Origin of the sequence: Aerococcus viridans (assembly GCF_002871935.1) — a bacterium.
Classification (GTDB): domain Bacteria; phylum Bacillota; class Bacilli; order Lactobacillales; family Aerococcaceae; genus Aerococcus; species Aerococcus viridans_B.
Genome location: NZ_PNHQ01000001.1, coordinates 120,063 through 177,733, shown reverse-complemented (window position 1 = coordinate 177,733; position 57,671 = coordinate 120,063). Strand labels below are relative to the sequence as shown.

Annotated in this window: 62 protein-coding genes (2 of these 62 cut by a window edge); 54 read left to right on the top strand and 8 right to left on the bottom strand. The window is 38.5% G+C overall.

Annotated elements, in window-relative coordinates; all coding sequences use genetic code 11:
* Positions 1–331 carry the beginning of a metallophosphoesterase gene (locus CJ191_RS00930; RefSeq protein WP_070466842.1) on the bottom strand. It extends 494 nt beyond the left edge of the window, so only the first 331 of its 825 coding nucleotides appear in the window; it begins with the start codon at positions 329–331; its stop codon lies beyond the left edge, outside the window.
* Positions 332–456: 125 nt separating this feature from the next.
* Here CJ191_RS00930 and CJ191_RS00925 point away from each other — a divergent pair, with 125 nt between their 5' ends.
* Positions 457–837 (top strand): bacterocin transport accessory protein, encoded by a 381-nt coding sequence (locus CJ191_RS00925; RefSeq protein ID WP_102198681.1) that lies wholly within the window; start codon positions 457–459, stop codon positions 835–837.
* Between the two features lie 143 nt (positions 838–980).
* Positions 981–1,604: a hypothetical protein gene (locus CJ191_RS00920; protein WP_102198680.1), complete on the top strand. Its 624-nt coding sequence runs from the start codon at positions 981–983 to the stop codon at positions 1,602–1,604.
* A gap of 58 nt (positions 1,605–1,662) precedes the next feature.
* Here the strand turns inward: CJ191_RS00920 and CJ191_RS00915 are convergent, their stop codons facing one another.
* Positions 1,663–3,126, bottom strand: coding sequence for a phosphate:AMP phosphotransferase (locus CJ191_RS00915; protein WP_070466837.1), 1,464 nt, complete (start codon positions 3,124–3,126; stop codon positions 1,663–1,665).
* A 193-nt stretch (positions 3,127–3,319) separates the two neighbouring features.
* On the opposite strand from CJ191_RS00915, the gene CJ191_RS00910 reads away from it, so the two are divergent.
* The 9 genes from CJ191_RS00910 to CJ191_RS00870 all read left to right on the top strand — a co-directional run bounded on the left by CJ191_RS00910 (position 3,320) and on the right by CJ191_RS00870 (position 10,009).
* Positions 3,320–3,943 carry a carbonic anhydrase gene (locus CJ191_RS00910; RefSeq protein WP_070466835.1) on the top strand — a complete coding sequence of 208 codons (624 nt, stop codon included), beginning with the start codon at positions 3,320–3,322 and terminating at the stop codon, positions 3,941–3,943.
* Positions 3,944–4,029: 86 nt separating this feature from the next.
* On the top strand, positions 4,030–4,590 hold the full coding sequence (locus CJ191_RS00905) for a ribonuclease domain-containing protein (RefSeq protein ID WP_070466833.1): 561 nt from the start codon (positions 4,030–4,032) through the stop codon (positions 4,588–4,590).
* Positions 4,591–4,608: 18 nt separating this feature from the next.
* Complete coding sequence (locus CJ191_RS00900; RefSeq protein ID WP_070466832.1) at positions 4,609–4,878, top strand: barstar family protein; 270 nt, start codon at positions 4,609–4,611, stop codon at positions 4,876–4,878.
* Positions 4,879–4,933: 55 nt separating this feature from the next.
* On the top strand, positions 4,934–5,746 hold the full coding sequence (locus tag CJ191_RS00895; RefSeq protein WP_070466830.1) for a hypothetical protein: 813 nt from the start codon (positions 4,934–4,936) through the stop codon (positions 5,744–5,746).
* Positions 5,747–6,023: 277 nt separating this feature from the next.
* Positions 6,024–6,770 carry a YwaF family protein gene (locus tag CJ191_RS00890; protein ID WP_102198679.1) on the top strand — a complete coding sequence of 249 codons (747 nt, stop codon included), beginning with the start codon at positions 6,024–6,026 and terminating at the stop codon, positions 6,768–6,770.
* A 173-nt stretch (positions 6,771–6,943) separates the two neighbouring features.
* Positions 6,944–7,123 carry a hypothetical protein gene (locus CJ191_RS00885; RefSeq protein WP_102198678.1) on the top strand — a complete coding sequence of 60 codons (180 nt, stop codon included), beginning with the start codon at positions 6,944–6,946 and terminating at the stop codon, positions 7,121–7,123.
* Entirely contained in the window at positions 7,123–7,956 is an 834-nt protein-coding gene (locus CJ191_RS00880) for an alpha/beta hydrolase (protein WP_102198677.1), read from the top strand. Before CJ191_RS00885 ends, CJ191_RS00880 begins: the two co-directional genes overlap by 1 nt.
* Positions 7,957–8,075: 119 nt before the next feature.
* Entirely contained in the window at positions 8,076–9,812 is a 1,737-nt protein-coding gene (locus CJ191_RS00875; RefSeq protein ID WP_102198676.1) for a DUF975 family protein, read from the top strand.
* A gap of 68 nt (positions 9,813–9,880) precedes the next feature.
* Positions 9,881–10,009, top strand: a complete 129-nt coding sequence (locus tag CJ191_RS00870) for a YvrJ family protein (protein WP_083272695.1) — start codon at positions 9,881–9,883, stop codon at positions 10,007–10,009.
* 119 nt (positions 10,010–10,128) lie between these two features.
* Here CJ191_RS00870 and uvrC read toward each other — a convergent pair whose 3' ends face one another.
* Complete coding sequence (gene uvrC, locus CJ191_RS00865) at positions 10,129–11,934, bottom strand: excinuclease ABC subunit UvrC (protein ID WP_102198675.1); 1,806 nt, start codon at positions 11,932–11,934, stop codon at positions 10,129–10,131.
* Between the two features lie 316 nt (positions 11,935–12,250).
* Here uvrC and CJ191_RS00860 point away from each other — a divergent pair, with 316 nt between their 5' ends.
* The 5 genes from CJ191_RS00860 to CJ191_RS00840 all read left to right on the top strand — a co-directional run bounded on the left by CJ191_RS00860 (position 12,251) and on the right by CJ191_RS00840 (position 18,751).
* Positions 12,251–13,612 (top strand): metallophosphoesterase, encoded by a 1,362-nt coding sequence (locus CJ191_RS00860; protein ID WP_102198674.1) that lies wholly within the window; start codon positions 12,251–12,253, stop codon positions 13,610–13,612.
* 75 nt (positions 13,613–13,687) lie between these two features.
* The gene (locus CJ191_RS00855) at positions 13,688–15,037 is read left to right on the top strand and encodes a DEAD/DEAH box helicase (protein WP_102198673.1); all 1,350 of its coding nucleotides are present in this window, start codon (positions 13,688–13,690) and stop codon (positions 15,035–15,037) included.
* 89 nt (positions 15,038–15,126) lie between these two features.
* Complete coding sequence (glmU, locus tag CJ191_RS00850; protein WP_102198672.1) at positions 15,127–16,506, top strand: bifunctional UDP-N-acetylglucosamine diphosphorylase/glucosamine-1-phosphate N-acetyltransferase GlmU; 1,380 nt, start codon at positions 15,127–15,129, stop codon at positions 16,504–16,506.
* Positions 16,507–16,631: 125 nt separating this feature from the next.
* Complete coding sequence (locus CJ191_RS00845) at positions 16,632–17,627, top strand: ribose-phosphate diphosphokinase (protein WP_070466815.1); 996 nt, start codon at positions 16,632–16,634, stop codon at positions 17,625–17,627.
* 182 nt (positions 17,628–17,809) lie between these two features.
* On the top strand, positions 17,810–18,751 hold the full coding sequence (locus CJ191_RS00840; protein ID WP_070466814.1) for an AEC family transporter: 942 nt from the start codon (positions 17,810–17,812) through the stop codon (positions 18,749–18,751).
* Positions 18,752–18,980: 229 nt separating this feature from the next.
* On the opposite strand, the gene CJ191_RS00835 is transcribed toward CJ191_RS00840, so the two are convergent.
* The gene (locus CJ191_RS00835) at positions 18,981–19,937 is read right to left on the bottom strand and encodes an L-lactate dehydrogenase (RefSeq protein ID WP_102198671.1); all 957 of its coding nucleotides are present in this window, start codon (positions 19,935–19,937) and stop codon (positions 18,981–18,983) included.
* A gap of 794 nt (positions 19,938–20,731) precedes the next feature.
* Here CJ191_RS00835 and pth point away from each other — a divergent pair.
* The 21 genes from pth to CJ191_RS00730 all read left to right on the top strand — a co-directional run bounded on the left by pth (position 20,732) and on the right by CJ191_RS00730 (position 45,535).
* Complete coding sequence (gene pth / locus CJ191_RS00830) at positions 20,732–21,295, top strand: aminoacyl-tRNA hydrolase (protein WP_102198670.1); 564 nt, start codon at positions 20,732–20,734, stop codon at positions 21,293–21,295.
* A gap of 22 nt (positions 21,296–21,317) precedes the next feature.
* On the top strand, positions 21,318–25,019 hold the full coding sequence (mfd, locus tag CJ191_RS00825) for a transcription-repair coupling factor (protein WP_102198669.1): 3,702 nt from the start codon (positions 21,318–21,320) through the stop codon (positions 25,017–25,019).
* Positions 25,020–25,022: 3 nt separating this feature from the next.
* Positions 25,023–26,714 carry a putative polysaccharide biosynthesis protein gene (locus CJ191_RS00820; protein ID WP_257994093.1) on the top strand — a complete coding sequence of 564 codons (1,692 nt, stop codon included), beginning with the start codon at positions 25,023–25,025 and terminating at the stop codon, positions 26,712–26,714.
* A 182-nt stretch (positions 26,715–26,896) separates the two neighbouring features.
* On the top strand, positions 26,897–27,175 hold the full coding sequence (locus tag CJ191_RS00815) for an RNA-binding S4 domain-containing protein (RefSeq protein ID WP_102198667.1): 279 nt from the start codon (positions 26,897–26,899) through the stop codon (positions 27,173–27,175).
* 95 nt (positions 27,176–27,270) lie between these two features.
* Positions 27,271–27,717 carry an FtsB family cell division protein gene (locus CJ191_RS00810; protein WP_070466806.1) on the top strand — a complete coding sequence of 149 codons (447 nt, stop codon included), beginning with the start codon at positions 27,271–27,273 and terminating at the stop codon, positions 27,715–27,717.
* Positions 27,718–27,812: 95 nt separating this feature from the next.
* On the top strand, positions 27,813–28,373 hold the full coding sequence (locus CJ191_RS00805; protein ID WP_070466804.1) for a S1 domain-containing RNA-binding protein: 561 nt from the start codon (positions 27,813–27,815) through the stop codon (positions 28,371–28,373).
* A 158-nt stretch (positions 28,374–28,531) separates the two neighbouring features.
* Positions 28,532–29,980 (top strand): tRNA lysidine(34) synthetase TilS, encoded by a 1,449-nt coding sequence (tilS, locus tag CJ191_RS00800; RefSeq protein WP_070466802.1) that lies wholly within the window; start codon positions 28,532–28,534, stop codon positions 29,978–29,980.
* 196 nt (positions 29,981–30,176) lie between these two features.
* Entirely contained in the window at positions 30,177–30,728 is a 552-nt protein-coding gene (gene hpt / locus CJ191_RS00795; RefSeq protein WP_070466801.1) for a hypoxanthine phosphoribosyltransferase, read from the top strand.
* 79 nt (positions 30,729–30,807) lie between these two features.
* Positions 30,808–32,967 carry an ATP-dependent zinc metalloprotease FtsH gene (gene ftsH, locus CJ191_RS00790; RefSeq protein ID WP_070466799.1) on the top strand — a complete coding sequence of 720 codons (2,160 nt, stop codon included), beginning with the start codon at positions 30,808–30,810 and terminating at the stop codon, positions 32,965–32,967.
* Positions 32,968–33,184: 217 nt separating this feature from the next.
* Positions 33,185–34,060, top strand: coding sequence for an Hsp33 family molecular chaperone HslO (hslO, locus tag CJ191_RS00785; protein WP_102198666.1), 876 nt, complete (start codon positions 33,185–33,187; stop codon positions 34,058–34,060).
* A gap of 76 nt (positions 34,061–34,136) precedes the next feature.
* Positions 34,137–35,069 carry a PLP-dependent cysteine synthase family protein gene (locus tag CJ191_RS00780; protein ID WP_102198665.1) on the top strand — a complete coding sequence of 311 codons (933 nt, stop codon included), beginning with the start codon at positions 34,137–34,139 and terminating at the stop codon, positions 35,067–35,069.
* Between the two features lie 35 nt (positions 35,070–35,104).
* Positions 35,105–35,458, top strand: a complete 354-nt coding sequence (locus CJ191_RS00775) for an ArsR/SmtB family transcription factor (protein WP_102198664.1) — start codon at positions 35,105–35,107, stop codon at positions 35,456–35,458.
* Between the two features lie 214 nt (positions 35,459–35,672).
* The gene (gene lysS / locus CJ191_RS00770) at positions 35,673–37,199 is read left to right on the top strand and encodes a lysine--tRNA ligase (RefSeq protein ID WP_102198663.1); all 1,527 of its coding nucleotides are present in this window, start codon (positions 35,673–35,675) and stop codon (positions 37,197–37,199) included.
* A gap of 322 nt (positions 37,200–37,521) precedes the next feature.
* On the top strand, positions 37,522–37,932 hold the full coding sequence (rpsL, locus tag CJ191_RS00765) for a 30S ribosomal protein S12 (protein WP_059135282.1): 411 nt from the start codon (positions 37,522–37,524) through the stop codon (positions 37,930–37,932).
* Between the two features lie 25 nt (positions 37,933–37,957).
* Positions 37,958–38,428, top strand: coding sequence for a 30S ribosomal protein S7 (rpsG, locus tag CJ191_RS00760; RefSeq protein ID WP_070466790.1), 471 nt, complete (start codon positions 37,958–37,960; stop codon positions 38,426–38,428).
* A gap of 110 nt (positions 38,429–38,538) precedes the next feature.
* Positions 38,539–40,632 carry an elongation factor G gene (gene fusA, locus CJ191_RS00755; protein ID WP_070466788.1) on the top strand — a complete coding sequence of 698 codons (2,094 nt, stop codon included), beginning with the start codon at positions 38,539–38,541 and terminating at the stop codon, positions 40,630–40,632.
* A gap of 168 nt (positions 40,633–40,800) precedes the next feature.
* A complete protein-coding gene (gene tuf / locus CJ191_RS00750; RefSeq protein ID WP_070466787.1) occupies positions 40,801–41,988 on the top strand; it encodes an elongation factor Tu in 1,188 nt (395 codons plus the stop codon).
* 212 nt (positions 41,989–42,200) lie between these two features.
* Positions 42,201–42,536 carry a hypothetical protein gene (locus CJ191_RS00745; RefSeq protein WP_102198662.1) on the top strand — a complete coding sequence of 112 codons (336 nt, stop codon included), beginning with the start codon at positions 42,201–42,203 and terminating at the stop codon, positions 42,534–42,536.
* A gap of 117 nt (positions 42,537–42,653) precedes the next feature.
* A complete protein-coding gene (locus tag CJ191_RS00740) occupies positions 42,654–43,022 on the top strand; it encodes a hypothetical protein (RefSeq protein ID WP_102198661.1) in 369 nt (122 codons plus the stop codon).
* Between the two features lie 142 nt (positions 43,023–43,164).
* The gene (locus CJ191_RS00735) at positions 43,165–44,133 is read left to right on the top strand and encodes a HEAT repeat domain-containing protein (RefSeq protein WP_102198660.1); all 969 of its coding nucleotides are present in this window, start codon (positions 43,165–43,167) and stop codon (positions 44,131–44,133) included.
* Complete coding sequence (locus tag CJ191_RS00730) at positions 44,123–45,535, top strand: glycosyltransferase family 2 protein (RefSeq protein ID WP_102198659.1); 1,413 nt, start codon at positions 44,123–44,125, stop codon at positions 45,533–45,535. The genes CJ191_RS00735 and CJ191_RS00730 overlap by 11 nt, the downstream gene beginning before the upstream one ends.
* A gap of 89 nt (positions 45,536–45,624) precedes the next feature.
* Here CJ191_RS00730 and CJ191_RS00725 read toward each other — a convergent pair whose 3' ends face one another.
* The 4 genes from CJ191_RS00725 to CJ191_RS00710 all read right to left on the bottom strand — a co-directional run bounded on the left by CJ191_RS00725 (position 45,625) and on the right by CJ191_RS00710 (position 49,731).
* Positions 45,625–46,464: an energy-coupling factor transporter transmembrane component T family protein gene (locus CJ191_RS00725; protein WP_102198658.1), complete on the bottom strand. Its 840-nt coding sequence runs from the start codon at positions 46,462–46,464 to the stop codon at positions 45,625–45,627.
* A complete protein-coding gene (locus CJ191_RS00720) occupies positions 46,454–48,253 on the bottom strand; it encodes an ABC transporter ATP-binding protein (protein ID WP_102198657.1) in 1,800 nt (599 codons plus the stop codon). Before CJ191_RS00720 ends, CJ191_RS00725 begins: the two co-directional genes overlap by 11 nt.
* A gap of 14 nt (positions 48,254–48,267) precedes the next feature.
* Positions 48,268–48,822, bottom strand: coding sequence for an ECF-type riboflavin transporter substrate-binding protein (locus CJ191_RS00715; RefSeq protein WP_102198656.1), 555 nt, complete (start codon positions 48,820–48,822; stop codon positions 48,268–48,270).
* Between the two features lie 66 nt (positions 48,823–48,888).
* Positions 48,889–49,731 carry an SAM hydrolase/SAM-dependent halogenase family protein gene (locus CJ191_RS00710; protein ID WP_102198655.1) on the bottom strand — a complete coding sequence of 281 codons (843 nt, stop codon included), beginning with the start codon at positions 49,729–49,731 and terminating at the stop codon, positions 48,889–48,891.
* 314 nt (positions 49,732–50,045) lie between these two features.
* On the opposite strand from CJ191_RS00710, the gene CJ191_RS00705 reads away from it, so the two are divergent.
* The 17 genes from CJ191_RS00705 to rpsH all read left to right on the top strand — a co-directional run.
* Positions 50,046–50,453, top strand: a complete 408-nt coding sequence (locus CJ191_RS00705) for an SseB family protein (protein ID WP_102198654.1) — start codon at positions 50,046–50,048, stop codon at positions 50,451–50,453.
* 372 nt (positions 50,454–50,825) lie between these two features.
* Complete coding sequence (gene rpsJ, locus CJ191_RS00700) at positions 50,826–51,134, top strand: 30S ribosomal protein S10 (protein WP_016896561.1); 309 nt, start codon at positions 50,826–50,828, stop codon at positions 51,132–51,134.
* 65 nt (positions 51,135–51,199) lie between these two features.
* Entirely contained in the window at positions 51,200–51,835 is a 636-nt protein-coding gene (gene rplC, locus CJ191_RS00695; RefSeq protein ID WP_070466767.1) for a 50S ribosomal protein L3, read from the top strand.
* A gap of 23 nt (positions 51,836–51,858) precedes the next feature.
* Positions 51,859–52,482, top strand: a complete 624-nt coding sequence (gene rplD, locus CJ191_RS00690) for a 50S ribosomal protein L4 (RefSeq protein ID WP_070466765.1) — start codon at positions 51,859–51,861, stop codon at positions 52,480–52,482.
* On the top strand, positions 52,482–52,772 hold the full coding sequence (rplW, locus tag CJ191_RS00685; protein WP_102198653.1) for a 50S ribosomal protein L23: 291 nt from the start codon (positions 52,482–52,484) through the stop codon (positions 52,770–52,772). Before rplD ends, rplW begins: the two co-directional genes overlap by 1 nt.
* 21 nt (positions 52,773–52,793) lie before the next feature.
* Positions 52,794–53,627: a 50S ribosomal protein L2 gene (gene rplB, locus CJ191_RS00680; RefSeq protein ID WP_070466761.1), complete on the top strand. Its 834-nt coding sequence runs from the start codon at positions 52,794–52,796 to the stop codon at positions 53,625–53,627.
* 37 nt (positions 53,628–53,664) lie between these two features.
* Entirely contained in the window at positions 53,665–53,943 is a 279-nt protein-coding gene (gene rpsS / locus CJ191_RS00675; protein ID WP_004262557.1) for a 30S ribosomal protein S19, read from the top strand.
* A gap of 21 nt (positions 53,944–53,964) precedes the next feature.
* On the top strand, positions 53,965–54,321 hold the full coding sequence (gene rplV / locus CJ191_RS00670; protein ID WP_070466760.1) for a 50S ribosomal protein L22: 357 nt from the start codon (positions 53,965–53,967) through the stop codon (positions 54,319–54,321).
* Between the two features lie 3 nt (positions 54,322–54,324).
* Positions 54,325–54,975: a 30S ribosomal protein S3 gene (rpsC, locus tag CJ191_RS00665; RefSeq protein WP_070466758.1), complete on the top strand. Its 651-nt coding sequence runs from the start codon at positions 54,325–54,327 to the stop codon at positions 54,973–54,975.
* Positions 54,976–54,978: 3 nt separating this feature from the next.
* Positions 54,979–55,407 carry a 50S ribosomal protein L16 gene (gene rplP / locus CJ191_RS00660; protein WP_070466757.1) on the top strand — a complete coding sequence of 143 codons (429 nt, stop codon included), beginning with the start codon at positions 54,979–54,981 and terminating at the stop codon, positions 55,405–55,407.
* Complete coding sequence (gene rpmC / locus CJ191_RS00655) at positions 55,400–55,591, top strand: 50S ribosomal protein L29 (protein ID WP_070466755.1); 192 nt, start codon at positions 55,400–55,402, stop codon at positions 55,589–55,591. The genes rplP and rpmC overlap by 8 nt, the downstream gene beginning before the upstream one ends.
* A gap of 29 nt (positions 55,592–55,620) precedes the next feature.
* Entirely contained in the window at positions 55,621–55,884 is a 264-nt protein-coding gene (gene rpsQ / locus CJ191_RS00650) for a 30S ribosomal protein S17 (protein WP_004262572.1), read from the top strand.
* Positions 55,885–55,911: 27 nt separating this feature from the next.
* A complete protein-coding gene (gene rplN, locus CJ191_RS00645; RefSeq protein WP_070466754.1) occupies positions 55,912–56,280 on the top strand; it encodes a 50S ribosomal protein L14 in 369 nt (122 codons plus the stop codon).
* Between the two features lie 32 nt (positions 56,281–56,312).
* The gene (rplX, locus tag CJ191_RS00640; protein ID WP_102198652.1) at positions 56,313–56,651 is read left to right on the top strand and encodes a 50S ribosomal protein L24; all 339 of its coding nucleotides are present in this window, start codon (positions 56,313–56,315) and stop codon (positions 56,649–56,651) included.
* Positions 56,651–57,193 carry a 50S ribosomal protein L5 gene (gene rplE / locus CJ191_RS00635; RefSeq protein ID WP_070466750.1) on the top strand — a complete coding sequence of 181 codons (543 nt, stop codon included), beginning with the start codon at positions 56,651–56,653 and terminating at the stop codon, positions 57,191–57,193. The genes rplX and rplE overlap by 1 nt, the downstream gene beginning before the upstream one ends.
* Before the next feature lie 27 nt (positions 57,194–57,220).
* A complete protein-coding gene (locus tag CJ191_RS00630) occupies positions 57,221–57,406 on the top strand; it encodes a type Z 30S ribosomal protein S14 (protein ID WP_004262592.1) in 186 nt (61 codons plus the stop codon).
* A gap of 36 nt (positions 57,407–57,442) precedes the next feature.
* Positions 57,443–57,671, top strand: the 5' portion of a protein-coding gene (gene rpsH, locus CJ191_RS00625; protein ID WP_070466749.1) for a 30S ribosomal protein S8. It continues 170 nt past the right edge of the window; 229 of the gene's 399 nt are visible here — the first part of the coding sequence; it begins with the start codon at positions 57,443–57,445; the stop codon falls past the right edge of the window.

Here is a 57,671-nt window from a genome sequence, read left to right as displayed (position 1 = left end):
CAGTATCTTTTTTGACCATTAGAGACTTGTTTAATAAGCTTTGTGGATGACTTTTAAAAGTATCATGAATGGATAGTGTATGTTTTCTTTCTTGTTTAGGTTCCCAATAATCATGATTACCGGGTACAAAGTAGATTTTACAACCAGAGAGGGCTTGCAATTTTTCTACAAAGCGAATGGTCTTCTCATAATGGTTAGAGATATCGCCACCTATATATACTTCATCGATTTCTTTATCATTGATGTAGGCAGAAAGTGTGTTTAGAAAATCTGTTTCTTTGTGGTTCTTCCCCCGGTCAATATGTATATCAGAAATAAATCCTAGTTTCATTTGTTTCATCCTTATTTTGGCATTATCCCTATTTTACCATATGGATTGAAAAGGCATATTAATTGAATTTCTATGCTTTAAAGCATACCATAAATCTAAGGAATAAAAATTAGGAGGTATTTGATATGGTAGATGATATTCAACCGTTCACACAAGATGAATTTGAGGAAAAAGTGAAGGATTTTAATGAGATAACTGCAAATGTTGCACAAGAGATGTTAGAGGATGATGAAGCGAAATTGCTTTTTATTGGTCGTTCTACTTGTCCATTCTGTCGTAAATATTTGCCAAAATTGATTCAAGCTTTAGGTAATGATGTGAATAATACATATTACTTAAACTCTGAACAAACAGTAACAGATGATGCATTATCTGACTTTCGTTTTGAAGTTGGTGCTAAGACAGTGCCTTCTTTAGTATATATTGGTGGCGATGGTAAATTTAAAAATTTAAATGCGGATTCTTCAGATTCTGTGGATAAAATTGCGCAAGCTATTTATGGATAAATGATAGTTGCTAGATAGGTCGCATAACTTAATTCATAAATAGAATCTTATTAAACCCTTAAGAAAGATTAAAAGCCCATGAAATCGTTTGAATATATCTATATTTTTCTTTAGACTGATAAGTATAGAAAGGTGTGATAGTAATGAAAACGCCAAAAGTAGTGATGGGATTACTCACCGCAGCTGTACTTACAGCTGGATATACCATTACCCAAGTTCAAGCACAGGAGCATGCACAAAATTTATATACAAATAATGTAGAAGTAGCACAAGTTAATACTAATACATCTAGTAGTGTATTAACAGATCAACTAGATAGTGATATAAGTACTGAAGAAATAGATAATAGTGAGCAAACTTCAGGACAAGTTTCTCATGAAGTGACACCCGTAGACAGTACAGCTGTACAAGCAGAGAAAGACGCAACTGATGAAAATACTCTAGCGGAAGAAGAAGTTGAAACGCCAGCAAGTGAATCAGTAGTTGCTGAAGAGGTAACTACGAATGATGTTGAATCAGACAGTCAAACGACACTTGATGATGCAGATACTACTAGTGAAGCATTGACAAGCTTACCTGACCAAACTGAAAACCGACAAATTATTATTGATCGTGTTGGTTTGGCTAGTGATGCATTAGATGGTTATAGTGATGAACAAATTGCGCAATCACGAGTTGAAGCAGAAAAACTAGGTTCTGACCCAGGGTACTCTTACTCATGGTTATTACAGCAAACACCAGCTAATGCGACAACTCAATCAATGTAAATTTTAAAGCAGAGAACCCTTTCTATTGAATCAATTTGATTCCAGAAAGGGTTCTTTTTTATTTTGCTAAGAAAGCTTCCATGCGTTTGATGAAGTCTTTTAATACTGTAATGCGAGCATAGCGTTTATCGACACCAGAAATAACTTTCCAAGGTGCTTCTTTTGTAGAGGTAGCTGCTAACATCTCATTCATTGCAGTATTGTAGAGGCCAAATTTGTCTCGATTTCGCCAATCTTCATCTGTGATCTTATATTGTTTATCTGGATCTTTTTCCCGGCCCATAAACCGATCGTATTGCGTATCTTTATCAATGACAATGAGGTACTTTAATAAAAGATAATCTTGGTTAGTAATATTATGTTCCATTTGATTTATTTCCGCATAAGCTTCTTGCCAACGGTATACAGGTGTCAATCCTTCAATACGTTCAACGAGTACTCGACCATACCAAGATCTGTCAAAAATAGTCATGCGTCCTAAACTAGGGAAGTCGCGGTAAAAACGCCATAGGTAATGATGCCGTATTTCCTCATCATTTGGTGCAGCGACTGTTGCAACATCATAACCGCGTGGGTCCATCAGCCGAGTTAAGCGTTGGTAATTCCCACCTTTTCCAGCTGCATCAGAACCTTCATAGACTACAATAACCCCCTTATTTTCCTGATAAGCTCTAAATAGTAAATTTGCGGCCTGTTTTTGTAAATCTTCTTTGATATCGTCATAGTCTTCCTGTGAAATGAAAGGAGAATGATCTATTTGCCCAACAATATTTGGACTATGATCAATAAAGTGTAGTTCCTTTTGTGGTCTAGTTAAATCTTTAGCTAGCCAATCTGTAAGACTATCAATACAAGTTTTGAGTGCCAGGCGTGATTGGTCTTTTTGGTCGTCTATATGTAAAATATGCCAAGGGGTTTCTTTAAAGTTTGTTTTAGCGAGTATATCGATAAAGTGTTTTCGGTAAGCCTTATAATTTTTAAGTTGGTCCTCATCTTCCTCAGTTACAAGTACTTTTCGATAAGGTTCTTTTTTTAAGGCTTTAATGCGCTCAGACATTTCATCCTTACTATGATGAATAAAGAACTTTACCACTAAAGTGTCATCTTGAGTCAAGGATTTCTCCACAAATGAAATATCATTTAAGAGATGGTTGAGCCTTTTTTCTTTCATATTCAATTGGTGAAAGAGATCGTAGTAGAAAGACCGGTCGAAGAAAACAATTTGACCGCGTTTGGGTGCTCGCATAAAGAAACGACGTAAATATGGGCGTTGTGCATCTTTCAAAGTACTCTCCTCGAAGACAGCTACTTCGTAATGTTTGGGGTCCAGCTCACGGGTTAAATCTTTGAGTAAGAATCCTTTGCCAGATGCTTCCCAACCATCCACGATGACGAGCATACTTTTTTGTGTTTCCTGTAGTTGTCGATGTAATTTAGCAAATTGATCTCCTAGTTCTGAACGCTTCATATCGTGCAAATCAGTTGGAATACTTGTTCTATCAACATTTTTATTTGGTAACATCCGCTTCACTTCTTTCTATTGGCAAAATAGCAATCCTTAGTGAACTTTATTTTCTTATATATATTATAAGGCATAAATGCAATAATGCATAAGGATTGTGCTATTTTCGGTAGAATCGTACAAATTTTTAAAAGATTCCTAGAATTTTATGATAAAATAATTAGGAACAAAAGTGAGAGAGAAGGAAAACTGAATGAAAGATTTTAAAAAAGCGGTCGATCAGTTCCATGAAACGGCCTATAAAGATAAGCAAGTGATCTATGAGTCATTAGCGCGTACCCATTCGCCACACACTTTGGTGATAACCTGTGGTGACTCCCGTATCAATGTTGAAAGCTTGTTGCAAGCCGATCCTGGAGAGGTTTTCCAAATTCGAAATATCGCAAATATCGTACCAGAATATAATGATCCAAATCCAATATTATCCCTACAGGCAGGTTTAGATTTTACTGTGACTGCCTTAAAAGTAGAAAATATTATTATACTTGGTCATATCAACTGCGGGGGCTGTAATACTTGCCTTAACCCACCAGCTAATTTTGACGAGATGCCCTATTTGAAGAAATGGCTTAGCCAATTAAACCCTGTCAAAGAGGCCATTGCAGATCAATTAGAAATGCTAGATGATCCAGTTGCAAAAAGTGATTTAATGGAAAAAGCAAATATTATCACGCAATACAATCATTTAATGGATTATCCTATTATTGCTGAACGAGTTGCAGCAGGCACCTTGAAAGTATCAGGATGGCACTTTCATACAGATGAAGGCTATGTTGAAGTTTATCAACCTGAAACCAAGACATTTACTAGACTTTAAGTTAAAATAAATATAATTGAAGCGTCCTTAGTTCGAAGGGACGTTTTTCTTTTCGATTTTTAGAAGGATTTTAAGGAGGGGGTTAGATGATGAATCCGCAAAAAGATCAGTTGGAGACTATCCAACGACTGATCAAAAACCCTAAGACGATGATAGGAATAATCATAGCTGCACTTACAGTTTATGCTTCACAAGAAACTTGGACAAATAATAATCAAGGCAATAGCCAGAATAACCAAACGCAAGTTGAAACAAGTGAATCAATCCAAGAAACAACCCAACAAACAAATACGGCTACAGATCAAATTCAAGTATCAGAGGATGGGGCATACACAAGCCCAGAAGAAGTTGCTGCATATATTGATGAATTTGATAAGTTACCAGAAAATTTTATCAGCAAATCAGAAGCTGAAGACCTTGGTTGGGTATCTAGCGAAGGGAACTTATGGGAAGTTGCAGAAGGTATGTCGATAGGCGGCGACTACTTTGGTAATTATGAAGGACTACTGCCAGAAGAAGATGAATACCGAGAAGCAGATGTCAACTATGACGGTGGCTTTAGAGGAGCTGAGCGGATCATTTTTTCCGATGACGGCGATATCTACTATACAGATGATCACTATGAATCCTTCGAACAGCTCTATTAATGACAAGGAGTGACCAGTATGCAAACACTTATTATTGATGGCCGAGACCTTTATGGGAAAAAGGAATTGCACGACTACATCGCAAAAGCATTAGACTTTCCTAGTTATTATGGTGCTAATCTAGATGCCTTAAATGATATGCTCACTTCACGAAAAGAAATCACCAATATCTATCTTCTAAACTTAGATATATTAGCAGATCATATTGGAAGTGATTATACAAAAAAATTCGTCAAATTATTAATGGATATAGAAGAAAAGAATGCATTCTTGACCATTCTTAGGTAAGATGAAGACAAAGCAAGTCTTAACGAAGAGAACAAATGATTAAAGGAGGGAAGAAATGGGTGTAATGTTAACATTAGCCTATGAGGTGGCAATTAAAGATCAGCAGATAGCACTTGAGATTATCAATCAAGCGCACAAGATGATTAAAAGTAAATTCCAACCAGTCTTAATGTCTGACAATGTACAATTAGACCATGCGATTCACAAACAATCTATATTGTTTGCTGATGGCATGTCCGCATATTTATACTACCGATTATTACAACAGGCAATTTACCCCATTCATATTAATGGCGGGCTAGGTCTATCTGAAGATATTGCTCAGTCCTTGACCTATTCTGAACAAGTATTAGAAGAAGCACAAAAATTAGGCGAGGGTTATATTTTATATAATGCCAATTTCTTTGAAGATAGTTTGTTAAATATGCAATTAATTAATTGGCAAAATATTGTCCGAAATCAAACACCAGTTGCCCGGGTATTAGCATTCCTTTATGAAATTCAAGCCCCTGTTTATGTAGATGGTAGCATGCTCACCCAAGATTTTCTAAGTGAAGACTTGATTAGCTTAGATCAGACCAAGCAAGTCTTATATGCGGATGATGAAAAATTATTATCGATGTCAGATATTAATTTTTCAGCTCGGAAAACCAGTAAATGGCTAGAGATTTTTGACCAAGTAGATAAAAAGAAATACTTTATCACTGGTCTGTTTAAAAAAGGCTATGCTACAGCAATTGCCAATATGACCTATATGACGCGACAAAATATTGATTATCATTTTCGTAGTGGACGATTTAGCTATGAGCGTGATATGCTGGCCACAATAGTCTTACAGATGGATCGTGAAATTGCAGCGTTAGGCTAAGATTAAACAACCAATAGATATTTATAAAAGGCTCTAAAATGTCCATACATATTGGCATTTTAAAGCCTTTTTATTAACTTATCAATTGTAAAAAATAGGTAAATGAGTTATTTACAAAAACAACACGTTACAGATGCCTTTTCTACTTGAGCAAATTAGAAAGGCTCTGTTAAGATGAAATTGAATTGTGATTGCTACTGTATAATTACCTTTTACTAGGAAGATTGATGGATGTAAACTATTTGAATGGGATTGAAAGGATAATGGTGAAGATTTCATGGAATCATGGGATAAACACACAAGTCAAAGCGCTAGACATATTGATCTCAAAGAGAAGATTTACTTGAGTTGTGTCAGTATTGATGCGCCTTTTATTAATGCATTTTCACTGGCACATATATTATATTTATTAGCCTTCTTCGTTATTTTGTTTGCTATGTTTATATTTAGAGACTTTATTTATACTTATCAAGTCGCCATTGGCCGCGTAATGTTTACTATTTCTCTTTTGCAACAGATTCTTTTATATTCTTGGTATTATTTCGAAACAAAATTTGACTTAAAGCAAGCCTTACCATTACATATTTGCCGAATATCCACGATTATGGGGATGTTTTACTTAGTAACAGGAAATCAAATGATCATGCAAGTCTTATTCTATTTTGGCTTGTTTGCCTACTTCTCCTTCTTCATGCCCAGTCGCATCAACAAAATCTATCATATTTCGGGATTAAGTTATTTCTTAAACCATGTCATAACGATTTTAATTCCCTATTTTGCTTATTTTACTACCGGCTGGTTACCATCCTTTCGAGGTTTAATCCTTTCACTAGTTGCCTTTGTTATTTACTGGTTAGTAGCATTAGTGGTTAACCGATCAACAGACGGGAATTATTTCTATATGAAATATCGACCGCTACCAATTTTATATAAAGTCAACTTTTCAACCTATGCAGTAGGAAACTTTGTCTTTACCTCGTTATTATTTTTACTTGGCTACGGTATCTTCAACTACTTTGCCTAGCTACTTTCAGAGAAAACATCTTCGCACACTGAGTTGGCACTAGTCCGACTCTAGGTGCTTTTTTTAAAAATTTACAGTCAGTTAAAAGTATGGCTGAAAGGGCATTTCTTGAAAATACGAAAATGGTCATCTAAAATAAGTTATAAAGGTTGGTGTTTAGAAAGGAGATTGCTATGGGCATTATTCAAACATTGGGACGGCAGAGACGACCTCGTATACAAGCAGATTCAAGGTATTATGAACAAGTGAAGTTAATGCAAAAGCGTTATACGAAGCGGACTTTTCCAAATGGTGAATTTATTGTCAAAAAACTGCCCACCTCTGATGTAGGGGGCCAATTGAAGAACGGTTAATGCGCGCTCGGGTGTTTTATCCGGATGAAAGCCAAGGATCAGCAGAGAAAGCACCTGTCATACTCTATATACATGGGGGTGGCTTCATAGGGACCACCTTTGAGACGGTAAAGAACACTTGTAGAGGGATTGCGCATAAAACCGGTGCAGTTGTTGTGGCATTTCCGTATAGTCTAGCACCAGAAAAACCTTTTCCCCATGCTTTAATAGATGGATTGGCTATGTTAGGGTGGATTCGGGATAACGCTGATTTACTAGGTGTAGACCAAGAAAAAATAGCTGTTATGGGAGATTCGTCGGGCGCTAATATTGCCACGGCTATGACTATTTTTGATATTGAGTCAGATAATCATTGGATTAAACAACAAATTCTTCTCTACCCTATCGTTAATATGGCGATGAAGGAAACAGCAGAATATAAGTGGTCGCTAGATGAATATGATATCCACGATAATGATGAAATGATTACCTTTATCGTTAAGTCACTGGGTATTGGTGTGCATTATATTAATAAATTATATGCTAAAGATGTAGACCTTAAAGACCCACTAGTATCGCCATTATTTGCTTCGAATAAAACGATTCAACAAATGCCGCCAACGATTATTGTGACAGCAGAATATGATTTCTTACGCATTGAGTCAGAAGCCTATGCGAAGCGTTTAGTAACTAATGGTGTACCAATTTCCTTTTTCCGCTATCGCGGTTTAGACCATGGCTTTGTAGATAAAATAGGGATATTGCCGCAATCTGAAGATGCATTACGAGAAATTGGTATACGGTTTAGAAAAAACTTTGGCTTATCAACCATGGCTGATATTGAAGGAAAATGACCTTTTCTTTCAATGTTTGAATGATTTTCATGTATAATCATATATATAGTATTTATTGCATACATCAGAAAAAATGTAAGTGATCAAATTGAAACGGATGAACAAAAGGAGTGTGTCAAATGTCTTATAAAATTCCACAAAAGGCTTCTGAGATTAATAAGGAAGCGAGTGCTATCCAGCAAGGGAACACTCTGGCCATTTTGGGTGCGACTTTAATTACTGGCGTTATTACTGGTTTTATTACTTGGGCAATTGAAATGATTACAGGAACGGGAGATTCATCTAGTACAACAACGATGTCAGGAACAATGGGAGCGGTTGCTGGTATTGCTTCATTATTAATCAGTGTATTTATCTCTTTACCGTTACAATTAGGGGTTGATTGGTCGGTTTTACGATTAGTAGATGAAGATCGTTTCCATATTGGGAACATTTTTGAACCTTTCCAAAGACGTTATTTCCGTAATATTTGGAATCAAATCATCTACATCGCCGTTTTCACCTTATGGACGATTCTAATTGCTGTTGTGCTTGGGCTAGTTGGCGCAGCTATTTTTTATCTCATTGGTGCACCATTAACGCCACCAACTGATTTCACAGGAGGGGATGCATCTGGTTTAGCGGGGGTTTTTGTAGGACTCGTTACCCTATTTGCCTTACTGTATGTCATTTTTATCACGATTATTACGCTACGTTTAGCAATGAATAACTACCTACTATTTGATAATGACCGTATCGGTGGTAAAAAACCATTGAAAGTTTCTAAAGTGATGATGAAGGGAAATAAGTGGACCCTATTTTGGATTAGTTTCCAAAATGCCATTTATCCAATCTTATTAGCGATCGTGATGTTTGGTGCTTTAACGATTTTTGGTTTATTCCTTCAAAATGGGGGTATATTAATTGGTGTCTTAGCGGTTATCGCAACTATAGCCTTGATAGTATTCTCAATCAAATATTCTATCCGTCAAATGGTCGCAACTGCCTTATTGTATCGTTTAATTACGGATGATTATGGTGATGATTTAGACCGGGCGTTTCCAGAATTAGACCTTACACCTGATACACCAGTTAATAACTATCATACAGCACAACGTCCAGCTTTTACGGAAAATGCGACAGCTATTCATCCAGCGAATGATGTAGCAACGGGTATAGCTGCTAATCAAGCAGTTAGCGAAGCTGAAACGGAGAAAAATTCAACTAACGTGCATCCAGTTGAAGCAGATAATCATGTTAGTGAAAGTGGCGGAGCTGCCGCTGTTTTCTCGCTAGCAGATGAAGAGAAAGCTGGTAAAGACGAAGAAACTACTAGTGAAACGCCGGCTGAAACAGACGTTGAATCTGATGAATATAAAGCAGAAAATCAAGTAGTAGATAACAATATGACTGGTTCTTCAGCCTTACGTGGGTCCTATCAAATAGGGCAAGAACCTAATGTACGTCAACCTCACGTGGCGACTTATACAGCTAGTGAGCGACCAATTTCAGCAGTACGTGACCACTTTACTGTGGAAGCTTCTGATTATAATCAAGCAAGACCAAAGGAAGAGAAACCACACTTTGATTTAAATGCTAGTCCAGCCTCTGAATCTAAAGCTGTTCGACATTCCTATGTTGTTGGGGGTCAAGAGGCAACAAATGACCGAGTTGATGATCAACCATTTGACAAGAAGCCATATAACATTATGGGTTACAATACGCCAGATCGAACTGATTTTGGTAAAGTTGAAGATGCCAAAGATATGATTATAGCCGTAGATAAAGCTGAGAGCGGCGAGGATGGCATGTTGAATCCGGACGACTTTGAAAAAGACGTAGACTATGATCCGGAAATTGATCCAGATAAAAAATAAATAATCAAATACTTGTCATCAATCAAACCGTCATCGTTCCTTTTGATAAGGAGGTGGTGGTTTTGGATATGTTAGATGTTTCCATGCAGCTGATTGGCAATGTTGGTTTTCCTATATTTGTGTCTATCTATTTAATGACACGAACCGAGAAAAAGCTTGATGACCTAATTGCAGCCGTAGAAAAACTAGCAAAATAAGAAAAGACGATTATCCATTCAAGTGAGAATGGGTAATCGTCTTTTTTAGTTTAATTATCAGGATGAATAGCTTGGTCTAAGTCTAGTGGACTTGTTTCTGCATTGTTTCCCTTATTTACTCATTCATTGTCATAAGGATTATTCTTTTGCCCCTCCCAAGCAGCTTTGTGGATTTCTATGGCTACTTTTTCTGGAATAGATAAGGATTGTATATCTGCGATTGTTGCTTCTCGGATGGCCTTCATTGTTTTAAAATGCCTTAGAACTTTCGTCCGGGTTTTAGGACCTACACCACTAATATTATCCAGTTTAGAGGTAAAAGATTGTTTACTTCTAGTCTTGCGGTGGAAAGTAATGGCAAACCGATGGACCTCATCTTGAATTCGTTGTAAGAGATGGAAGGCTTGGGACCGCGGGTCAAGTGGTATAATTGCTAGAGGGTCCCCATAGATTAGGTTAGCTGTCCTATGTTTATCATCCTTGACCATACCAGCCACTGGTATATTCAAACCAAGTTCATCTTCTAAGACTTCTCTAGCTGCATTTACTTCTATAGCCCCACCATCCATCAATATCAAATCAGGCAATTGACCATCTTCTTTTAAGAGACGGCTATATCGGCGACGAATGACTTCTTGTGTGGTCGCAAATTCGTTTGACCCATCTACCGTTTTAATCTTATATTTTCGGTACATAGACTTATTTGGACGACCATCTTCATAGACGACCATCGCGGATACTGGGTTAGTTCCTTGAATATTGGAATGGTCAAAGCTTTCAATCACTTTCAAGTATGGTAAGTTTAAAGCTTCCGATAATTGGTCGATAGCCCCCGTCGTTTTTTGTTCCTTCATCGCTAACAGTCTAAATTTGTCCAAGTGGGCAATTTTCGCGTTACGTTCTGCCATTTGTAGCATCTTAAACTTGTCCCCGCGTTTTGGGGTTGCTACTTTTACCTCAACTGTTTCAGCTATCAATTGATTATCTAAATTACCAGGTACTAGAATTTCTTTTGGCTTAGTATGATTGGCTTCCTGATAGAATTGAACGATATATGAGGTTAACTCTTCTTCAGGATCAGAATAAACTGGGAAAAGAGCGGAGTCGCGTTTAATAATGGAAAATTGTCGTAGTAAGAATACCTGGATTGAAATCCATCCTTTATCAAAGTAAAAGGCAAAGACATCACGATCATTGTACTGCTTGCTCATAATATTTTGTGGCTCTACGGTTTGTTCAATATAATTGATTTGGTCACGGTACTCAGCCGCACGTTCAAACTGTAAATCTTCTGAAGCTGCTACCATTTTTGTTTTTAGGTCATCTTTAATATGCTTCACATCACCATTTAAAAAACGACGAATCCGGGCTTTTTGCGTTTCATATTCTTCAACAGAAACTTCATGGTCGCAAGGGCCAATACACTGTCCTAGATGGTAATAAAAACAAGCACGCTTTTCATTCTTCCCACATTTACGTAAGGGATAAGTTTTTTGGAGCAAATCGAGTGTACCTGTTGCCGCATAAATATTTGGATAGGGACCAAAATATTCGCCACCATCATCTTCAACTACGGATGTAATGATCATTTGCGGGTCACGTTCTTTGGTAATCTTAATATAAGGATACATGGTGCCATGTTTTAACCGGATATTATAGTGAGGTTGATGTTTCTTAATGAGATTAATTTCCAACAACAAACTCTCTTTATCGGTTTGGGTGACAATATAATCGAAATGATGAATCTCGCTTACAAGCTGCGCTGTCTTACCCGTATGGGATGATTTGAAATAAGAACGTACTCGATTCTTCAAATTTTTAGCCTTCCCAATATAAATAATTTGATCTTGCGCATTTTTCATAATATAGCAACCAGGCAAGGCTGGTAAAAGTTTTAGGGTATTTTCAATTAACTCACTGGCCATCAATTGGTCTCCTTTCGTTAGTATAGCGGTGTTCGATCAGGTAACAAAAGTCTGTTCAATCTATTATTATACCACCCATAAAAGCTTTTTGGCAGTAAATTGCGTGGTGTTAGTGAATCCATGGAGTATTCAATCAGTAGATGACCTATAAATCACCTTTGTATTATAAGGATTGCTTTGAATATGGTAGAATAAACATCAAAGTTAACAAGTACAGGCGGGTCTTTTATAAGAGACCGTATGTAGATAGATAAAGAGGCTTTACTAGACTACGGGATGTGTCTACGATGGATATAGAAACCAAGGAGGAATTGTTATGGCAAAAAAATCGGCTTTCAACACATTATTAGGCTTGAGTACCTTAGCGCTAGGTGCTGCTTACGTTAGGTGGCAAAACTATACTGTTGGCACAACAGATTATTTTGTTGAGAATCCTCGTTTCAAAGATAGTTTAAATGGGTTTACCATTGCGCACCTATCTGATTTACACTTGCCTGACCAAAATGTAAACTTGAATGATATTTTAGATCACGTCTACAACATTCAGCCAAATATCATCGCCATTACCGGAGATATTGTGCAAACAGATGCTTCTGATTTAGATGAAGCGACCTTGTTTACATTCTTTAAAGCTTTGACTGACATTGCGCCAACATTTGCTACTTTTGGTAACCATGATGCAGCATCATTGCAACATAACCTTTTGGTTCGCACCATGGGCGCAGCAGGTATTGTTCATTTAAATGACCGAGCAATTACTTATAACTATAGAGGGCAATCACTGACTTTAATGGGCTTAGATGATAAAATGAACAAATATTTCTTAGTTGGAGATGCACTGAGAACAGTGGAATTGACTACTGAACAAATGGCTCAACCAAAGATCTTATTAGCGCATCATCCAGAAGCCTTCTTACGGTATCATGAAAATATCAACAAATCACCGGATTTAGTTTTATCAGGACATGCTCATGGGGGTCAAATCCGTATACCAGGTATTGGGGGATTATTTGCCCCTAACCAAGGAAAATTACCAAAATATACTTCAGGTGTATTCTATTTGCCAGGTAATCCTGACAAACAAATGGTAGTATCGCGCGGGATTGGTGCTTCAAGTTTCCCAATTCGTTTAAACAACCGCCCAGAAGTGATTGCGGTACATTTAACAACGGATATTGAACGTGCTGTGGATGGATTAACTAAATCTATTGATTACATCACTGAACAAGAAGGTGGCGTAACCAAACAACAATTAGAAAAACAATATTTAGCCCGTAAAAAAGAACGAGCAGAAGCACACGGTTATTATTCAGTTTCACCAGATGCCACAGATAGCCAAGAAATTATTGAAGCCATTGACAATGATAGGACAGTGGATGCCTATACATTGTTTGAAAATAAGGAGGAAGAGGGCATGAGAGATCCAAGAGAAAATCCTTTTATAGAAAATAATGACTACGATGATGATGTAGTAGATCGTTCAAGTATAGAACGGCCTAAATATGAAGCAGATGAAGAAAAAGTACCACACAATCCGAGTATTCAATCGCCTTATATCTTATTAGACCCAGAAACCAATGAAAAAACTGTCGTAGATGAAAATGTAGGCACAGAGGAAGTTTTCTCTGATCATTTAAATGAAGAAGTATTTATTGTGAAGGACCCTAAGAAACAATAGGAATTACACAATAATAAGTGAGGGCCAAACCATGGCCCTTATCTTTTGTAGATAGTGAAGAAATAGAGGAAAAAAATGACAGAAAATGATACACAAATGACGAATTTTATCAGCCGATTGCCTGTAGCACTTCAAGAAAAGTGGCAGTCAGCTGGGTTTGATCAAGCAACTGATATTCAAACGGACGCTTTCCAACCCATGTATGATGCAAAAAGTGTCATCGCATCTGCACCAACAGGATCTGGGAAAACTTTGGCTTACTTATTGCCTATTTTAAGCAGGATGGTTATCAACCGCGAAGGAGAAAAGCAATATAATGGTGGTGTAAAGTTGATTGTTTTAGTACCTTCTCAGGAATTAGCTTCTCAAGTCGGAGACGTAGTGCAAGATTGGGCTCGTGCAGTTGACTTTAAGGCTTTGAAAATTATTGGTGGTGCCAATGTCAAACGCCAAATTGAAAAAATTCGTGAAAGACCAGACATTATTGTGGGCACTTCTGGCCGGATGATTGAGTTGATTGATCAACGAAAATTGAAAGTCCATGAAGTAGATACGATGATTATTGATGAAGCAGATGCCTTACTGGATCAAGAGCATATCTTACAAACAAAACAATTAGCAAAAAAATTACCAGGTAGCGCACAAGTAGCTTTATTTTCAGCAACCGTACCAGATACCTTAACAGACTTAGCTAGTGACTTGTTAGCTGAGCCAGTTGTGGCATTAGCGACTAAAAAAATAGGTGCTGCCTTTGAAACGCAAAGACGGGATGGTTATATTACCGTGCCCGTTCGTAAACGTGATGATATGCTACGTCGTCTAGCACAAATTGATGGGATGCAAGCTTTGGTTTTTGTTAGAACCGTGGCAGAAATTGAGCAATTGCAACAAAAGCTACAATTTAACCATATTCAAACAGCCTACCTACATTCGAAAATGGCCGCACAAAACCGTCAGCAAGCCATCAAAAAATTTACTAAGGGCGAATATACGTACTTGTTCACAACGGATGTGGCTGCTCGTGGTTTAGATATTGATGACCTACCTTTAGTGATTCAATATGATTTACCGGCAACACCTGAACAATATATTCACCGTGCAGGTCGAACTGGCCGGATGGGTAAAGACGGCATCGTATTGACATTCGTGAATGATCGTTCGCTAAGAGATTTAAAAAAACAAGTTGGTGATGATATTCGTCTCACCGCATTCTATACTTATGGAGGTCAACTGACTGATCAAGTACCGAGTGCAAGTCAGCGTGATGAAGATTTACCAAAGGAGAAAGAAGATAAGCTTGTTAAAGCGAAACCAAAGGTGAAGAAGGCTAAGAAAGAGCATAAATCGACACCTTCGGCTAAGACGCGTAAGAAGAACCGGAAACGGGATCACAAGAATAAAGGTGCTAGACGACACAAGGGGTAATCTGGACTGGTCGAATGGCATTAAATTAGATACAATAAAGTAGCAACTATCAATAATGATGAATGATTTTAGAGGAGTGAATATACATAATGCGCAACCGTTATGCAGTGATTCTAGCAGCAGGTAAAGGGACTCGAATGAAGTCTAAGTTGTATAAGGTGTTACACCCAGTAGCGGGTAAATCAATGGTAGACCATGTGTTAACTAGCGTGAATAAGGCTGGTATTGATGAAGTAGTGACAATTGTTGGTCATGGTGCTGATGCTGTGAAGGACTTGTTAGGTGACCGTACGTCATACACTACACAAACGGAACAATTGGGTACTGGGCACGCTGTGCAGCAAGCAGCTAATGCTTTAGCTGATAAAAATGGGACTACTTTAGTGATCTGTGGGGATACACCTTTATTTACAGCAGACACGATTGCGCGTTTGTTAGATGTTCATGAAGAAGCTGGTTTTAAAGCGACTATTTTAACTGCACCAGCTGATGATCCAACTGGTTACGGTCGAATCGTACGGGATAAAAAAGGTCAAGTAGTTAAAATCGTTGAGCAAAAAGATGCTAATGATGCAGAAAAATTAATTACTGAAATCAATACAGGAACTTATGTTTTTGACAATGCTTTATTATTTGATGCTTTAAATAAAGTAGGTAATGACAATGCACAAGGTGAGTATTACTTACCGGATGTGATTGGCATTTTGAAAGATGCTGGCGAACCTGTAGGGGCTTTCCAAATGGATAATCTTGATGAGTCACTTGGTGTAAATGACCGTGTGGCATTAGCTCAAGCAAACCAAACGATGTTTAAACGCATCAATGAAGAACATATGCGTAATGGTGTAACTATTGTAGATCCGTCATCAGTCTACATTGAGGCAGATGTTAAAATTGGTGCAGATACTGTGATTGAACCGAATGTTTACCTTAAAGGAGATACAGTTATCGGTAAAGACTGCCATATTTATGCTGGAACAACGATTCGTGATTCCAAGATTGGTGACCGTGTGAAAGTGCGAGCATCCGAAATTGAAGAAAGTCAAGTAAAAGATGGCGTGGATATTGGACCAAATGCTCATTTACGTCCAGCATCTATTATCGATGAAAATGCACATATTGGTAACTTTGTAGAAATTAAAAAAGCCCATATCGGTGAAGGCACTAAAGTTGGTCACTTAACTTATATTGGCGATGCTACTTTAGGGAAGAATATTAACGTATCTTGCGGTGTTATTTTTGCAAACTATGATGGTGTCAATAAACATCATTCAACAATTGGCGATAATTCATTTATCGGATCTGATGTAACGATCATTTCACCAGTAAATATTGAAGCAAATGCCTTTTTAGCAGCGGGATCTACAATTACTAAGGATGTGCCAAGTAAGGCTTTAGCCATTGCGCGTTCACGTCAGGAAAATAAAGCGGGATTTTGGGATAGACTGCCAATTGGTAAAAAAGATTAAGATTGCAAAAATTGTAATCAAATTCACATTTTTCGGTTCGCTATTTAGCTAACAATCGTCATTTTTCTATGGTAGAATAGGTACGATAAGAGTGTCTGATCATTCAGTATTGTGGAGGGAAAAAAATGTCAGAATCTATAGTCGATCATAGACTAAAAATCTTTTCATTGAGTTCAAACAAAGAACTTGCTGAAAAAATTGCAACTTCAATGGGTGTCGAGTTAGGTCATATTTCAGTGTCACACTTTAGTGATGGTGAGATTAAAATTGCAATTGAGGAATCCATTCGCGGAGACCATGTTTACATCATCCAATCAACATCTGACCCAGTTAATGATAACTTGATGGAAATGTTAATCATGATTGATGCTTGTCGTCGTGCAAGTGCGAAAACAATTAACGTGGTAATTCCTTACTTTGGCTACGCACGCCAAGACCGTAAGGCTCAACCACGTGAACCAATCACGGCCAAGTTAGTAGCACGTATGATGGAAAATGCTGGCGCAACACGTATTCTTGCTTTAGACTTACATGCAGCACAAATTCAAGGTTTCTTTGAAGTACCTGTTGACCACCTTTATGGTGCGCCATTACTAGCTGAATACTTTTTAAACCATGAAAGATACATTGATTCAGACATCGTTGTGGTATCACCAGACCATGGTGGTGTAACACGTGCACGTAAGCTAGCTGAATTCTTGAAAGCGCCAATTGCTATCATTGATAAGCGTCGTCCAAAAGCCAATGTAGCTGAAGTGATGAATATCGTAGGGGATGTTTCGAATCGTCACGCTATTATCATCGATGATATGATTGATACTGCTGGTACTATTACCCTTGCAGCATCAGCAATAAAAGATGCTGGCGCATTATCTGTTGTAGCTTGTTGTACGCATCCAGTTTTATCTGGTCCAGCTATCCAACGCTTGGAAGATTCAGTATTAGATGAAGTTGTTGTTTCTGATTCAATCTACTTAACAGAAGAAAAACGTATCGATAAAATTAAACAAGTAACTGTAGCTGAATTAATCGCGGAAGCTATTGTGCGTATCTACGAAAATCGTTCAGTATCACCGTTATTTAATGAAAAATTCAAAGGTATGCACCATGTTATTGAATAAGTTGGTTGACATATATCTAAATTGAGAAAAAAGCAGTCCTTACCTTGTTGGTGAGACTGCTTTTTTCTATATATCAGTGTTTTAGTAGAGTGTGCTACAATAAGATTATTAGAGTTGGACAGTCTTTATAGTATTTTAGGCGCCAACTATCTGTTAAAATCATCTGATAATGGAGGGAATTTATGTTTGGTAATTTTATGATAGGCTTTAATGCTGTTATGCCGATGCTGATTTATATGTTGCTAGGTCAATTTTTTGCTCAATCGGGAATGATTAAGGAGGCATCTTTTCAAGATTTTAATAAAGCATTGTTTAAAATCTTATTACCGATTAACCTATTTACTAATATTTACAAGTCTGATTTCCAACAATCGTTCAATGGTTTTGCTTTAACCTATATCATTGTTATTGCCTTAGTGCTTTATTTTATCCTTGCCTTTATCATTCCTAAGATATCAGATGACCGGACCCGTTACGGGGTGATTTTACAAGGATCAGTGAGAGCGAATGCAATCCTGTTTGGCTTACCGTTGGGGACATCATTACTTGGGGAAGAGAATATGGGAATGGTGACCATTACCCTAGCGATTATCGTACCGTTTTGGAATATTATGTCGGTGGTGGGTTTTTCTTTATATTCCGCGGATAAGGTATCCTTTAAGCAAATGGGGCGGAGTATTATCACCAATCCTATGGTTATTGCAACTTTAATCGGCTTGCTGGTTGTTTTATTAGGCTTACAATTTCCAGAATCGGTGAATACAACTTTAACCAATATCAACCGGATGGTCTCACCACTGGCTTTAATGGTAATGGGAGGGACATTCTCTATTTCTAAATTGAAGGACATTGATTTTAGCTTAATTTTTACAGTAGCCAATAAATTACTGATTTTACCTTTAATTGGGATTACGTTAGGCGCCCTCCTAGGTTTTAGAGGAGATGCTATCATTTCAATCTTGATTGCTTTTGCAGGACCAACAGCGGTATCATCCTATGCTCAAGCGATTGCAGCAGATGGGGACGGTGATTTAGCTAATCAGACAGTAGTATTTACGACCATCTTATCTATGGTCACACTGGTATTCTGGATTACTGTAATGAAAACATTCAGTCTATTCTAATTTAATGAAGTCAATAAATAAAGGTGAAACAAAAGTCGTCTAGGATTAACGTACTGGATTAAAAGCTGAACAATAACGAAATGTTATTGGCGTCTTTTTTTTTGAAGTATCGGATAATGCTGACTTTTGAAACCTGGTTATAAACGTTTTTATATAGCAAAAAGAGGCTGGGATATTTTTGTCCCAGCCTCTTTTCGAATATTATACGATTAAATTTGTTCTGCTTATTTTAAAAGTCTAACTTTGCCCAAGCAGTTTCTAAGGTTTCTCGTAATTTTGTGGCAGATAAGTCCATTTGCTGTTGCTCATGGTCAGTTAAGTCTGCTTCAATTACACTACGAACTCCATCACGATTGATGATAGCTGGTGCACCAATATATACATCTTTTTGATTGAATTCACCATCAAGATAAACAGATACAGGTAAGATAGCATTTTCATCATGCAAGATTGCTTTTAGGATACGAACTAAAGATACACCGATACCATAATAAGTTGCACCTTTTTTCTCGATAATCATATAAGCTTTATCACGCACATGATAGAACAAGTTGACTAGTGCTTCTTCATCAATTGTTGAAGGTTGAGACACCCATTCATAGATTGATTGTCCACCGATATTTGCGTGAGACCATACAGGAAACTCGGTGTCACCATGCTCACCCATAATGTAGGCATGAACGTTACGTGCATCAACATCAAGTGCTATAGCTAATTCTTGACGGAAGCGCGCTGAGTCTAATGAAGTACCAGAACCGATTACACGGTTGGCAGGTAGGCCAGAGAATTTCCAAGTAGCGTAAGTTAAGATATCTACAGGGTTAGTAGCTACTAGGAAGATACCGTCGAATCCTGACGCCATTACTTGATCTACCATACTCTTAAAGATACGTAAGTTTTTGTCTACTAAATCTAAACGGGTTTCACCAGGTTTTTGCGCAGCACCAGCAGTAATTACGACCACATCTGCGTCGCTACAATCATCATATGTAGCTTTGTAGATTTTTTTAGGAGATGTGTAAGCTAGTGTATCGATAAGGTCTAATACATCCCCTTCTACACGGTCTTCATCTAAGTCAATAATCCCTAATTCTCTTCCGACACCTTGAATTACAGAAGCATATGCAAATGCAGATCCTACAGCACCATCACCAATTAAAATAACTTTTTGCCCTTTTTTTGACATAATAGATTCTCCTTAACTTTTTGTCTCTTATAGTGTACAAATCAAACCATATGGTAAATGTTTCATTAACCCGTGCAAAGCTAGTGAACAATTGATTTAAAAATTAGCTTGATCAACAGTTAGTGAAATATTTAACATAATAATACCATTCTGTTCAAAAAAATCAATAGTATTTTACGATATTTTTTCAAATATATAAGTAACACACTGCCAACCAACTATATGCAAACGTGTACAATGAGATGTTTTCAGTGTTTTTTCAAAATATATCTTTCTGTTATACCTGTAATTTAAAACTGTATTATTAAAAATGACATTTTTTTCGAAAAGTTTGTGAAAAAGTGGTTAAACTAAAATATTCAGGAACAAATTTGTCTTTTTGTATAGGTATTACTTGTAAAAATGATGTGGCGACAAGAAGGCTTCGTTAATTTTGGATAGGCATCTAACCCTATTATGGCAAAAATGTATCCGTTTTCCAAATAAGACCCCTTCATTTAAGAAAAATCACCTACTATAACACTGAGCAAAATGTGCTAGAGGGAATATTCGTGTTGTAGCGTTCTTTGTCTTTCAAGCTTGTGGACGCTTTGTGCTATAATAGGTTTATAAATATCCATATAAGCTGTACGGGATGACTTGCACTAGGTAGATGAGTTCCCGTACAGGTTTTTTCGTGTTAATAAGTGTGGACGAATAAAATAAATATCGATATAAACCATGTAAAAATAATTAAAATGAGAAATCAATATTAGATAAAACTATACGGAACTAAGACTAAGGAGATATTGAAAATGAAATTAATTGTTGGATTGGGCAATCCTGGTAAAAAATATGAGGGTACACGCCACAATATTGGATTTATTGCTTTAGATGAATGGGCATACCAACACCAAGAGTCATTTAATAAAACCGGGTTTAAAGGGGAGTATTTTGAAACTTTCGTGAATGGTGAAAAAATTATTTTTCTTAAACCGACAACTTTTATGAATAATTCTGGAGAAGCTGTTGGAGCAGTTGCTCATTACTATTCGATTCCAGTTGAAGATATTTTGGTCGTATATGATGACTTAGATATGGATCCAGGGCGAATTCGTTTACGGCAAAAAGGGTCTGCGGGTGGTCATAATGGGGTTAAATCCTTAATTGCCCATCTTGGAACAGACAAAATTCGTCGTATTAAATTAGGGATAGGACATCCAGGAAAAAGTGGAACGGTTGTTCATCATGTCTTATCTAAATTTCCAAAAGAAGACCATACCCAAATGTTAGCTGCTACGCGTTCAGCTGTTGAAGCGATTGATTACTGGTTAGCTGGTCATACTTTTGAAGAAACCATGACCAATTTTAATAATTAGCCAATGAGAAGGAGGAGACCGCTTGGATTTACAAACATTTTTCTTGCAAGAAACACAGAATGAATCATTTAAACAAGAAGCAAAAAAGGGACAGTCTGTCCTTTACTTAGGTCTTCAAGGTGCAAGTCGCGCGTACATGGCCAAAACATTGTTAAGTTTGGCGAATGAGCAAAAAGTAGTGATTGTTACCAACAATCTATTACAAGCTGATCATTTTTATAATGACTTACAAAATGACTTTGACGAGGACGAACTACATCTATTTAATGTGCCTGAGTCTGTAGTAGCTGACTGGGCGATTGCCAGCCCAGAGGCTTTGGCTGACCGGTTAACTGTGTTAAATTGGGCCAGAGACCCCGAGGCAACTGGTGTCTTAATCACGCCTATGTTTGGCCTTAAACGCTTATTGACGCCGCCAGAAATTTGGGACAATACCCGCTTACAGGTGAAATTAGGGGACGAATTAGAACCAGCTAAATTGGTCCAACGTTTATTGCATCAAGGGTACCAACGGGCTGAAATCGTGATGACACCAGGAGAAGTGAGTCAGCGCGGGGATATCGTCGATTTCTATCCTTTAAATGCAGCCTATCCAGTCCGAATATCGCTTGGTTTTGATGAAGTGGAACGTATTTCTACTTTCGATCCCAATACACAAAAGTCGTTGCAAGACCAAACATCTATTCAGATTCAACCATCGCAAGAATTTATCGTTTTACCAGAACAATTACAGGCACAAGCAGATGCTTTTAAGCAACAAATGTCTAAATCACTTACTAAAATTAAAGATGAAGTTGTACGTGATTTGGCAACAGCTGTGGTCAATGATGAAGTTTCGGCCTGGAAGAATGGGGAAATGACGGAAAATTCCAAATACTTCCACCGTTATATGTATCCAGAAACAACAACACTTCTTGATTATATTAGCGATCAAGCCTTTCTTATTTTGGATGACTATGCCCGTTTAATTCAAGAAGAAGCGAACTGGGCCAATAATACAGAGATGTATTTACAAACTATGGTCGAAAGGGGACAGTTACCGGCACAAGTTCAAGTATATGATGACTTTAAAAAAACCATCCAAAACTTCAAAGGTCGAAAATTCTACTTTTCACTTTGGCAACAGGGGTTAGGGTCGCTAAAATTTGATGGTCTCTATCAGTATCAAACAAGAATGATTACCCAATTTTATGATCAAATGGATGCTTTGAAAATTGAATTAACAGCCTGGATTCGTACTGGACGCACAGTGGTTATCATGTTGAAAGATAAGGATCGGGTAAAGGAAGTTCAAGCTATTTTACAAGAAATAGATGTGGCAGCTGAAGCAACCGATGAGGGGAATATATTTGCCAATAAGGTGAATTTAATTGCTGGAGGCTTATCAGGATCAATTGAATTTGTCCAAGAACGACTGGTTTTACTATCAGAAGCGGATATTTTTCATATACAGAAGAAACGACGTAAAGCGAAGAAACCGCTGATTTCAAATGCGGAACGTATTAAAAATTACCAACAATTAGAAGTGGGCGATTATGTCGTTCATGTAAATCATGGGATCGGGCGCTATACCGGGATTGAAACCATCGAATTCGCTGGTACACACCAAGATTATTTAACGATAGTATTCGCAGACCAAGCAGCAATTCATGTGCCCATTGATCAGATTGATCTGGTTCAAAAATATGTCTCCGCTGAGGGGAGAGAACCCAAGTTAAATAAAATGGGCGGTAGCGAATGGGCTAAGACAAAACAGAAAGTATCTAGCAAGATTGAAGATATTGCAGATGAATTGATAGACCTATATGCCTCACGTGAAGCACAGAAAGGATTAGCGTTTGGTCCAGACACACCTGAGCAGTTAGCGTTTGAAAATGCCTTTCCATATTCAGAAACCGATGACCAAATTCAATCAATTGCAGAAATTAAGAAAGACATGGAATCTGAGAAACCGATGGACCGCTTACTGGTTGGAGATGTTGGTTTTGGGAAGACGGAAGTCGCTATGCGAGCTGTTTTTAAAGCTTTGATGGAAGGTAAACAAGTAGCCTTCTTAGTGCCTACAACTGTTTTAGCACAACAACATTATGAAACATTTGTGGAGCGATTCGCGGATTGGCCATTTGAGATAGGCTTATTATCTAGATTTAGAAGCAAAGCGCAACAAAATGAAACAATTGCTGGTTTAAAAAAGGGACAAATAGATATTGTGATTGGTACCCACCGTGTGCTATCTAAAGATGTCGAATTCCTGGATTTAGGGTTGTTGGTAGTGGATGAAGAGCAGCGCTTTGGAGTGAAAGCTAAAGAAAAACTGAAAGCTTTAAAAGCGAATGTGGATGTCTTAACCCTAACCGCAACACCAATTCCTCGGACATTGAATATGTCTATGTTGGGCGTTAGGGACTTATCGGTTATTGAAACACCACCTGCCAACCGGTATCCTGTCCAAACCTTTGTAATGGAGCAAAATTATGGCGCGGTGAAAGATGCGATAGAGCGTGAAATTGCCCGTGATGGTCAGGTATTTTATCTCTTCAATAACGTTGCGCAAATCGAAGAAAAGGCTGCCCTTATTAATGAACTGGTGCCTGAAGCTAGAGTAGCCATTGCTCACGGTCAGATGACCGTAGTTCAATTAGAAAATGTCATGATGGACTTTGTTTTAGGTGAATTTGATGTGTTAGTGACAACCACAATTATAGAAACTGGCGTAGATATCCCAAATGCGAATACCTTACTGGTTGAAGGTGCTGATCGGATGGGGCTATCGACTTTATATCAATTGCGGGGTCGGGTAGGTCGTTCAACTCGGATCGCCTATGCCTACTTTATGTACCGCCCAGATAAAATGCTATCTGAAGTATCAGAAAAACGCTTGATGGCCTTGCGTGATTTTACAGAATTAGGATCTGGCTTCAAAATCGCCATGCGTGACTTATCTATTCGTGGTGCGGGGAACTTATTAGGGAAGCAACAACACGGTTTTGTCAATTCTGTCGGATTTGACCTCTATTCACAGATGTTACGTGAAGCAGTTCAACGTAAGCGCGGGGTTTTACCAGCTAAGCAGACGGCACCGGTGGAAATTTCCTTATCTATCGATGCCTATATTCCACAAAGCTATATTCATGATGAGCGACAAAAAGTTGAAATCTACAAACGTGTAAATGCTATGACAAGTATAGATGAGATGTGGGATCTAGATGATGAATTAATGGACCGGTACGGTGAACCGCCAGTTGAAACACAGCTTTTATTACAAGTGGGAACGATTAAATCAGCAGCAGATAAGATTGGTGTTACAAGTATTAAACGCATCACTAAAAGTAATACAATTGAAGTCCTTTTCCATGATGATTTAGACCAAAAAGTAATGACACCAGCAATATTTAAGGCTTTAGAAGATAATCCTTTCCGTTTAGCAATGAAGCAAGTAGGTTCGGCTTTATTAGTTAGTCTTGGACTCAATAAGTTATCTACTGAAGAATGGTTGGATTACTTGCTACAATTCATGACCCAATTGGCTGATAATGAAAATATTGTCCAAATGAAAGCTGATCAACTAGCTAAGGAAAAGGCAGAATATGAGAAAGCCCAAGCTTTGAAGGCGGCACAAGAAGAAATGGCTAATAAGGCAGCTGTAGATGCAAAAGTGAAAGCGGCTGAAAATGATGCGAATGCGACGAAACTTTCGGATGAGCCAGGTCAAGTAGGTGACTAGATAGTGAAAAATGAAGATAGAAATCAGGAGAAGCGAATGCAGGCATTAGGACCAACAACTGGTCAACATGCTATGCAAGGAGCTGCCGTCCTAACAGTAGCAGCGCTGATTGCTAAAGTGTTATCTGCTATCTACCGTGTACCACTCCAAAATCTAGTTGGAAATGAAGGTTTTTATGTTTATCAGCAAATATATCCTATCTATGGTATTGGGATGACTTTCGCCTTAAACGGCCTGCCTTCTTTTATCGGTAAGCAAGTTGCCTTGGTCCAAAGCGACCAGAAACAAACAAAAACGCTGCTTAAAGGCTATGCCCTTATTATTTCGATTTTTGCCCTGATTTGTTTTGCCCTTGTTTATTTTGGGGCAACTCAGATTGCTTGGATGATGGGGGATAACTTATTAACGCCAGTCATCCAAAGTGTATCTTTTATGTTCTTATTCATGCCAGGCCTATTACTGACAAGAGGTTTTATGCAAGGTCGTAATGAAATGACACCGACTGCTATTTCGCAAGTTGTGGAGCAATTTGTTCGTGTAGCGTTTATTTTAACAGTAGCTTTTTTATTTGCTCGGATGCAGGCTAATGGACAAAATCCGGATGTCTATCAAATGGGATTTTGGACTATGCAGTCTGCTTGGATTGCTGCTGGCGCAGCCAGTTTAGTGATGGGATATTATGTTTTAAATTACCGTGAAAAAGCGATGTATCAAGATTTCTTAGGGGGACATTACGGTTTAAACCAAGATGTTTCAACACATAATACAACAAAACTCACTTTGGGGAAATTGACCAAAGATTTTGTCACAGAAGGTTTTGTCATTTGTTTTTTCTCGGCTCTTTTAATTTTTTACCAACTTATTGATGCCTTTACCGTTTATGACCAACTTGTTGATAACGGCATAGCTATAGCGCTAGCCAAAGATATGAAAGGGATTTATGACCGAGGTCAACCAATTGTTCAACTCGGTATGGTAGTTGCCACATCGCTTGCCACTTCCTTTCTACCGACCCTTGCCTTAGTGAAAAAGGGCGAACATAAGCAAGCTAGCGAATTTGAACTTGTCAGCAGGCAATATTTACGAGTGACGTTATTTTTTGCCATATTGATTACGGGGGGTTTGATATCGATTATGCCACAATTAAACCATTTCCTATTCGCTAGCACTGATGGGTCTACGGTTTTAATGGTTTATGTGCTGATGATTATATTTGCCAGTCTTGTACTGGGACAAAATAATATACTCCAAGCCCAAGGTCAGTGGGCTAAGTCCGGGATAGCTTTTGTCATGAGCATGTTAGTGAAAGGAATTGCTACACCTATTTTAGTTGACTGGTCAAAAACGACAGGAGCAGCTTGGGCAACTAACCTCGCTTTAGTCGTTATGGTGATTTTACTAGATAAGATGTTGCCTAAAACGTTGCGCTTAACGAGTTGGGGGCGTGTCGGTATAAAAACGGGCTTGTTAGCGGTATTGATGGTTGTGATGAACTTTACCCTGGCTCATTTATACCAGCAAGTCCTCTATATACCAGTCACTCGACACTTAGATGCGGTATTAATGGTAGGGCAGATTATCCTAGGGCTATTGATTGTTTGGCTATATTTACGTAAGGATCCGATATTAACCAAATCTGAATGGCAGACCTTGCCAAAGGGAGACTTGATCTGGCATTTATTAAAGAGCAATTGAAATCAGTTAGTTAGTATGCTTTATAATTAACATGGCTTAAAAAATTCGCTTAATCATAAAGGGTTAGTTAAAAACATGGTATACTGAACTTGTGTTAGAAATGACTCGTTTTCTTGTGTAGTGTTATAAAGAGAGTATGTAAATTCCAAATAAAAAGTGTATAGAATAAAGGAGCAAGATTTTTGCGGTTAGATAAATTTTTAAAAGTATCCAGAATTATAAAAAGAAGAAGTGTTGCTAAAGAAGTTGCAGATAAAGGACGAATTACCATCAACGGTCGACTAGCTAAATCAGGAACAGATGTCAAAATTGGGGACGAGCTAGTGATTACATTTGGTAATAAAGATATGACTGTTCGTGTAGATGATCTGAAAGAAACCACAAGAAAAGATGAAGCAGAGCATATGTTCACTATTGTTAGCGAAGAATACCACGAAGATCAAGTAAAAGGTGGATTTTAGACTGGATTTATGATGGCGCTAGCATTGAATTATTGGTATACTATTTAAGTATATGATTGATAGATTCAAAACAACCATAGAAAGGGGTTTTTGCTATGCGGCTAGAAGATCGTCTTGACCGTGACAGCAAAAAAGTGACATCATTAGCCGAACACCGTAAAGCGAAAACCAAGAAGTGGTCAAGAAAACCCAAGACCACAGCTGATTGGATTACTTGGCTTGTTGTGGGGGTTTTCGCTGTTGTGACTTTAGGTTGTGTATCAACTGCTTATGCAGCGCATAAAGACCGGCAAGCTGTCGAAGAACAAATTGCCTTAACTGAAGATGAGATTGCAGGTGAACAAAAGGCAATCGATACCTTAAGTCAACAAGCTAGCTTATTAAAAGATGATGAGTATGTGGCGAAATTAGCACGATCACGTTACTACTTAAGTAAAGATGGTGAGATTATTTTCAGTGTGCCTGAAGATAACGCATCTAAACAAGCAGAAATTTTAAATAAGGCTTATTTACAGCAAAATAAAGAAAATAATGATGAATAAATCGTGCTAACAAGGTAAACTAGAGATAGCTTTACTCATCCGGATAAAAGGCTATTTACCGGATGGAAGAATTTCAAGGAGGATATTTGGGATACATGGCAATTGAAGTAGGAAATAAAGTTACCGGAAAAGTTACAGGGATTACAAAATTTGGTGCGTTTGTTGATTTAGGAGAAGGCAAAAATGGTTTAGTCCATATCTCTGAAGTAGCTGAGGGCTTCGTAAAAGATATTAACGATGTCTTATCGGTTGGAGATGAAGTAACCGTTTTAGTGACCAATGTAGCTGATGATGGTAAGATTGCGCTGTCAATCCGTCGTTTAAATGCTGATGGTACAAGTAAGCCAGCGACAGCAAACCGCGGACGTAATGATGGTGGCGGTCGTGCCCGTGGCAACCAAAACTTCCGTAAAGATGACAACCGGGATGACCGTAGTGGTGGCTATCAAGGAAAAGCAAAAAATAATCACCATTCGGCTGGTCGTTCTAATTTTGCTGGTGGCAATTCATTTAAGTCAAACGCTGGCAATAAAACAGGAACAAGCGATTTCGATAGCATGATGTCATCATTCTTAAAAGAGTCAGATGATCGTTTAAGTTCTCTAAAACGTAATACTGAAGGTAAACGCGGTGGCCGTGGAGGTCGTCGTTCCTAATATTAAACGAATAGGGTGTGGCAAATGTTGTTACCCTAGCGCTTGGTGTTGACACTTATTGAAAGGGTCTGTGGCAATTTGCTGCAGACCCTTTTGGCATTAAATGATAAAGGTAGTAAATGTTGAAAGAAAATATTTATTGAAGGGGCAATGGGTGGATGACTGAAAATGTATTGAAAATTGTACGTGATTGGACCTTAGCAACGAAAGAACGATTGAAAAAGAAAATTCCAGCAGATTATGTCCCAATCGATGGTCAAATCCCCTTTTTATTGGCTGTTTCTGGTGGCGTAGATTCTATGGTGCTACTAGATGTTTTTGACCGGTTAAGTAAACAGGGGTTGGTCAATTTTTCGGTTATTCATATCAACCACCAAATACGTAAAGAGTCAGATGCTGAGCAAGATATGGTTGTTGCATATTGTGAGCATCGGGGGATTCCTATTCAAGTGGTTGCTTGGGATCATGAGGACCCTGAGAATCCAAACCGATCAGAATTGGCGGCACGTGAATTCCGATACGCAGTATTTCAGCGCATGATGGTCTTGAATAAGACACCATTTTTAGTCACTGCCCACCACCAAAATGACCAAGCTGAAACAGTATTGATGCGGCTAGTGCATGGTGGTCGTTTGAAGAGTATCGCAGGTATCCAACCTTATCGTCCGATTCAGTTGGATAAGGGGATGCAGTCGGGCTTTGTTCTCCGCCCCATGTTGACTATTGAAAAAGCGGACTTATACGACTATGCAGCTTTGTATAACTTAGATTTTAGTGAAGATCAATCTAATCAAGATTTAGCCTATACCCGCAACCGATTTAGGCAAACATATATACCGGAATTGGAGGCGGAAGATGGCGCCTTGATTGATCATTTAGGTGAATTTGCTATGGCTGCTCAAGCGACCAACCGCTTTGCGGATGCTTATATGGACCAGATTTTACAAGCTATTCTGGTAAAAAAAGATGATGTATGGCAAGTAGATCTAAGAGCTTTTTCGAATTATGATTTTTCAGAGCAAATCCTGTTGTGGCAGCGGTTGTTTGATAGAACGAAGATTGCTCATTTCGCTACTTTTAGTCAAGACGGGTTTAAGCGGATGGTGGCTTTCTTACAGCGTGATAATGGCCAAGGTGAGTGGCGGTTGCCGGGAGGCTACCGCTTAGTCAAAGTGTATGATACGGCGTATATTCTGCCTGGTGGCCGGTCGGATTTTTTGGCTAGTGGTAGTACGAGAGAAAAGGCTGGGCAGACTTTAAACTGGCAGGACTGGGTAATAGTAGGCGACCAAATCAAACTAGGTTGGTTTGATGAAGCTAAAGCGGATGAGTTCTTGGACCAAGGAGCCGTCTTATTGGCTACTGTAGATGTTGATGTTAGTTTGACAGTGCGTAATCGCCGTCCCGGAGATTTTATCCGACTATCCAATGGTCATAGGCAAAAGTTGAACCGCTTTTTAATCAATGAAAAAGTCCCGTCTGGTATTCGAGATGCTCTATTTGTGTTAGCGGATAGCAATCAAGAGGTGTGGGGCCTCTTTTATAAGGGAGAGGTCTTATATGGGAATCGAACAGGTTCGGGGACTAAAGTATTCGTAAAATTTTAAGGGTTTTTGACGTAATTGTTGGAGAATAGTGTTAAGATTGATATAATACTTTTCGCTTACTGAATGATTTTAGGGTGGTTTTTCTGCGCTAGGGCGTCCAGGTTTGGGTGAGTAAATTTAATTAATTGCTATTAAATTAAGTTATTTGCTAAAATAACTTAGAATTATGTGAAATAAAATGTGGAGGATTATAGGCATGCATAAGGATGTAGAGGAAATTCTAATTCCGACTGAGAAAATTGCGGAACGAATTCAAGTATTAGGTGAGGAGCTAACAGCAGATTACCAAGATAAAAACCCGATTGTGGTGGCTATTTTAAAAGGGTCTGTCTTGTTCATGACTGACTTAATTCGTGCAATGGATATTAATTTACAAATTGATTTTATGGATATATCTAGTTATGGTGGTGGCGTTGAGTCATCAGGTCAGGTAAAGATCTTGAAGGATTTAGACGCGGATGTGTCTGGTCGTCACGTGATTATTGTTGAGGATATTGTGGATACAGGGAATACTTTGGCGAAAATCCATGATTTGTTCCAACACCGTAATGCAGCTAGTGTGAAGGTGGTTACTTTATTAAATAAACCTGAACGCCGTACTGCCGAAGTTTCAGTGGATTATGTTGGTTTTGAAATCCCTGATAAGTTTGTAATTGGATACGGTATGGACTTTGATGAAGAGTACCGCCAACTGCCTTATATCGGTATCTTGAAGCCTAGTGTTTATGCACATTTATTCCATAATTAGTGAGTTAATTTATTGATACCTATTTTTACTATTTATTTACAGGCTGCTTTAAGAACAACAATTAGAATGGGGAAAATGAATGCAACAAAAGAGACCTAACAGACCAAATAGAAATACTTTCATTAGAAGTGGTTTGCTGTGGCTGATTTTGTTTTTTGCTTTGATGGCATTGGTAAGGTCACTAACAAGTGATTCTACTGGTGGTTCCACTGAAGAATTAACACAATCAGAATTCATTCAAACACTTTCTGATGGAGATGTAGATAGTTTCTCAATCCAATCCAATGCTGGGGCTTATGAAATCCGTGGTACTTATAAGGATTCGGATGGGGAACCGAGTGAATCATCCTCTTCAACGAGTGATGGAATTCCAATTTTTCAAGATTTACAACAAAGTTCAGCTTCTGAGTTTGTTGTAAATGTGTTGCCAAATGATAATACAATCCGAACGATTACAGACGCAGCAACATCTACAAATACAGAAATGACTACTTTAGAAGAAGACCAGTCTGGTATGTGGTTGAGCTTAATATTTACTGCTGTACCGATTGTTTTCTTTGTTGTAATTATGTATATGATGTTCAGCCAAAGCCAAGGTGGCGGTCGAAATAATCCAATGTCTATGGGTAAATCGAAGGCTGTTGATCAATCGAAAAAAGAAGTGAAAGTGCGTTTTTCTGATGTCGCTGGTGCGGATGAGGAAAAACAAGAGTTAGTCGAAGTGGTGGACTTCTTGAAAGATCCACGAAAATTCCAAGCACTGGGAGCTCGCATTCCAAAAGGTGTGCTTTTAGAGGGGCCTCCTGGTACCGGTAAGACTTTGATTGCTAAAGCAGTAGCTGGTGAAGCTGGCGTGCCTTTCTATTCAATCTCAGGTTCTGAGTTTGTGGAAATGTTCGTTGGTGTTGGGGCTTCTCGTGTTCGTGATTTATTTGAAAATGCGAAGAAGAATGCACCATCAATTATCTTTATCGATGAAATCGATGCTGTTGGACGCCGTCGTGGTGTCGGTCCAGGATCAGGCCATGATGAACGTGAGCAAACTTTAAACCAATTATTGGTTGAGATGGATGGTTTCTCTGAGAAAGATAATGTCATTGTAATAGCCGCAACTAACCGCTCAGACGTCTTAGATCCTGCCTTATTACGTCCTGGTCGCTTCGATAGACAGGTATTGGTTGGGCGTCCGGATGTTAAAGGACGTGAAGCAATCTTGAAAGTACATGCCCGTAATAAGCCATTCGGTCCAGGGGTAGACTTGAAAGTTCTTGCGCAACAAACCCCAGGCTTTACTGGTGCGGAACTTGAAAACTTATTAAACGAAGCCGCGCTAGTAGCCGCTCGTGTAGATAAGCAACAAATTGATATGATTGATATTGATGAAGCACAAGATCGAGTAATTGCGGGTCCAGCTAAGAAAGACCGTGTGATTTCTAAGGTAGAACGTCGGATGGTTGCTTACCATGAAGCGGGACATACCATTGCTGGTTTAGTGCTAAGTGATGCGCGAGTGGTACACAAAGTAACGATTGTACCGCGTGGTAAAGCCGGTGGATATGCTATTATGCTTCCTCGTGAAGACCAAAACCTATATACAACTAAAGACTTGCGAGAACAAGTTATTGGTTTACTAGGTGGACGTGCTGCTGAGCAACTTGTTTTTAATACACAAACCTCTGGTGCTTCTAATGACTTTGAACAAGCAACTGGTATTGTTCGTGCAATGATTACTGAATATGGTATGAGCTCGGTTCTTGGTCCAATTTCATACGAAGGTAACCACTCAATGCGCGGAGCCGATACAGGTTATGCACAAAGTAAATCTTATTCTGAACGTACTGCTGGTCAAATTGATGATGAAGTACGCAAGTTTATGGAGGATTGTTTGGAAGAAGCAGAAAGTATTTTAGCTTCTCACCGTGAACAATTAGATGTGATTGCTGAGAAATTACTTGAACTTGAAACGTTAGATGAACGTACAATTCGCTCATTATTTGAAACAGGTGAAATGCCTGAACCACTTGATGGTGAAGAAGAACATGAATCTGAAGCAAAATCTTTTGAAGAAGTTAAAAAAGACTTACAACGTGGTGCTGAACACCGTCAATTACGCAATGATGACAGGTCTGAGGAAGCGACTTCAGAAGAACAAACAGAAGCTGTAGATGATGTAAATAATGATTCTGATGGTGACGATAAGAATGATCATCAACGTAATGCGCATATCAATCAAGATTAAGTAAGTACTGTGTACGCTCGTATACATTAGTGAAATTTTAATTGATGAACTTTAGAACCTCCGATGCTAAATATCATCGGGGGTTTTTCAAACCTTATACGGTTTACTTTTTTAAATGAATATATTTTCACTGTTCAGTAAATTAGGTTAGAATGGTAGTTGAATAAGCGACAAGCGAATAATGCGTGCAAAAGTACGTGATAATGGAGTGAAGTAAATGACAGATAAATTAATTAAGGCAGTGGCCTTTGATGGTGAAGTACGTATCACAGCGGTAGATGCTACAGGTGTTGTCCAAGAAGCACAAGAGAAACACGATACTTGGTCTGCTTCAACGGCAGCACTGGGACGTACCTTAGTAGGGACATTGATGATGGGGTCAGATATAAAAGATGACGCCAAAATCACTGTGCAAATTAATGGGCATGGCCCAGCTGGTAAATTGATGGCAGTTGCGAATGGACAAGGAAAAGTGAAAGGCTATATTCAACAGCCACACATTAGCTTAGAACCAAATGACCAAGGAAAAATTGATGTACGCAAAGCCGTTGGGACGGAAGGACTTTTTACCGTAACAAAAGACTTAGGTTTAAAAGAGCCTTTCTCAGGTCAAGTACCAATCGTCTCTGGTGAAATTGCAGAAGACTTTACTTACTATCTAGCCTATTCTGAACAAACACCATCAGCTGTTGGCTTGGGTGTCTTAGTAGATACAGATGAGACAGTTATAAATGCTGGTGGGTGGATGATTCAATTGATGCCAGGCGTAACTGAACCATCGATTGAGGCAGTTGAAAAAGCAGTGGCTGAAACACCACAAGTTACAGAACTATTATCAGACGGCTTAACAGCTAAAGATATGATCAATCGTTTATTAGGTGAAGAAAATGTTAAATTCTTGGATGAACGTGACGTTCAATTCTACTGTGATTGCAATAAAGACCGTTTTGCAGCCGGTTTAGCTACCTTAGCTAAAGAAGAGATTACAGCGATGATTGAAGAAGATGGTGGTGCAGAAGTGGTTTGCCAATTTTGTAATAAACGCTATCAATTCACGGCTGAAGACTTAAGAGTGATTGAAGGCCAAGCTTGAGGATTGGATTTACTATAATAAAGAAATTTAACCAGACTATGAAAAGTATTTTACAGAGAAAGGTTTGAGCTAGAAGATGGAAGTTACAAATGATATGAGTCAATTAATTGGAGAAACACCTCTAGTAAAATTACAACGATCAGTACCATATAAAGCCGCACAGGTATACGTGAAACTCGAAACAGCTAACCCAACTGGCTCAATCTATGATCGTATTGCCTTAAATATGATTGAAGTAGCAGAAAATGAAGGTCGCTTACATGCTGGCCAACAAATTGTGGTTGCCACCACAGCTGAAGTTGCAGCTTCTTTCGCTTTGATAGGTGCCAGCAAAGGGTATGATGTTAAAGCTTTTGTGCCAGATTCCACATCACAGCATGACTTGACAGTCTTGCAGGCCTATGGCGCACAAGTACAATTGGTAGCTGGCGGTCAAGGTGTTGTAAAGGCCATGCCACAAGCTCGAGCTTATGCTGAAGCAGGAAACCACTTATTTATGGATGTATATGACGATGATTCAAATGCTATAGTCCATGAGAAAACAACAGGACCTGAAATTGTTGAGGCGTTAAATGGTGCACCAGATGCATTCATTACAACAATTGCAACTGGTGGGACAATGACCGGGATTGGTAATGCTCTCAGACAAGAAAACAAAGATATTCAATTATATGCGGTTGAGGATAAGTCAGCTAAATTCCTGTCGGGAGAAGTGGCTAAACCAAGTGCTACTACAGGGTTTAATCCAGGTTTACTACCCTTAAATTTAGATACTACGCTATATGACAATATTGTAGCCATTGACCTAGCGAAAGCCAAAGAAACGAGTCGTTTATTAGCGATCAATGAAGGTTTGCTGGTAGGACCAGCGGGGGGAGCAGCTGTTGCGGCAGCCATAGCAGTGGCTAAAACCCTAGGTCAAAATAAAAAAGTAGTTGCTGTCATACCTGATGACGGTAGAAGATTTGTGGCTGAAGGTAACTTCAACTTCAACGTGAAAAATAATTAATGTTTGGTAAATAATAAAAGTGAAAGAAGGCTTTTATGAAGGAAGCAGAAAAATATTTTGAGAACCAACAAGCACTTGAAGAGCCGGTTGCACCTGAACAAATTCAACATCTAAGTAAAATGTTTAAAGCTTTGGGCGATCCAACAAGATTACGCATTTTATATTTATTGGGTACTGGAGAAATGATGGCCACTAAAATTTCAGAAGCATTAGGGTTGGAACAGTCTGCGGTTTCTCATCAATTAAAGAAACTATTTGATTTACGCTTGGTAAAAAAACGCAAAGAAAGAAATACGGTCATTTATAGCCAAGCAGATAGTCATGTGCTACAAATATTAACAGATGCCTTTACTCATATAAAAGAAGACGATTCAGGAATGGAAGGATAAGCGAGATCCATCATATTTAGGTTTTCAATAACTTTAAAATTTGGTACAATGCTTGTGTTTTCGTATTCTCATAGAGGCTAGTAATTTTATCCGAAAAAAACGCTCATCGAAATAGTGCGCAAGGCTTGCTTGCTTTTTTTGTAGAAAGTTGGCAATATAGATAAGTATCGAATTGACTAGAGGATAACGATAGATAAAGTAAGGAGTGTATATAGTGACTGAAGAAAATAATCAACATCAATCTACTGATGCGACTGAAGGGTTGAATGATCAATTACTTGTTCGTCGTGAAAAGATGGCTGAATTAGAAGAAAACGGCTATAACCCTTTTGCTTCAGGGTTTGAACGTAACGCAGTAGCTGCTGATTTACATGAAAAATATGAAGCTTATGACAAAGAGCAATTAGCTGAAATGGATGATACTGTAGCCATTGCTGGACGTTTAGTGACTAAACGTGGTAAAGGTAAGGCTGGTTTTGGAAATATCCAAGACATGTCTGGTAACATTCAAATTTATGTGCGCCGCGACCATATTGATGAAGAGGATTACGACCATTTATGGAAGAAAGCTGACCTAGGAGATATCGTCGGTGTTGAAGGTACTTTAATGCGTACAAACACTGGAGAATTATCTGTTAAAGCAACAAAATTTGTGCATTTAACAAAAGCTTTACGTCCACTACCTGATAAATATCACGGTCTAACAGATGTAGAACAAATCTATCGTCACCGATACTTAGACTTGATTGCGAACCGTGATTCATTTGACCGCTTCACTAAACGTTCGCAAATCATCCGCGAAATACGTCACTACCTAGACAGCAATGATTACTTAGAAGTCGAAACACCTGTCTTACATAATATTGCTGGTGGTGCTTCTGCACGTCCATTCATTACGCATCACAATGCCCTAGATATGGAATTATACTTACGAATCGCTTTAGAGTTACATCTAAAACGCCTAGTTGTTGGTGGTATGGAGCGTGTATATGAAATTGGCCGTGTTTTCCGTAACGAAGGGATTGATACCACGCACAACCCTGAGTTTACGATGCTTGAAGTATATACAGCTTACAGTAAAATGACGGATGTCATGGATCTTGTTGAAGGGTTATTCCAAACAGTTGCCCAAAAAGTTTTGGGTACAACAAGTATCACTTACGACGGACAAGCTATTGAATTAGGTGGTAAATGGCGTCGCGTTCATATGGTAGATGCAGTTAAAGAGGCAAGCGGTGTAGACTTCTGGCAAGAAATGACAGATGCAGAAGCGCGTGCGATTGCTAAAGCACACAACGTGCAAGTTGAAGACAACTTTACAGTAGGGCATGTCATTAACGAATTCTTTGAAGAATTTGTTGAGGACACGCTGATTCAACCAACATTTGTTTACGGTCATCCAACAGCGATTTCGCCATTAGCGCGTAAGAATGAGGAAGATCCACGCTTTACAGACCGCTTTGAAGTCTTTATTGTCGGTTCAGAATCTGGTAATGCCTTTACTGAGTTAACAGACCCGATTGACCAACGTGAACGTTTCGAAGCCCAAGTGAAAGAAAAAGCAGAAGGTAACGATGAAGCACATCCGCTTGATGAAGAATTCTTGGAAGCATTAGAAACTGGTATGCCGCCAACAGGTGGTTTAGGGATAGGTATTGACCGGATGGTTATGCTATTAACAGATGCACAATCTATTCGAGATGTCCTACTATTCCCAACGATGCGTAACGTTGACTATTAGTAGCCCAACGAATAGTTAGAAAAACGACCATTTATGCTCTTACTAAATAAGAGAAATGGTCGTTTTTTTATATTTTATTTGTTGACGCAGCTTACTGAATGTGATAAATTATATAAGGTGCTTTTTGTATGCAGATTCCTGTATTTGTATCCAAATCGAACAGTCGTGCTGACTGGTACATTAGCACACAAACATTGAAAACCTGAAATCGTAGCTGTAAAGCGATTTTTATTTTTTCAAAAAAATTATGACACGCTTGGATGTGTGAGCATAAAGAATACACAAAAATTACCCATTAAGTGGGAAGGAGGAGCTTATAGTTATGCCAACTATTAATCAATTAGTACGCAAATCACGCCAAAGCTCAACTAAAAAATCTGGTTCTCCAGCTTTAGGTCGTGGTTATAACTCAATGAAACGTAAATCTACTTCTACAAACTCTCCTCAAAAACGTGGAGTTTGTACACGTGTAGGTACTATGACACCGAAAAAACCTAACTCAGCGTTACGTAAATACGCTCGTGTTCGTTTATCAAACATGATCGAAGTAACAGCTTATATCCCAGGTATCGGCCACAACTTACAAGAGCATAGTGTTGTTCTAATCCGTGGTGGACGTGTGAAAGACTTACCAGGGGTTCGTTACCACATCGTTCGTGGTGCGCTAGATACTGCTGGTGTTAACGATCGTAAACAAAGCCGTTCTAAATACGGTACTAAAAAACCTAAATAATTAAAAATCGAAAGGAGGAGCACAAATGCCTCGTAAAGGACATATTGCAAAACGTGATGTATTACCAGATCCAATTTATAACTCAAAATTAGTTACTCGTTTAATCAACCGTATCATGGTAGACGGTAAACGTGGTAAAGCAGCTACTATTTTATATACAGCTTTCGACAACATTAAAGCTGAAACGGGTAATGATCCAATGGAGGTTTTCGAACAAGCAATCGAAAACATTTCACCAGTATTAGAAGTTAAAGCTCGTCGTATTGGTGGTTCTAACTACCAAGTGCCAGTAGAAGTTCGTCCAGAACGTCGTCAAACATTGGCATTACGTTGGTTAGTAAATTACGCTCGCTTACGTGGTGAGAACACAATGGAACAACGTTTAGCACACGAAATTATGGATGCTGCTAACAATACAGGTGCTTCAGTTCGTAAACGTGAAGAATCTCACCGTATGGCAGAAGCAAACAAAGCATTCGCACATTTCCGTTGGTAAGATTTTTCTAATTGTCGATAAAATATATTGTCGACTTTTCTCTAAAAACGTTATAATGATTGTGGCAACCAATTATTAAACGAAGCACAGAAAAAAGGAGTAAGGATAAGATGGCTAAAAGAGAATTTCCTCTTGAAAAGACTCGTAATATCGGTATCATGGCCCACATCGATGCTGGTAAAACGACAACTACTGAACGTATCTTGTACTATACTGGTAGAATCCATAAAATTGGTGAAACTCACGATGGTGGGGCACAAATGGACTGGATGGAGCAAGAACAAGAACGTGGTATCACTATTACATCTGCAGCAACAACTGCTCAATGGAATGGTCACCGTGTAAACATCATCGATACCCCAGGGCACGTGGACTTCACAGTTGAAGTTGAACGTTCATTGCGTGTATTAGATGGTTCAGTAGCTTTACTAGATGCCCAATCAGGGGTTGAACCACAAACTGAAACAGTTTGGCGTCAAGCAGATACTTATAAAGTACCCCGTATTGTTTTCGTAAATAAAATGGATAAGATGGGTGCAGACTTCTTGTACGCTGTAAATACCATCCACGAACGCTTACAAGCTAATGCTCAACCTATCCAATTACCAATTGGTTCTGAAGATGACTTCGAAGGTATCATTGACTTAGTGGAAATGAACGCTGAAGTTTACACTTCTGATGACGGTAGAGAATATGAAGAACGTGAAATTCCAGAAGAATACCGCGAATTAGCTGAAAAATGGCATACAAACTTAATTGAATCAATTGCTGATGTTAATGAAGACATTATGGAAAAATACCTTGAAGGTGAAGAAATTTCTAAACAAGAGTTGAAAGACGCAATCCGTCAAGCAACAATCAATGTTGATTTCTTCCCAGTATTATGCGGTTCTGCCTTCAAGAATAAAGGTGTTCAGCTAATGCTTGATGCAGTTATTGATTACTTACCTGCACCAACAGATGTACCACCTATCCAAGGTCACGCGTTTGATGATCCAGAAGCGGTTATTGAAGTTCGTGCTAATGATGATGCACCATTCTCAGCTTTAGCATTTAAAGTAATGACAGACCCATTTGTAGGTCGTTTAACTTTCTTCCGTGTATACTCTGGTACTGTTCAATCAGGTTCATACATCCAAAATGCTACTAAGGATAAACGTGAGCGTTTAGGTCGTATCTTATTGATGCACGCTAACTCTCGTTCTGAAGTAGATGAAGTATTCTCAGGTGATATCGCTGCTGCCGTAGGTCTTAAAGATACTACAACAGGTGATACATTGTGTGACGTTGACAATAAAGTTATTCTTGAGTCAATGGAATTCCCTGAGCCAGTTATCGAAGTTGCTATTGAGCCAGATACTAAAGCTGACCAAGACAAAATGTCTATTGCTTTAGGTAAACTAGCTGAGGAAGATCCAACTTTCCGTGCGTCAACTGACCACGAAACTGGTCAAACAATCATCGCAGGTATGGGTGAGCTTCACCTTGACATCATCGTTGACCGTTTGAAACGTGAATTTAATGTTTCTGCGACAGTAGGTGCGCCTCAAGTATCTTACCGTGAAACATTCACACAAGAAACTCAAGTTCAAGGTAAATTCGTTCGTCAATCAGGTGGTAAAGGTCAATACGGTGACGTATGGATTGAATTCACACCAAACGAAGAAGGTGCTGGATTTGAATTTGAAAATGCAATCGTTGGTGGTGTGGTTCCACGTGAATACATCCCTGCTGTTGAAGCTGGTTTGAAAGATGCAATGGAAAACGGTGTATTAGCTGGATTCCCATTAATCGATGTAAAAGCTAAACTTTACGATGGTTCTTACCACGATGTCGATTCATCTGAGACAGCCTTCAAAGTTGCAGCTTCACTAGCATTACGTAATGCTACTAAGACTGCGCAACCAGCAATCCTTGAACCAATGATGCGTGTAGATATCCAAGTTCCTGAAGAATACTTAGGAGACGTTATGGGTCACGTATCAGCTCGTCGTGGACGTATCGAAGGCCAAGCACCACGTGGTAACGCGTTAATGATTAATTCATTAGTGCCACTATCAGAAATGTTCGGCTACGCTACAACATTACGTTCTGCAACTCAAGGACGTGGTACTTTCACAATGACATTCGATCATTACGAAGCAGTACCAAAATCTATTCAAGAAGACATTATCAAACAATATGGTAAAGGTTCAGAAGATTAATTTTTAAATTAAAACTTCAACCACAGGCTTACGCGTAGAAATCAAGTACTTACTAGGTTTTTCCCAGCGCTGATGCTTGATTTCCTAAGTAAGTTTGACTATAATGAACTTATTGAAAATCTATAAAACTTAGGTTTATATTTTCTATTCTTAGGAGGAATACATAAAATGGCAAAACAAACATATGAACGTATAAAACCCCATGTTAACGTTGGTACTTTAGGACACGTTGACCACGGTAAAACAACTTTATCAGCTGCAATCGCAACTGTATTAGCTAAAAATGGTTTCGGTGAAGCTAAAGACTATGCTGCAATCGATAACGCTCCAGAAGAGCAAGAACGTGGTATTACAATCAATACTTCACATATCGAGTACGAAACAGCTAACCGTCACTATGCGCATATCGATGCCCCAGGACACGCTGACTACGTTAAAAACATGATCACAGGTGCTGCTCAAATGGACGGTGCAATCTTAGTAGTTTCTGCAGCTGATGGTCCAATGCCACAAACTCGTGAGCACATCCTTTTAGCTGGACAAATTGGTGTTCCTGCATTCGTGGTATTCTTAAACAAAGTTGACCAAGTTGACGATGAAGAATTACTAGAATTAGTTGAAATGGAAGTTCGTGACTTATTATCTGAGTACAACTACCCAGGTGACGAATTACCAGTAATCGCTGGTTCTGCTTTATTAGCATTACAAGGTGACGAAGCTCAAGAAGCTAAAATTTTAGAATTAATGGAAGCTGTAGATACTTACATTCCAGAACCAGAACGTGACAACGATAAACCATTCATGATGCCAGTTGAGGACGTATTCTCAATCACTGGTCGTGGTACAGTTGCTACTGGTCGTGTTGAACGTGGTGAAATTCGTACAGGTGACGAAGTTGACATCGTTGGTATTGCTGAAAAGATCGGTAAATCAGTTGTAACTGGTGTTGAAATGTTCCGTAAGAACTTAGATTATGCTCAAGCTGGTGACAACATTGGTGCGTTATTACGTGGTATTCAACGTGAAGACATCCAACGTGGTCAAGTATTGGCTGCTCCTGGTTCAATCACTCCTCATACTAAATTTAAAGCGCAAGTTTACGTTTTATCTAAAGAAGAGGGTGGACGTCATACACCATTCTTAACTAACTACCGTCCACAATTCTACTTCCGTACTACTGACATCACTGGTGTGATTACTTTACCAGAAGATGTAGCTATGGTTATGCCTGGTGACAACGTTGATATGGACGTTGAATTAATCCACCCAGTTGCGATCGAAGATGGTACTAAATTCTCTATCCGTGAAGGTGGACGTACTGTAGGTGCGGGTACAATCACTTCAATCGAAGATTAATTTATCATAATTAATCTTTAAAATTAAATTTGCAAATTGAAAGGAAGACTAGGTGACGACCTGGTCTTCTTTTTTTCAATTTTAGGCATTCATTATATGTTATGGATATGGCATTGTATAGAAAATTATATTTAAAAATAGGAGCAGTGATTTTACTGGGTAATTATAAATTTAAGAGTGGGTTATTAGCTATAGGAGGAACTGTTGTCGCAATGCTATTATTCAATTATTTTAGTAAAGATAAAAATATCGAAGCGGCCGTCTACTCTTGGTATGATCTACAAGTTGAAAATGTTGATCATACAGTAGAAGCAATGAGTACGCATGACATCGATTCGATTTATCAATTCGTTTCGAGTAATCATTTGTCTGATGACCAGTTTGTTGGCCAATTAAATCAATTTGTGAATCAAGTGAATGAAGCTAATAAGCGAGTTTACTTCTTAAATGGGGAGGCCGAATGGGCACTAATTGAAGAAAAGAATGAATTAATTACCTATGTTAAAGAGGTCATTGAATATAAAGAAGCTGGCCATCCGGTGCAATGATTTGTCTTAGATATTGAACCTCAATCTTTAGAAGAATATCAAGATGATCCCAAAGCTGTTTGGGGAACCTTAGCAGATAATTTAAAAGAAGTTTACAGTCTAACAAAAGCAACGAATATGGAACTGATTGTTTGCCTACCATATTATCTAGACACAGAAGGGTTCGATGAAGAATTAGAAGCAATTATTTCAGAAGCTTCCGATGAGGTAGCCATTATGAATTATTATCGTGGTAAAGAAATTGATCATATTGCTAAAGAAGTAAGTATGAGTAAGCAATATGATAAGTCCATTCAAACGGTTTATGAATTACAACAAGTTGGTATTGCTAACTTGACAGCACAAAATACTTTCCATTACGAGGGGCTAGTAGCGATGATTGAAAACTTTGAGGCTCTAACTAATCATTATGGCAATCAAGAAATTCATTTAGGTATACATGAATTTAATAGTTTGCTAGAGCTAACAGCTTTAGAAGAGGGGTAATTTTTTGATTTGGGAATTTAATTTTCTATTGTTTTACTTAATCCTACTGGTTATTATCAGTATATTCACTTATTTTTCGATATCCTTATACCATCGCTATACTAATTTCTCTGCTAAGAGAAGCGATAAGGAAAAAGAAGAGATGCGCAAGTGGATTATAGAGGTGAAGGGTTTAAATTATGACAGTGAGACTTTCTATCGTGATGTGACATCTCCCAAGAAGATGATTGTATTTTTGGAGATTGCTAAGGAATTACTTAATGGTAGCCAGAAAGATAATGATTTGATCAAAGATTTCATTGATAAGTCATACAAAGATTGGCTAAGAGTCGGCCAGTACTATTTAAAAGAATCTTCAACCCATAAAGCTTATTATGCCTATGCAACGAGTAAGTTACCATTTAGGCAAGAGGGCAGGGATACGACTGAGTTGGAATCAATACTATTGAAGATCCCTCTACAATCGTCAATATATTCTAAGAATCACGCTTTTGCGGCTTTAACTAGTTTAGGCAATCCTCATTCAGTGGTAAAAGGACTTGAGCAGTTGAGTCGTGAAGATTTAACACCCTTAAATACAAAATTAATCACGGATAGTCTATTAGCTTTTACTGGTGACTTTGATGAGTTACTACACTTACTAGACACGAATTGGAGTCAGTTGTCATCGCATTATCAAACTGCTATCATTGATTTTGCTCGTATCAAGGGTTCAGCACAATTCCAACAGTTCTTGCTGCCATACTTAGATGGTGAAACAGAAGATGTTGATTATATATGTGCTGTACTCAGATATTATGGAAAAATCGAGACCGAAGAAGCTTATCCATATATCTTATCATGGGCTAATAATGATGATGTGAATTATATAGCATGTACCGGTGTAGGAACGAGTACTTTAATAGCCTATCCTGGTCAAGAAACGATCGAGCAACTAATAAGGAATGTTACATCAAGAGATTGGTATGTACGTCGGAACGCTGCTGAAGCTTTAAGTAAATTAGTAGATCAACCACAACGACTATCATCAGTATTTGAAGGTGAAGATCAATATACGATTGATCAATTGACCTATTATTATGAAAAAAGGGGATTAAGTTATGAATATTGATCTGTTATTTCAAATCTCAGAAAAGTTTTTCTTAGGCTACTTAATTTTTTACATGACTTATATCTTAATAGGTAACATCATGGCTATGGTGAAACTTTATAAACGACGACAAACAAAACTATTGATGAACCAATTAGACCATGAGTATTATTACCCAGTATCCATTGTCGTACCTGCTTTTAATGAAAGTGAAACGATAATAACAACAATCGATAACTTACTGCATTTAGACTATAAAATTTATGAAATTATCGTAGTAGACGATGGATCAACTGATGATACTGCTCAGAAGGTAATTGAACGATTTAATATGGTGAAAAATGATGTCCCCATTCGCCTACAAGTACCTTCCCAACCGATCGAATCAGTTTATGGCATATCGAAAGGTGGAAAAACCATTAAACTGATCCGAAAAGTTAATGGCGGTAATAAGGCTGATGCGGTAAATGCGGGGATTAATGCGAGTGAATATCCATATTTCGTATCGATGGATGCAGATGAGGTCTTACAAGCCGATGCGCTAAAGAATGCCATTCAATTATTCTTCGAAGATGATCGTACAGTAGCTGTTGGGGGACTGTTGGGTATTGCTAATGATGTCGTCTTTAAAGATGCTTATCCAGTAGAAACACCTTTACCAAAAAACTTGGTTGCCGCAATGCAAACCTTGGAATACGGCCGTGCATTTATGGGGTCGCGTATATCTAGTGATGCCTTTAATGCAAATTTAAATATATCTGGCGGTTTTGGTTTATTCAAAAAACAAGCAGTAATTGATATCAATGGGTACGACCCTAATAGTGTTGCGGAAGATATGGACTTAGCTTTACGACTACATCGTCACCATGTCGAGAATGATATTCCTTATAAGATTCGTTTTGCTGAAGATGCAGTATGTTGGACGCAAGCGCCTTTCTCAATGGATGACCTAGCGAAACAACGTGCTCGTTGGCATCGTGGTTTGATGCAAACGATGTGGGCCCATAAATCTATTCTTCTAAATCCAAATTATGGCTTACTAGGCTTGTTATCTTACCCGTACTTTTTGATGTATGAACTTTTAGCGCCGTTTATTGAACTGCTTGGTTTATTTATCATCATCCTAGGTCTTTACTTAGGGATAATCAATATTCCGATGATGCTGATATTAACAGGCCTATACTTCATATTCAATTTGTTTCAGACTATGGCCTTCTTTGTTGGGCGATACTTTATTCAAGATTACAAACGTTATCCCGGAGAAGTTGCGAAAGCTTTCTTTGTGGCGACTTTGGATGCCGTCTTCTTCAGACCTTACTTATTGTGGGTACGATTATATTCGGTATTCACTTATCATGCAAAACTACATTCGTGGGCACCAATTGAACGTGGCACTATTAAAGACCAGAGCGTAAATGACTAGGGTTTAACTTTAAGCTAACAAGATGAATCTTGATATACAAAAAAACCAGGTAAGTTAGAGACAAATTCTAACTTACCTGTTTTTTCATTTTAATGAAAAGGATTATAAAACCGGCCTTGGTTAACTCTAAACAACCATAATCCAAGTACAACTAAAAATCCTGTCACAATCAAGGCGATGATATCTGCCTTCATAAATGGACGGGCCCGGTACCAAGTCCGTTTGTTACCTTTACCAAACCGTCGTAACTCCATGGCTTGGCTGATTACTTCAATCCGATCTAATGAAGAAAATATGAGGGGCATAATCACTTGTGCCGACCGTTTCACTCTTTCAGTCAAGCCAGCCTTGTTAGACATCTCAATGCCTCGTGCCTGTTGGCTTTGTCTTACTGCGAAGAATTGGTTCTGGATATCTGGTATATACCGTAGGGCTAACGAAACTGCATATGAAATTCGGTAAGACACGCCAATTCGATTTAAGGAAGAAGCAAATTCACTTGGGTTAGTGGTCAACATGAAGATTAAGGCTAATGGAATCGTCGAGAAATACTTAATCATCAAGTTGAATTCATAGAAGACTTGCTCCCAAGTGAGAGAATAGCGGCCAACCCCTTCCCAGATAACAGTTCGCGACTGGTATAAATTGACCCCATATTCAGGTTCGAAGATATAGACAGTCACTAAGTTCAATACTGAGAAGATTAAAATGAAATAGACGACTGTAGACACTTCAGTCCATTGAATCTTAGAAATATAGAAGAGAACTAGTGATAAGACAGCTAAGCCTACTAAAAACCGTGTGTCATAAGATGTCATGGCGATGACAGACAGCAAGATGAAGGCGATTAATTTTGTCGCACCAGATAAGCGGTGCAAGGGTGATTCCTTCTTGATATACCCAAAACTTTGACCTTGTTTATTCGCCATCGTTCTCACCTCCACCCCATACACTCGCTTGTCCATCTCGCTGAGTCTGACGTTCGAACTGGATGAACCGGTCGATAAAGTCCCTCGCTTCAATCTCATCCACCACTTGCCCTAAATCATACAAGGAAGTAGGGGCTAAATGGGCTTGGTCTATCAAGTTTTCATCCGTTAAGACCGCAGCTGGACGCATATCACCCACAACATGACCCTCGTGGAAGACAATCGTCCGGTTGGTATACTCCTGAATCAAATGCATATCGTGGGTAATCATCAGAATCGTAATCCCTTGATCTCGGTTTAAACCCTCGATAAATCGCATCATATCAGTATAATGGTTATAATCTTGGCCTGCTGTTGGTTCATCTAAAATTAAAACTTTTGGATCTAACACTAAAATACTCGCAATTGTTGCCCGTCGTTTTTGCCCATAAGACAAGGCCGAAATTGGCCAATTCCTGTATGGATATAAGCCGCAAATTCGCAAGGCATCAGCCACTTTTTCAGCTAAACCATTTGCATTATCCGCATACAAGCCACGGTTGATTAGTCCAGATGCTACCTCATCGAATAAAATGTTCTTCGAGATCATCAAATTGGGGTTCTGCATCACGTAGCCGACAGAATCCGCAATTTCCTTAATTGATAATCCGTCTAAATCCTCCTGGAAAAGGGTTATCTGTCCTGAATCTGGCCGCTCAAAGCCACAAATCAGTTTCGCTAGGGTAGATTTACCAGCGCCATTTGTCCCAACAATAGAAATCATTTCACCTGCATGAATGGTCAACTCTAAATTGGAAATTAGAGGCGTGCTATCATAAGAAAAGCAAACATCTTCTATTTTTAATATAGGTTCTTTCTTTATATTAATAGGTGTTTCTTCATTACTAGCGATCCATTTAGACAGCTTATTCGCTACTGTAGGTGTTACCATATCAGAACGAAACCGTCCTAAATGAGGGACATCTTGGATTGGTACACCTGCATAATTAAAGGCGTCTAAATATAAAGGTTGTCGTACCCCAATTTGATTGAGTAGTTCTGACCTCAATAAATCATCAACGGACATATCAGCAAGAAGATGACCATTATCGATTACGAGTACACGGTCGAATTCAGCAACTAACGCCTCTTCTAACCGGTGCTCAATCACAACGGTTGTTAAATCTTTTTCCTGATTTAATTTGGCGATCAATTCCATGGTCGCTAAACCACTTGCAGGGTCAAGGTTTGCTAAGGGTTCGTCAAATAAGACGATAGGGGATTCGTCAATTAGGACCCCACCTATAGAGACGCGCTGTTTTTGCCCACCGGAGAGTGATTGAGGGGGATAGTCGAGTAAGTCATATAAATTTAAAGTATTAGCCCATGTGTTTACATGAGATACCATGTCATCTTGGCTTACTTGGTCATTTTCCAAGGCAAAGGCTAGGTCTTCAGCTACAGTTAGGCCGACAAATTGTGCGTCAGTGTCTTGTAGGACGGTACCGACGCTTAGTGATAAGTCGAAAATGGACTTGCTGGCGGAATCTTCGCCATTAATCAAAACCTGTCCGGTTAAATCCCCTTCGAAAGTATTTGGAATCTGTCCATTTATGATTTTACCAATAGTTGACTTACCAGACCCAGAAGCACCAATTATCAAAACTTTCTCTCCTTGCTGGATTGAGAAAGAGATGTCGGTGAGGTTTTTCTCTGCTTGACTAGCATATTTAAAAGAGATGTGTTTAAATTCAATAGCCGGCGACAGATTACTGTCCACCGGCCGATTGTTCCTTGCAAGATTCGTCATAGTAAAACTTCCTATTAATTTTCTTTACGTAAACTACCAGATTTGGTCCGAGTACTAGCATACCCCTTTAATAATAAAGTACCGATGATACCAACTGCGATTGTATTTAAGATAGCAGATACAATACCTTGAACGAATACTTTAGAGGCTGGCTCAGAGTAAATAACGATATCTAAGGCAGGCGCTAGAAGTGCCCATGCTAGTAAGTTGACAACAATTTGACCAATATTAAAGGTAATGATATCTTTTTTTGTGAAAAAACCTTGGCTTACTTTAAGTTTACGGCCGATTAAACCATAGCCAAAACCAGTAAAACCAGATGTCAGTACCCAAGACCACCATAAACCGTAAGTAAGCAAATCTTTAATAGCATGACCGATTAACCCAATTAATAAACCAGCAAATGGGCCAAAGACAGTCGCCATTAAGGCTAAAAATGGATAAGTTGTTTCAATAGAGGTATTTGGTACACCAGTTGGGATGGATAAAAAGCGACCTAAAATAAAGAAGACTGCTGCTCCAATACCAATAGCTACTAAGCTTGTAATAGATGATTGATTATTCTTCATAATGTTTTCTCCTCATTTATTTCTTCTATATAATAGCACTTATCAATGAATGCTAATACCTAGCAATTAAATTTTGTTAATTTCAATGTTCCAATCGATACCCGTACCGACGCCATATGTTTCAGAGAAGTTCTGTTGGTTGATAGCCACGCCTAAGTTTAAAAGCGAGTTGATATAACCTACAGGCTCCCCCACTGCAACATCTGCAAAGGAATGACCAAATAGAATGTGGTTTTGGTAATGCTTGATATCGTTATGATATATCGTCACTGAAATAGTATCGCCATTTTGAATACCTGCTTCTTTTAACATACTAGAAGGGATATTAGTCCATAGTGAGCCAAAGCGTATATCTAGAATATCGATAGTACCATAAATTTTATGGTCAACAAGACGTAATTCTCCAAGTTCAAAGCTAGTAATCTCTGAAATGGCAATCTCATTTTTCAAATCATTATAGTAAGTTTCATCTTGGGCTAGTTTTGCACCGTTATAAACGTAAACGTCGCGGCCATGAAAGGTGTGTGACTCTTCAGAATGGGGTAAACGGTTTTTAATTTCATCAATTTCCTTCACTGATTCTAACCCAATATGATTTGCTACATGTGTTAAGGTGCCATTATCTGGTGTCACAATATAATGGCCAGTTTTCGTTTTTGCTACCACTGATTTACGCGCAGAACCCACACCAGGGTCGACAACAGAAACGAAGACAGTTTGCGGAGGCCAATATTTAATAGTTTGCAGTAAACGGTAAGAGGCAGCAAAGATATCGTAAGCAGGGATCTCATGTGTAAGATTAGCGATTGTTAGCTTAGGATCAACTGTGTAAGCTACGCCGTACATTGCAGCGACTGCACCATCAGCCAAACCGAAATCTGTTTGTAAAACTAGAAAGTTATTCGTCATTTTGTATCCTCCAGTATATCAAAAATCCTTTTATAGGCTTATCATACGCAATTTAATACGAATTAACAATCCTTGAAAAGCTAATTAAGCTAGTTAAATACTATCGAAGGTGATAGGCATAGCAAAATATTACTGAGGCTAGTATATGATTTTTGAACAGCCTTTTGGTAAAATATAAACTATGAGCATTTAATCCTATACTATATATAGAAGAAAAAGTTTATGGCCTAACACCACATTAGGATAATAGTCAATAATTTAGTAAACTTAAAACTACATTGGTTATATAGTAGAAAAAACGGGGAGAGGATATCATGACACAACAATTTCCAAAGCAAAGTTTATTGGAAGTATTAACAGCTTATAAGGATGATCAAAACCCACTTACCACTTTACAGTTGCTCACAACGATGGCTACAGCTAGCCTATATGCAATCCGTCAGAAGACAACACCAGCAGATCAAGCTGTGTGGCTCACATATGAAAATGATGATGGCCATAAAGAGTTAGTAACATTTACTGAGGAGGCACAAGCAAATACATATATAGATGAAAGCCAAAATGTAACTGTCGAACAAGTTACTTTTAAACAAATCGCCTTGATGGTGCTGGCTAAAGATAACTTAATAAATAGCTTTATCGTAAATCCAAATACAACTAAAGCAAAATTTAATCAAGATATTATTCAAAAAATATGGCAGTATGCGATTAAACATGTATAATGTACCTGTTGGAATATGATACAGTAGGGTGCGTTGCTAAGAAACGACAACCAACTGGGAAAGTATTTTTTGAAATGACACACTAGGAAGCGTTGACAATATAAGCTTGAAAAAGGCCTTTCATACAAAAATGCTGAAGAATAAGCATTTTTTTGAAAGAAATACGAGAAAAAGCTTGCGCTGACTAGTTTTATTTTGTATACTAATTGGGTGCCGTTTTATACGGAACAACAGTATTCACGTGAAAACGTTGATACACCAATAAGCAGTGATGTATGAGGTTGCGACACACCCGGTACCATTGCCATAAGGGTGGCCGGTAATTCATACGGAGCAAGTCAAATTTAAAATATGACGAGGAGGAAAAAAGTCATGGCAAAACAAAAAATTCGTATTCGTTTAAAAGCTTACGAACATCGTGCATTAGATCAATCAGCAGCAAAAATTGTTGATACTGCACAACGTACAGGAGCAGAAGTATCAGGTCCAATTCCATTGCCTACTGAACGCTCATTATTCACAGTGATCCGTGCAACGCACAAATACAAGGATTCACGTGAACAATTCGAAATGCGTACGCACAAACGTTTAATCGATATCGTTAACCCAACACCTAAAACTGTTGATGCGTTAATGAAATTAGATTTACCATCAGGCGTAGACATCGAAATTAAATTATAATCCAGAATCATCGCAATAAATTCGTTAACCCAATTATTAAATAAAAATTATACGGAGGTGTACTCATGACTAAAGGAATCTTAGGAAAAAAAGTAGGTATGACACAATTCTTTACAGAGACTGGTGAATTAGTACCGGTTACAGTTATCGAAGCACAACCAAACGTTGTTTTACAAACTAAAACAAACGAAACTGATGGCTACGAAGCTATCCAAGTTGGTTTTGATGACAAACGTGAAGTATTGGCAAACAAACCTCACAAAGGTCATGTAGCAAAAGCAGAAACTACTCCTAAGCGCTTCATTAAAGAATTCAAAGATGTTGAGCTAGGAGATTACGAAGTTGGATCAGAAATCAAGGTTGATATCTTCCAAGCAGGAGACATCGTTGATGTTACGGGTACTTCAAAAGGTAAAGGATTCCAAGGTGCTATTAAGCGTCATGGACAAGCGCGTGGACCTATGTCACATGGTTCTCATTACCACCGTAGCCCAGGTTCAATGGGTATGGCATCAGATGCTTCTAAAGTATTCAAAGGTAAAAACTTACCAGGACAAACTGGTGGTACGCAAATTACTATCCAAAACTTAGAAATCGTTAAAGTAGATGTAGAACGCAACGTAATCTTGATCAAAGGGAACGTTCCAGGTGCTAAAAAATCTATGGTAACAATCAAGTCTGCAGTTAAATCTGCTGAATAATATTGGGAAGGAGGAACAGTTTCATGGCAAACATTACATTATTTAAACAAGATGGTTCACAAGCCGGCGAAATTACATTAAACGATGAAATCTTCGCAATTGAACCAAATGAAAATGCAATCTACGATGTAGTTATTATGCAACAAGCTTCATTACGTCAAGGTACTCACAAAGTTAAAGGACGTTCAGAAGTTAGCGGTGGTGGACGTAAACCATGGCGTCAAAAAGGTACAGGTCGTGCTCGTCAAGGTTCAATTCGCTCTCCACAATGGGTAGGCGGTGGCCGTGCATTCGGACCAACACCTCGTTCATATGCTTACAAATTACCTCGTAAAGTTCGTCGTTTAGCTTTACGTTCTGCATTATCTAATAAAGTAGCAGAAAACAACTTCATCGTTGTTGATGAATTAGCATTCGAAACACCAAAAACTAAACTATTCCAAGAAGTGTTGAATAACTTACAAGTTGAAAATAAAGTTTTAGTTGTCATTAACAAAGACAATGACAACGCACAATTATCAGCTCGTAACTTACCAAACGTAAAAGTAGTTGATGAAAACAATGTTAACGTGTACGACTTAGTTAACGCTGAAAAAGTCATCATTACCAAAGCAGCACTTTCTAACGTAGAGGAGGTACTAGCATAATGTTGGCACACGACGTAATCATTCGCCCAGTCATCACAGAGGAATCTATGTTGAAAATGGACGAAAATAAATACACTTTTGAAGTTGCTGTTAAAGCAAACAAAACAGAAGTTAAACAAGCAATCGAAGAATTGTTCAACGTAGACGTGAAAAACGTAAATATCATGAACGTTCGCGGTAAATTAAAACGAATGGGACGTTTTGCTGGTTACACACGCAAACGCCGTAAAGCAATCGTAACTATTGCTGAAGGTCAATCAATCGAAATCTTCGGAAACGAAACAGAATAATTAAGATAGGAGGAAATTCACGTGGCGATAAAAACATATAAAGCAACGACTAACGGTCGTCGTAACATGTCAGGTTCAGATTTCTCAGAAATCACAAAAACAACACCTGAAAAATCATTGTTAGAATCACAAAGCAGACGTGCTGGTCGTAACAACAACGGTCGCATTACGGTTCGTCATCACGGTGGTGGACACAAACAAGCTTACCGTATCATTGACTTCAAACGTAATAAAGACAACGTTGAAGGTGTAGTGAAAGCTATTGAATACGATCCAAACCGTTCAGCTAACATTGCATTAATCCACTATATAGATGGTGTTAAAGCTTACATCATTGCACCTAAAGGCTTACAAGTAGGTGCTCGTATTTCTTCTGGTGAATCAGCAGATATCAAAGTTGGTAATGCATTACCATTGAAAAACATCCCTGTTGGTACTTCAGTACATAACATTGAAACTAAACCTGGTAAAGGTGGACAATTAGTTCGCTCTGCTGGTGCTAGCGCTCAAGTGTTAGGTAAAGAAGACAAATACGTATTGGTTAAACTAGCTTCTGGTGAAGTTCGTATGATCTTAGGTACTTGCCGTGCAACAGTTGGGGTTGTAGGTAACGAACAACACAGCTTAATTAACGTAGGTAAAGCAGGACGCTCTCGTTGGGCAGGTAAACGACCAACAGTTCGTGGTTCTGTAATGAACCCTAACGATCACCCTCACGGTGGTGGTGAAGGTAAAGCTCCAGTAGGACGTCCAAGTCCAATGACACCATGGGGTAAACCTGCACGTGGTATTAAGACTCGTGATAAGAACGCACGTAGCAATAAATTAATTGTACGTCGTCGTAACTCTAAGTAATCACATTAAATAGGATAGCGAAGGGAGCCAAACACATATGAGCCGTAGCTTGAAAAAAGGACCTTTTTGTGATGACCATTTAATGAAAAAAGTGGTTGCACAACAAGACGCACAAAAGAAACAAGTAATTAAAACATGGTCACGTCGTTCAACAATTTTCCCTAACTTTGTTGGGTTAACAATTGCTGTATATGATGGCCGTAAACATGTACCAGTTTATATCCAAGAAGATATGGTAGGTCACAAATTAGGTGAATTTGTACCAACTCGTACATACAAAGGACATGGCGCTGACGACAAAACAACTCGTCGTTAATCTGAGAGGAGGAAATAAAGAATGGCAGAACAAATTACATCTGCAAAAGCAACTGCAAACACAGTTCGCGTTTCTGCTCGTAAAGCACGTTTAGTTGTTGACTTAATCCGCAATAAGACTGTCGGTGAAGCTATTGCAATCTTAAAAAACACTCCTCGTTCAGCATCTCCTGCTGTAGAGAAAGTGTTAATGTCTGCAATTGCTAACGCAGAACACAACTTTGGCTTAGAGCCAGCAAACTTAGTAGTAAGCGAAGCATTCGTAAATGAAGGACCGACAATGAAACGTTTTCGTCCACGTGCGAAAGGCGCTGCTTCTAGAATCAACAAACGTACAAGCCACATTACAGTGGTAGTAAAAACAGCAGAGGAGGCATAATTAATGGGACAAAAGATTAATCCTATCGGTATGCGTATCGGCGTTATCAAAGATTGGGACGCTCGTTGGTATGCAGAAAAAGACTTTGCAGATACTTTACACGAAGACTTACATATCCGCGAATATATCGCTGAAACATTAAAAGATGCTTCTGTATCTCAAGTTGAAATTGAACGTGCTGCAAACAAAGTTAACGTAAACATCCACACTGCTAAACCAGGTATGGTTATCGGTAAAGGTGGTTCAGAAGTTGATGCATTACGTAAAAGCTTAAGCAACCGTACAGGTAAAAAAGTACATATCAACATTGTAGAAATTAAAAAACCTGAATTAGATGCTAAATTAGTTGGTGAGTCAATTGCTCAACAATTAGAAAACCGTGTAGCTTTCCGTCGTGCGCAAAAACAAGCAATTCAACGCACAATGAAATCTGGAGCTAAAGGTATCAAAGTACAAATCTCAGGTCGTTTGAATGGTGCCGACATGGCGCGTTCAGAAACTCAAGTAGAAGGAACTGTTCCATTGCATACATTGCGTGCGGACATCGACTACTCATGGGAAGAAGCCGACACTACTTACGGTAAAATCGGTATTAAAACATGGGTATGCCGTGGTGAAATCCTTCCAACAAAAAATAATCAAGGGGAGGCTTAAAACATGTTAGTACCTAAACGTGTAAAACACAGACGTGAATTCCGTGGTAAAATGCGTGGTGAAGCTAAAGGTGGAAAAGAAATTGCATACGGTGAATACGGTCTGCAAGCATTAGATTCAGCATGGATCACAAACCGTCAAATTGAAGCATCTCGTATTGCTATGACACGTTATATGAAACGTGGTGGGAAAGTATGGATTAAAATCTTCCCACATAAATCTTATACAGCTAAAGCAATTGGTGTTCGTATGGGTTCTGGTAAAGGTGCTCCTGAAGGTTGGGTATCTCCAGTTAAGCGTGGTAAAATCTTATTTGAAGTTGCCGGCGTTCCAGAAGAAGTCGCTAAAGAAGCATTGCGTTTAGCATCTCACAAATTACCTATTCGTACAAAAATCGTAAAACGTGAAATTGGTGGTGAATCTAATGACTAAATTTACAGATATTAAAGATCTTTCCACTGCTGAACTTACTGCTAAAGAACAAGAATTTCGTCAAGAATTATTCAACTTAAGATTCCAATTGGCAACTGGTCAATTAGAAAACACAGCTCGTATTAAAGCTGTTCGTAAAGATATCGCACGTGTAAAAACTGCGTTACGTAATCAAGAAGCGTAAGAAAATTCAGTAAAGGAGGAAACCTGTCCATGGAAGAACGTAATAACCGTAAAGTGTTACAAGGTCGTGTTGTTTCTGACAAAATGGAGAAAACAATCACTGTCCAAGTTGATACTTTCAAATTCCATCCAACGTACGGTAAACGTATAAAATATTCTAAAAAATACAAAGCACATGATGAAAACAATTCAGCAAAAATGGGTGACATCGTTCGCATCGCGGAAACTCGTCCATTATCAAAAGACAAATACTTCCGTCTTGTTGAAATCGTTGAAGAATCAATCATTATTTAATAACAACTGGAAGGAGGTACTCTATAAATGATTCAATCAGAAACTCGTTTAAAAGTAGCAGATAACTCAGGCGCACGTGAAGTCCTAACGATTAAAGTATTAGGCGGATCTGGTCGTAAAACTGCAAACATTGGTGATGTTGTCGTGGCAACTGTAAAAAATGCAACACCAGGTGGAGTTGTCAAAAAAGGTGATGTAGTTAAAGCAGTTATCGTTCGTACTAAGAGCGGCGTTCGTCGTCCAGATGGTTCTTACATCAAATTCGACGAAAATGCATGTGTAATTATTCGTGACGATAAATCTCCTCGTGGAACACGTATCTTTGGTCCAGTTGCACGTGAATTACGTGACAACAACTATATGCGTATTATTTCATTAGCTCCAGAAGTAATCTAAAATCTGAAGAAAATAAGGAGGTGCCCGTTTAAATGAAAATAAAAGCAAATGACACAGTTATCGTTATTGCCGGTAAAGATAAAGGCAAACAAGGTCGTGTAAAACAAGCTTTGCCAAAAGCAGACAAAGTTGTTGTTGAAGGTGTAAACATCGTGAAAAAACATCAACGTCCAACTCAAATGAACCCTCAAGGCGGTATCATTGAAGTTGAAGCACCTATTCATGTATCTAACGTACAACTAGTAGATCCTAAAACAGGCGAAGCAACACGTGTTGGTTACCAAGAAAAAGATGGTAAACGTGTTCGAGTAGCGAAAAAATCAGGCGAAGTAATCGCTGAAGCAGTATCAGGAGAGGAGGACGCTGAATAATGACTAATCGTCTACAAGAAAAATATAAAAATGAAGTAGTACCATCATTGATTGAAAAATTTAACTATAGCTCAATCATGCAAGCACCTAAATTAGATAAAATCGTTATCAATATGGGTGTTGGTGATGCAGTATCTAACGCGAAAAACTTAGAAAACGCTGTTGAAGAATTAACATTAATTTCTGGTCAAAAACCAGTTATTACAACTGCTAAGAAATCAATCGCTGGTTTCCGTTTACGTGATGGTATGCCAATCGGTACTAAAGTTACTTTACGTGGTGAACGTATGTATGAATTCTTCGATAAATTAGTAACAGTTTCACTACCTCGTGTACGTGACTTCCGTGGTATCAGCAACCGCTCATTCGATGGACGTGGTAACTATACTTTAGGTATCCGTGAACAATTGATCTTCCCAGAAATCGACTTTGATAAAGTATCAAAAGTTCGTGGTATGGACATCGTAATTGTTACAACTGCAGAATCTGACGAAGAATCATTAGAATTATTAACGCAACTAGGAATGCCATTCCAAAAATAATAAAGTCTTGAAGGAGGCGTGAGTAATTTGGCAAAAAAATCAATGATCGAAAAGAACAAGAAACCAGCTAAATATTCTACTCAAGAATATACTCGTTGTGAACGTTGTGGACGCCCACATTCAGTTTACCGTAAATTTAAATTATGCCGTATTTGCCTTCGTGAACTTGCCTATAAAGGGGAAATTCCTGGAGTCAAAAAAGCAAGCTGGTAAATTGCTGGTAATTAAGTAAAGGAGGGTGTACTCGTAATGGTCATGACTGATCCAATTGCGGACTTTTTAACACGTATTCGTAACGCCAACATGGTGCGCCACGAATCATTCGAAAGTCCATCATCAAAAATCAAAGAAAATATTGCTGCTATCCTTAAAGAAGAAGGATATATCAAAGATTACGAAATCATCGAAGATGATAAACAAAATGTTATCCGTGTGTTCATGAAATACACTAACGATAACCAACGAGTAATCACAAACT

Coding starts and splice junctions, on each gene's coding strand:
- CJ191_RS00925 (WP_102198681.1), top strand. CDS start 457: ATGGTAGATGATATTCAACCGTTCACACAAGATGAATTTGAGGAAAAA.
- CJ191_RS00920 (WP_102198680.1), top strand. CDS start 981: ATGAAAACGCCAAAAGTAGTGATGGGATTACTCACCGCAGCTGTACTT.
- CJ191_RS00915 (WP_070466837.1), bottom strand. CDS start 3,126: ATGTTACCAAATAAAAATGTTGATAGAACAAGTATTCCAACTGATTTG.
- CJ191_RS00910 (WP_070466835.1), top strand. CDS start 3,320: ATGAAAGATTTTAAAAAAGCGGTCGATCAGTTCCATGAAACGGCCTAT.
- CJ191_RS00905 (WP_070466833.1), top strand. CDS start 4,030: ATGATGAATCCGCAAAAAGATCAGTTGGAGACTATCCAACGACTGATC.
- CJ191_RS00900 (WP_070466832.1), top strand. CDS start 4,609: ATGCAAACACTTATTATTGATGGCCGAGACCTTTATGGGAAAAAGGAA.
- CJ191_RS00895 (WP_070466830.1), top strand. CDS start 4,934: ATGGGTGTAATGTTAACATTAGCCTATGAGGTGGCAATTAAAGATCAG.
- CJ191_RS00890 (WP_102198679.1), top strand. CDS start 6,024: ATGGAATCATGGGATAAACACACAAGTCAAAGCGCTAGACATATTGAT.
- CJ191_RS00885 (WP_102198678.1), top strand. CDS start 6,944: ATGGGCATTATTCAAACATTGGGACGGCAGAGACGACCTCGTATACAA.
- CJ191_RS00880 (WP_102198677.1), top strand. CDS start 7,123: ATGCGCGCTCGGGTGTTTTATCCGGATGAAAGCCAAGGATCAGCAGAG.
- CJ191_RS00875 (WP_102198676.1), top strand. CDS start 8,076: ATGTCTTATAAAATTCCACAAAAGGCTTCTGAGATTAATAAGGAAGCG.
- CJ191_RS00870 (WP_083272695.1), top strand. CDS start 9,881: ATGTTAGATGTTTCCATGCAGCTGATTGGCAATGTTGGTTTTCCTATA.
- uvrC (WP_102198675.1), bottom strand. CDS start 11,934: ATGGCCAGTGAGTTAATTGAAAATACCCTAAAACTTTTACCAGCCTTG.
- CJ191_RS00860 (WP_102198674.1), top strand. CDS start 12,251: ATGGCAAAAAAATCGGCTTTCAACACATTATTAGGCTTGAGTACCTTA.
- CJ191_RS00855 (WP_102198673.1), top strand. CDS start 13,688: ATGACAGAAAATGATACACAAATGACGAATTTTATCAGCCGATTGCCT.
- glmU (WP_102198672.1), top strand. CDS start 15,127: ATGCGCAACCGTTATGCAGTGATTCTAGCAGCAGGTAAAGGGACTCGA.
- CJ191_RS00845 (WP_070466815.1), top strand. CDS start 16,632: ATGTCAGAATCTATAGTCGATCATAGACTAAAAATCTTTTCATTGAGT.
- CJ191_RS00840 (WP_070466814.1), top strand. CDS start 17,810: ATGTTTGGTAATTTTATGATAGGCTTTAATGCTGTTATGCCGATGCTG.
- CJ191_RS00835 (WP_102198671.1), bottom strand. CDS start 19,937: ATGTCAAAAAAAGGGCAAAAAGTTATTTTAATTGGTGATGGTGCTGTA.
- pth (WP_102198670.1), top strand. CDS start 20,732: ATGAAATTAATTGTTGGATTGGGCAATCCTGGTAAAAAATATGAGGGT.
- CJ191_RS00810 (WP_070466806.1), top strand. CDS start 27,271: ATGCGGCTAGAAGATCGTCTTGACCGTGACAGCAAAAAAGTGACATCA.
- CJ191_RS00805 (WP_070466804.1), top strand. CDS start 27,813: ATGGCAATTGAAGTAGGAAATAAAGTTACCGGAAAAGTTACAGGGATT.
- tilS (WP_070466802.1), top strand. CDS start 28,532: ATGACTGAAAATGTATTGAAAATTGTACGTGATTGGACCTTAGCAACG.
- hpt (WP_070466801.1), top strand. CDS start 30,177: ATGCATAAGGATGTAGAGGAAATTCTAATTCCGACTGAGAAAATTGCG.
- ftsH (WP_070466799.1), top strand. CDS start 30,808: ATGCAACAAAAGAGACCTAACAGACCAAATAGAAATACTTTCATTAGA.
- hslO (WP_102198666.1), top strand. CDS start 33,185: ATGACAGATAAATTAATTAAGGCAGTGGCCTTTGATGGTGAAGTACGT.
- CJ191_RS00780 (WP_102198665.1), top strand. CDS start 34,137: ATGGAAGTTACAAATGATATGAGTCAATTAATTGGAGAAACACCTCTA.
- CJ191_RS00775 (WP_102198664.1), top strand. CDS start 35,105: ATGAAGGAAGCAGAAAAATATTTTGAGAACCAACAAGCACTTGAAGAG.
- rpsL (WP_059135282.1), top strand. CDS start 37,522: ATGCCAACTATTAATCAATTAGTACGCAAATCACGCCAAAGCTCAACT.
- rpsG (WP_070466790.1), top strand. CDS start 37,958: ATGCCTCGTAAAGGACATATTGCAAAACGTGATGTATTACCAGATCCA.
- fusA (WP_070466788.1), top strand. CDS start 38,539: ATGGCTAAAAGAGAATTTCCTCTTGAAAAGACTCGTAATATCGGTATC.
- tuf (WP_070466787.1), top strand. CDS start 40,801: ATGGCAAAACAAACATATGAACGTATAAAACCCCATGTTAACGTTGGT.
- CJ191_RS00745 (WP_102198662.1), top strand. CDS start 42,201: ATGCTATTATTCAATTATTTTAGTAAAGATAAAAATATCGAAGCGGCC.
- CJ191_RS00740 (WP_102198661.1), top strand. CDS start 42,654: ATGGAACTGATTGTTTGCCTACCATATTATCTAGACACAGAAGGGTTC.
- CJ191_RS00735 (WP_102198660.1), top strand. CDS start 43,165: ATGCGCAAGTGGATTATAGAGGTGAAGGGTTTAAATTATGACAGTGAG.
- CJ191_RS00730 (WP_102198659.1), top strand. CDS start 44,123: ATGAATATTGATCTGTTATTTCAAATCTCAGAAAAGTTTTTCTTAGGC.
- CJ191_RS00725 (WP_102198658.1), bottom strand. CDS start 46,464: ATGGCGAATAAACAAGGTCAAAGTTTTGGGTATATCAAGAAGGAATCA.
- CJ191_RS00720 (WP_102198657.1), bottom strand. CDS start 48,253: ATGACGAATCTTGCAAGGAACAATCGGCCGGTGGACAGTAATCTGTCG.
- CJ191_RS00715 (WP_102198656.1), bottom strand. CDS start 48,822: ATGAAGAATAATCAATCATCTATTACAAGCTTAGTAGCTATTGGTATT.
- CJ191_RS00710 (WP_102198655.1), bottom strand. CDS start 49,731: ATGACGAATAACTTTCTAGTTTTACAAACAGATTTCGGTTTGGCTGAT.
- CJ191_RS00705 (WP_102198654.1), top strand. CDS start 50,046: ATGACACAACAATTTCCAAAGCAAAGTTTATTGGAAGTATTAACAGCT.
- rpsJ (WP_016896561.1), top strand. CDS start 50,826: ATGGCAAAACAAAAAATTCGTATTCGTTTAAAAGCTTACGAACATCGT.
- rplC (WP_070466767.1), top strand. CDS start 51,200: ATGACTAAAGGAATCTTAGGAAAAAAAGTAGGTATGACACAATTCTTT.
- rplD (WP_070466765.1), top strand. CDS start 51,859: ATGGCAAACATTACATTATTTAAACAAGATGGTTCACAAGCCGGCGAA.
- rplW (WP_102198653.1), top strand. CDS start 52,482: ATGTTGGCACACGACGTAATCATTCGCCCAGTCATCACAGAGGAATCT.
- rpsS (WP_004262557.1), top strand. CDS start 53,665: ATGAGCCGTAGCTTGAAAAAAGGACCTTTTTGTGATGACCATTTAATG.
- rplV (WP_070466760.1), top strand. CDS start 53,965: ATGGCAGAACAAATTACATCTGCAAAAGCAACTGCAAACACAGTTCGC.
- rpsC (WP_070466758.1), top strand. CDS start 54,325: ATGGGACAAAAGATTAATCCTATCGGTATGCGTATCGGCGTTATCAAA.
- rplP (WP_070466757.1), top strand. CDS start 54,979: ATGTTAGTACCTAAACGTGTAAAACACAGACGTGAATTCCGTGGTAAA.
- rpmC (WP_070466755.1), top strand. CDS start 55,400: ATGACTAAATTTACAGATATTAAAGATCTTTCCACTGCTGAACTTACT.
- rpsQ (WP_004262572.1), top strand. CDS start 55,621: ATGGAAGAACGTAATAACCGTAAAGTGTTACAAGGTCGTGTTGTTTCT.
- rplN (WP_070466754.1), top strand. CDS start 55,912: ATGATTCAATCAGAAACTCGTTTAAAAGTAGCAGATAACTCAGGCGCA.
- rplX (WP_102198652.1), top strand. CDS start 56,313: ATGAAAATAAAAGCAAATGACACAGTTATCGTTATTGCCGGTAAAGAT.
- rplE (WP_070466750.1), top strand. CDS start 56,651: ATGACTAATCGTCTACAAGAAAAATATAAAAATGAAGTAGTACCATCA.